This window comes from Nocardioides bizhenqiangii (genome assembly GCF_034661235.1).
Taxonomy (GTDB): domain Bacteria; phylum Actinomycetota; class Actinomycetes; order Propionibacteriales; family Nocardioidaceae; genus Nocardioides; species Nocardioides bizhenqiangii.
Window position 1 is genome coordinate 3,609,337 of sequence record NZ_CP141059.1, and the last position, 55,197, is coordinate 3,664,533.

Below are 55,197 nucleotides of genomic sequence, written 5' to 3' on the forward strand. Positions count from 1 at the left end.
CCGACGTCGACTACCTGCTCGACGGTGCGTGGCACCAGGCCGACGGTGACGTGGTGGAGCTCCCGAAGCACCCCCACGCCTACGACGCCGCGGTGGTGTGGGACGACCGACTGGTCGCGACCCGCTGGGACGGAGAGGTCTTCTCGGTCGCCGATGTGATCGACGTGGACGGCAAGGTCGTCGACACGTTCGAGACCACCTCGGGCGTGGTCGTGAACGAGGCCGGCACCACCATCGCCTGGATCGACACCGACGGTGTCGTGATGACCGCTTGGGATGACGACGAGGTGTCCGTCGGCACCGTCGACCTCGCCGCACCCGGCGAGAGCGTCGCGTACTTCCCTGCAGCGATCACCGGCGGCCCCAGCTGCCACGAGGACGAGGACGGCTGCGTCGTCCACGTCAACTCCGGCCTCGGCGACGAGTCGCGTTCGTTCAGCTCGCACGGCGTCACCGATATCGTCGGACAGGGCGTGACGAAGGTGTTCGACGCGACCGCCACGGGCGCCGTCAGCGTGATCAACAAGGTCACCGAGGACCTCGACACCTGCGGCGGCCTCCTCGACCTGGACGACGGCACCCGCCGGTGGACCACGTGCGACTTCCAGGTCCAGCAGATCTCGCCGGACGGCGGCTACGTCGCCGCGCCGCAGAGCCAGTACGACGGTCTCGGCCCGACCCGGCTGTCGATCCTCGACGCCACCTCGGGCCAGCCGGTCGCGGACCCGTTCGAGCGGGACGGCTGGTTCGTCGGCAGCTGGGCCTGGTCGCACGACGGCGCCCTGCTGTTCACGGCGCACGACGGCTCGGCCTGGCACCTGATGTCCATGGCGACCGACGGCACGGTCACCGACGTCGGCGACCCGGTTCGCGGCAACGACGTAGACAACCCTTATGTGCTGATCCAGCACTGACGGGTGGGGATCGGTCTGCGACCATCCAACCTCTGCTCGCGGGTTGCAGGCCGCGGGGGTTGCGACCGAAAGGCTTTGGACGGGGAGCGGAGGACTGTCGGTTGCTCGCCGCGGCCGGCTCACGGTGGCGCTGACGCCGCTGCCTGATGGGAGTTGGTTGCGGGCCGCGGGGGTTGCGACCGAAAGGCTTTGGACGGGGAGCGGAGGACTGTCGGTTGCTCGCCGCGGCCGGCTCACGGTCGGATTCGAGCGCGCCGCTGGTGGCGCGCCGCGGCCGGCTCACGGTGGTGCGCCCCGGCCGCTGGTTGCGGTGCGAGGCGCGCTAGCGAGGAGCCTCGAAACCGAGGCTCCGGACCACCTTCCGTCCACAGGCATGGAATCGCGAATGCCCTGTCCACAGGGGGGTTCTGAGCGTTTCGTTGTGTCGGAGGGTCGGGGTTGAATAGGCCTCATGGATCTCGGGACCGCACCCCTCTTCGACCTCACCGCCCCAGTGGTGACCCAGGTCGTTGAGCCCGCGGTCCGCACCCGGTCCCAGGCGCTGCTCGCCAGCATCAAGCAGCGCCGCACGGTCATTGCCGAGCAGGAGATCGCCACCGTCCGCGAGATCGCCGAATGGGCTGCCGAGCACACGGTGGCCGAGGACGCGGCGGATGTGGCGACGTTGACGGAGCGGGGTCTGGACACCGGGCTCCCGCTCGCCGGACCCGGCGCGCCGCTGATCAGTGACTTCGCGGTGATGGAGCTCTCCGCGTTGTTGGGGCGGTCGCTGGACTCGGGGCGCAACTACGTCGGCCAGGTCCTCGAGCTCGCCCACCGCCTCCCCAAGACCTGGACCCGCCTCCTCGACGGCCAGGTCCCGGTGTGGAAAGCCCTCCGGATCGCCGACGCCACCCGCCTCCTCCCCGCCGATGCTGTCGGGTTCGTCGATGCCCACCTGGCACCGTTCGCCCACGGGGCCACCTGGGCGCAGGTCGACCGGCTGGTCGAGGAAGCCCTCGTGCGGTACGACCCGAATGCTGCGGAGGAACGGCGCCGGGAGGCCCGGGACCACCGGCACGTCCACACCGGTCTGGACCGGGTCGGCTACAACGGCACCGCCGACCTCTCCGGCACCCTGGACGCCGCCGACGCCCTCGACCTCGAACACGCCATCGCCCGCCGCGCCAAGCTCGCCGGCCAGCTCGGCGACACCGACCCCCTCGAGGTCCGCCGGGCCAAAGCACTCGGCGAGATCGCCCGGGAGGACCTGGTCCTCGACCTCGAGGTCGCCGACCCCGACACCGGAGAGATCACCCGGACCATTCCCGGGCGGAAGACCGAGCTCACCCTCCACCTCTCCGCCACCGACCAGACCGTGGGCCGGTTCGGCAACACCCGCACCCCGATCTCGGTGGAGCAGGTCAAGGAATGGCTCAACACCCCCCACACCCGCGTGGTCGTGCGGCCGGTGGTCGACCTCGCCGGCCACCAACCGGTCGACTCCTATGAGATCCCCGACCGGATCCGCCGCCAGGTCACCGGACGCGACCACCACTGCGGCTTCCCCTACTGCACCAAACCCGCCGAAACCTGCGACCTCGACCACATCACCCCCCACGCCGGCGGCGGGCCGACCTGTGCCTGCAACCTCTCACCCGCCTGCCGCGGCCACCACCGGTACAAAACCTCGGGCCGAACCAGCTACCGGATGCTCACCCCCGGCACCTACCACTGGACCCTCCCCACCGGGACCTACCTGGTCGACCCCACCGGCACCCACCAACTCACCGCCACACCACCGGACGACTAGCCACCCCGCCCCACACCCCGCCACCGGCGGGGCCAAAGGCACGTCACAGCGGGATTTCGAGGCGAGTTGCTGGTGGCGTCTCGCCTCACCCACCGTCTGACGCCCGCAGAGCCAACGCCGACGCGATGACCGGCCACGCCCGGGCACCCAGCGCCCGGTCCGCGCCATCGGCCCCGCCGCGCTGCATCCGCTGACCGCCCACGACCGGTGCCTCACCCGGCAGCAGCGTCCGGTGGCCGGCGCCCGGATCCACGACGACTTCGGTCGCGAGTAGGTGCCGCTGTCGGCGATCGGCGATCGCGGCAGCGAAGTCGACGGCCGGCCACACCTGGTCGTCGCCGCCAGCCACCAGCACCACCCGACCGCCGATCCGCTCGACCGGGATCGCCGCGGCGTCGACCACCTCGGGGCCCGCCGCGGCCAGGCTCTCGTCGTACCAGCCTCGGTAAGCGGGCGGATCGGAGTCCGGCGTCCAGTCCTCCACGAGTGGCACGAACGGCAGCGCCGAGCCCTGCCAGGTCCAGTGCGACGTCCACCGGTCGGCGCCGTACCCGGGCCAGACGTACGCCGACGGCGCGAACGCCACGGTAGCCGTCACGCGCCCGTCGAGCGCAGCGACGAGGAGCGCAGCCTCGGCGCCGAACGAGGTCCCGACCAGCGCCAGCCGCTCGCACTCGGGCTCGAGCTGGTCGAGCGCATCGACGAACAGCTCCAGCGGGACCTCGTACGGACCGGGCTGCTGTCCGGGGCCGCCGAACCAGCGGATCGCCAGCACGGTCGCACCGTGGCGCGCGAGCAGCTCGGCACGCCCGGCGGCGACCCGTCCGCTCGAGCCGGCCAGCAGCAGCACGCCCGTCCCGGTCGGGGCCTGCGGCTCGGCGAGCAGCCACTCCGGGTCGGTGAACCGCACCGGCTCAGCCCGCGAGCACCGAGGTAACCGGCAGGCTCGAGTCCGCCGGCAGGTCGTACGACGACGGCGGGCGCCCCCGCGCGACGATCGACGAGCCGAGCGCGGCGACCATGGCGCCGTTGTCCGTGCAGAGCCCGGGGCGGGGCACCCGCACCCGGATGCCGAGGGCGGTTGCCCGTTCGTCGGCCATCGCGCGCAGCCGGGAGTTGGCGGCGACGCCGCCGCCGATGAGCAGGTCCTCGATGCCCTCCGAGGAGGCCGCGTCCAGCGCCTTGCGCACCAGCACGTCGCAGACGGCCTCCTGGAAGGACGCGGCCACGTCTGCGACCGGTACCGGCTCTCCGGACCGCTCGCGAGCCTCGACCCAACGGGCCACCGAGGTCTTGAGCCCCGAGAACGAGAAGTCGAAGCGGTGCCGCTCGAGGTCGCGGCGGCTGGTCAGCCCGCGCGGGAAGTCGATGGCGACCGAGGACCCGGAGGCTGCCTCGCGGTCGATGTGCGGACCGCCGGGGAACGGCAGCCCGAGCAGCCGGGCGACCTTGTCGAACGCCTCCCCCGCGGCGTCGTCGATGGTCGCGCCCATCGGGTCGATCACGCCGGTCACGTCGGTGACGCGGAGGAGGCTCGAGTGACCGCCGGAGACCAGCAGCGCGAGGCACGGCTCGGGCAGCGGCCCGTGCTCGAGCTGGTCGACGGCGACGTGGGCGGCCAGATGGTTGACGCCGTACAGCGGCTTGCCGAGGGAGAGCGCGAGCGACTTGGCGGCCGCCACGCCGACCAGCAGCGCACCGGCCAGGCCGGGGCCGCTCGTCACCGCGATCGCGTCGACGTCGTAGAGCGCGATCCCCGCCGTCTCGCAGGCCCGCTCGATGGTCGGGACCATCGCCTCCAGGTGCGCACGGCTGGCGACCTCGGGCACCACGCCGCCGAACCGCGCGTGCTCGTCGACGCTGCTCGCCACGGCATCGGCGAGCAGGGTGTGCCCGCGGACGATGCCGACGCCGGTCTCGTCGCAGGAGGTCTCGATCCCGAGCACGAGGGGTTCGTCGGTCACGGCGTCATTCTCACAAACCGCTCGAGCACCACCGCGTCGGTGCCGTCGCGGTAGTAGCCCGCCCGCCGCGCGATCTCCGCGAAACCCTCTCGTCGGTAGAGCGCCAGTGCCCCGACGTTGTCGTCGCGGACCTCCAGGAGCAGCCGCTCGGCGCCGCCCGCGGCGGCATGCCCGTCGACACCTGCGAGCAGAGCCACCGCGACACCGGTACGACGTTCACGCGGCGCCGTGGCGATCCGCTGGAGCTCCGCGACGTCCTGCACGACGCTGACCGCCGCGTAGCCGGCGAACCGACCGTCCTGCTCGGCAACGAAGTAGGACGTGGTCGGCACCCGGCCGGCGACGCCCTCCCCGATCAAGGTCGGCGACCACGGGTCGAGCGGGAAGGCGAGCAGCTCGAGGTCCGCGATCGCGTCGACGTCTTCCGGTTCGGCAGGGCGGACGGACAGCGTCACGAGACCGGCTTGGGTGCGCGTGGGATCTCCGCGTCCGGGCGTCGGAGGTAGAGCGGCTCGGGGTCGCGCAGCTCGACCCGCTCCTCGACGACGCACCGCGCCAACCATCCAGCGGACGGACGCAGCGGCGGCCGGCCGTCGGGGAACGTGTCGGGATAGAGCGCCGCCCCTTCGCCCACGACCGGCAGGCCGCCCACAGACGCCGCGATCTCAGCCGGGCGCTGCACGTCGGGCCCGGCGACGCGGTGACCGGCCTCGTCGTACGTCGCGAGGTAGACCTCGCGCCGGCGCGCGTCGGTGGCGACCACGAACGAGCCCGAGACCGCTCCGGTGTCGACGGCCTCGACCGCGAGGACGTCGAGCGAGCACACGCCGTAGACCGGGATCTGCAGGGCGTAGGCCATGGTCCGGGCCGAGACCAGACCGACCCGCAGACCGGTGAAGGGTCCGGGACCGACCCCCACCCCGATCGCGGTCAGGTCGCGGGCGGTGATGCCGACCTCTCCGAGGGCCCGGTCGACGAGCGGCGTCAGCTGCTCGCCGTGCCGCATCGTCTCGGCCGACACCAGCTGCGCGACCACGTCCGCGCCGTCGTGCACGGCGACGGTGACGGTCGGTGACGACGTGTCGAACGCAAGCAGCACCCGTCGAGGCTAGCGGTCGGGCATCACCGCTCCGCGATCACTTCCAGGCCCGGACCCAGTCGACCGTCATCGTGAGCCGGTCCGGAGTGCCGGCGGTCGGCGCGTTCCAGAGCTGGCCCCAACCCTGGGAGAGCACGATGTCGAACGGCTTGTCGAACGGCTGGGACCCGAGCAGCGGGAGCGCCGGATTCGCGGTGTGCTCGTAGACCAGCCGGCCGTCGTACAGGAACCGCATGATCGTCGGTGTCCACTCGACCACGTAGGTGTGGAACGCATTCGCATCCGGCATCAAGCCGTCGACGCCGGTGTGGGAGTTGCGAACTGCGCCGAGGTAGTGGACCGACGGGAAGACCTTGTCGGGCACGCCGCTGAACCACTCCGCGACATCGATCTCGCCTGAGTTCGGCCAGGAGCCGTACGTGTGCCGACTCGGGTAGAGCCACAGCGCCGAGTGGGACCCGGGAACCCGGACATCCGCCATCTTCGCCCGGAAGGCGAACCGCCCGTACGCTTGGGAGAACCGGTCCCGGGTCCCGACCGAGGCGGAAACCCGGTCGGTGGTGAAGTCGCCGTACGGGCTCTTGCAGGTGAATTGCTCGGCCGTGCGCTGAGCGCTCAGGCGAAGAGTGCCGCCGCTGACCTCGATGGTCCACGGCTCCTTCCGGATGCACGCCGGACCGTTGTTCACGCCGCTGAACGACGTCTCCTGCGCCAGCCAGCGGGTGCCGTCGAGCTCGGTGCCCTCGAACTCGTCGACGAACGTGCAGTCCCACCAGGTGCCGTCGGCCTTCTGCAGCCGAGGACCGCAGGCATCGTCCGGCGGGGCCGGCTCCGTCGTCGGGTCCGTCGTCGGGTCCGTCGTCGGGTCCGTCGTCGGGTCCGTCGTCGGGTCCGTCGTCGGGTCCGTCGTCGGGTCCGTCGTCGGGTCGGTCGTCGGGTCGGTCGTCGGGTCGGTCGGCGGGTCCGTGATCGGGTCCGGCACGGTAGCGATCGTGCGCTGCCTGCTCCGCACGCCACCCGAGACTGCCCGGACCACCCACGGCTTCGCTGCCGGACGGAGGACGACCAACCGGTACCGACCCAGGCGGCCGGCTCGGACGACGTTCACCCGTTTCCAGCCGTCGTCTGCACGGCGGACGATGCGGACCCTCGCGTTCGGGTGGGTCCGGCCGGTCAGAACCACGGAGAACTCCCGGGCCTGCGGGCGATACAGCGTGATCCCGGCTGCGTCGGACGGCATCGTGCCGGCCACGACCGCAACCGCGGACAGAACCGTGGCCAGACAGGCGAGCAGTGCGAAGCGAATGCTCCAGTACATGCGAAGTAACCCCCCAGGTTGACACCGACGGAGCGAACTGCCCCATCAGCACTTCTCCTTCACCATGCACCGCGGAACTCGTTATCTCTACCGATAACGCGGGGTCTGACCTTGTTAGTTCGCAGGCATGGTCAGAACGGACCATGCCGTCGGTCCGACCGCCTACTCGGAGCGGCTCGAGGGGAGCTCGACGCCCAACCAGCGAGGTCCGAGCGGGTCGATCTCGACCCTCCGCGGGTCGACGTCGGTCGTGGCGTCGTCGTCGCCCACGGTCCGCAGGATCCTGATCTCCAGCGGCGAGTCGGCCAGGTCCTCGGCCAGACCCTCGCCCCACTCGACCACGGTGACCGCGCGATCCAGGTCGGTGTCGAGGTCGAGGTCGTCGAGCTCCGCCGCACCACCGAGCCGGTAGGCGTCCACGTGGATCAGGTCCGGACCACCGACCAGAGAGGGGTGGACCCGCGAGATCACGAACGTCGGTGACGTGACGTCCCCCCGCACCTGCAGCGCCGCTCCGAGCCCCTGCGTGAACGTGGTCTTGCCGGCACCGAGGTCGCCGCTGAGCACCAGCACGTCGCCGGCCCGCAGCAGGCCGGCCACGCCGCCGGCGAGCGCGCGCATGTCGTCGGCGGTGGGTACGTCGTACCGACGCGGCAGCGCCCGGGTGAGCGCGACGTACGGCGGGTGCCGGTCGGTCTCGGCGAAGCCCTGCTGACGCCAGAACCGGACCGTGTGCGGCAGCTCCTCGCGCGCGAAGACGACGGCGCGCTCGGCCAGGCCGTCGCCCAGCTCTGCCGCCGCTTGCAGCCCGGCGCGGACCAGCGCCTCGGCGACACCTCGGCCGCGGGCGGCCGGAGTGAGGCCGAACCGCCGCAGGTGCACCGCCTTGCCGTCGGGCTCGGCGTCGAGGAGGACGGCGCCCGCCGCCCCGCCGTCGACGCGTGCCACCAGACCGGCGCCTGCCGCGAGCCGCGCGGCAATGGACTCCTCGGTCTCGGAGAGCGCGTCGGTCGGCGGGTCCAGCGTCGGCCGGTCTGCGAACGACGCCCGCACGACCTCGAGCAGGACGCCCGCCGCCTCCGGCCCCACGAGCTCGATCGCCGGGCTGCTGGTCTGAGTGGTCACCGGCTCCGAGCCCCCGTGGTGGCCGCGGTGATCAGCTGGTCGAGCTCGGAGCTGACCAGGTCGTGCCGCTCGAACATCACCAGATGACCCGCGCCGTCACACTCGAGCAGCCGGGAGCCGGGTATCCGGGCATGGAGCTTGCGCGAGTGCCCGATCGAGGTGAGCTTGTCGCTGGTGCCGCAGATCACCGACGTCGCAACCGTCCCGAGCGCCTCGACGGCATGGAACTTGTCGAGGCCGGAGAACAGCGGGAAGAAGTCAGCGATGACCTCGAACGGCGTGGCGGACAGCATCTCGTCGGTGAACTCGACGTACCCCTGCGGCACGTCTCCCCCGAACGCGTAGCGGTCGGTCGCCACGGTCGCGATGCCGCGGCCCATCCGTCGCACGCCGTCCACCACCCGGTGCCCGCGGTGCAGGGTCCGGACGGCGCGCTGCGTGAACGGCGTGAACGGTCCGCTCAGCCGCGCGGGCAGCATCGGCAGGATCATCCGGCTCACGTCGAGCCCTCCGGCGGTGGTGGAGATCAGGCCGACTCCCACGACGCGGTCGCCGATCAGCTCGGGATACTGCTCGACCAGCGCGATGATCGACATGCCGCCCATGGAGTGGCCGACGAGGACCACCGGTCCTTCCGGCGCGGCCGCGTCGAGGACGGTCCGGAGGTCGCGTCCGAGCTGCTCGACCGTCGAGTGCTCGCGGTCGGACCGGCCGGACCGGCCGTGGGACCGCTGGTCGTAGAAGACGGTGCGCACCAGGTTGCGGTAGGCAGCGCGCTGGAAGTGCCAGCAGTCGAGGTTGAGGCAGAACCCGTGCACGAAGACCACGGTGACCTCGGGCGGGCCGCCCCGGACCCTGCGGAACAGTCGGCCGGCCCGGTCCATCGCGTGGCTGTCGTCGACCTCGTCGATCTCCACGTGGAGCGGCACGCCGTCGTCGGCGACGACGGTGATCGGCTCCGACCGGAGGGAGCCGAACGCGACGTCCTCGCCCGCCCGCCGGCTGATCGACCGCTGCTGCCGTAGGATGCCGACCGCACTCCCGGCAGCGGCGACTCCGAGGGCGCCGGCGAGGGAGCCGACGACGCGACGACGGGTGCGGCTCACGATCGACGCTCCTCGCTGTCGACGTACGTCCGGGTCATCCGGCCTCCGATCCTCGTCACGATCTCGTAGCTGATGGTGCCGCACGCCTCGGCCCAGTCCTGGGCGGTCGGCACGTCGGGCCCCGCTCCGAACAGCACGACCTCGTCGCCGGCCGCGGCCGGGTCGCCACCGAGGTCGACCATGAACTGGTCCATGCACACCGACCCCCGGATCGGGCGCCGCTTGCCGCCCACGGCGACCTCGGCGGTGTTGTCGGGGTTGCCGGGGCCGCCGGGTCGGAACGCGTGGCGCGGGACGCCGTCGCCGTACCCCAGCGGCACCAGGCCGACCGTCGTCGGCCGGTCGGCAACCCACCGGTGGCCGTAGGAGACGCCGTCCCCCGGAACGAGATCCTTGACCAGGCCCAGCCTGGTGCGCACGGTCATCGCCGGCACCAGGCCCAGGTCGGGCGTGCTGCCCGGCGCTGGGTCAAGCCCGTAGATCGAGATTCCGCACCGGACCGCGTCGAAGCGCGACGACGGCCGCAGCACGGCACCAGCGGAGTTGGCGAGGTGCAACAGCTCGGGCCTCAGGCCGCCGTCCTCCGCGAGCGCCACGGCGGCGCGGAACGCCTGCTCCTGCCGGTCGTTCGCGGGGTGGGCGGGCTCGTCGCTGCAGGCGAAGTGCGACCAGAGGCCGGTGACCTTCCAGCTGCCGTCGCGCTCCCCTTCGCGGGCGCGGGCGAAGAGGTCGGCCCAGGTCGCGCGCGGCGCTCCGCCGCGGTTGAGGCCGGTGTCGACCTTGAGCTGCACCCGGGCGCGCCGTCCGGCGGCCTCCGCTGCGGCGGCGATGGCGTCGAGCTCGGCGCCGGTGTACGCCGTCACGTCGATCCCCTCGGCAACGGGCCGCTCGAGGTTCGTGCCGGGCAGCATCAGCCAGCAGAGCAGCGGGCCGCCGTAGCCGGCCGCACGGAGCCGGAGCGCCTCGTCGACCGTCGCGACCGCGATCCACTCCGCCCCGCCTTCGCGGGCCGCGTGCGCGGCCTCGACCATGCCGTGGCCGTAGCCGTCGGCCTTGACCACCGCGATCAGCGGCACGCCGACCAGGCCGCGGAGCACGCGCACGTTGTTCCGGATCGCCGCCAGGTCGACGACGATCTCGGCGAGCGGACCGTCCACGAGATCGGCCGGCTGGTCGGACATGGGTCCGATCCTCCCATCACCGGGTGAGGCTCGCGACGACCACCGGTAGTGCGCGCGCCACGTCACCGGCCACGATCGGGCCGCCCTGGGAGGCGTACGTCGCCGCCGCGCCGTGCAGCCACGAGCCGACCGACGCGGCGTCGTACGGCGTCAGGCCGGTGGCGAGCAGGGCTCCGATCACGCCCCCCAGCACGTCGCCGGCACCGGCCGTGGCGAGCCACGGCGTGCCGGTCGTGGTGACGCGCACCGGCCGGCCGGGCTCGGCGACCAGCGAATGGCGGCCCTTGAGCAGCACCGTGGTGCGGTAGAGCTCGGCGGCCTCCCGGACGTGGTGGAGAGGGCGGGCCTCGACGTCAGCGCGGTCGACGCCGAGCATCCCCGCGAGCTCGCCGGCGTGGGGCGTCAGCACGGCCGGCAACCCGGTTACCAGGTCGGCGAACGCGAGCGCGTCGGCGTCGACGACCAGGGGCAGGTCGTCGGTCAGCGCGGTGCGCAGCGAGTCCTTGGCGCCGTCGTCGGCGCCCGACCCGACAACCCAGGCCTGGACGCGACCGTCGCCGACCACCTCCGGGTGGGCGGCGCGGACCAGCTCCTGCACGGCCGGATCGCCGACGTAGCGGACCATGCCGGCCAGCCCGCAGTCGGCGCCGGCCACGCTGAGCAGCGCGGCGCCGGGGTAGGTCGAGGAGCCGGCGCGGACGCCGACCACGCCGCGGGTGTACTTGTGGGCGTGGGGGTCCGGCGACGGCAGCAGCGCCGCCACGTCGTCCGGTTGCAGCGCCTCGAGGGCCGGAGCAGGCAGGTCGAGACCGATGTCGACCAGGTGGACCACGCCGCTGTGCAGGGCCGCCGGGTCGACCAGGTGCGCGACCTTGTGCGTGCCGAACGTGACCGTCACGTCGGCTGAGACGTGCGGCCCCGCCAGCTCCCCGCTGTCGACATCGACGCCGGACGGGGTGTCGACCGCCACCATCGGGATGCCGGCGACCTGCTCGAGGGCTGCGGCCGCATCGGCGCGAAGCGGCGGACGGCCGCCGATGCCCACGATCCCGTCGACGACCACGTCGAAGCTGCGGGGTCTCGATCCGGTCGCTCGCTGCGCGCGCTCCCGACTCGACCACCGAGCCGATCCGCTCGTCGAGTAGCCCGAGCCGCTAGGCGAGGGCGTATCGAGACGCCGCAAGGTGCCTCCGGCTCGCTTGAGGGCATCTGCCCCGCCCGGATGCACCTTCTCGGCAAGCAACCACGCCTCGACGTACGCCCCGCGCCGCGCGAGCACCGCGCCGGCGTAGAGGGCGTCGCCGCCGTTGTCGCCCGACCCGACCAGCAGCAGCACCCGCCCCCCGTAGCCGCCCCCGAGCAGGTCGAGCACGGCGTGGGCCAGGCCATGGGCCGCCCGCTGCATCAGCGCGCCCTCGGGCAGCTCCGCCAGCAGCGTCTCCTCGGCGGCGCGGACCTGTTCGACCGTGTGGGCGCGGATCATGACTCGAGGACCACCATGGCCGACGCGATCCCCGCGTCGTGGGAGAGCGAGAGGTGGATGCGCTCGACACCCAGGGCCTCGGCGCGCGCTCGCACCGTGCCGCGGATCTGGAAGACCGGACGGCCCGACTCCTCGCGGATCACCTCGGCGTCGTGCCACTCCATCCCGCGGGGGGCGCCGAGCGCCTTGGCCAGCGCCTCCTTGGCGGCGAACCGGGCGGCGAGGGACGCCACCGGCAGGGTCCGCTCGGCCTCGGTGAAGAGGCGGACGGCGAGCGCCGGCGTGCGCTCGATCGACGCGGCGAAGCGGTCGAGCTCGCAGACGTCGATGCCGACCCCGATCACCGCCATGCCGTCGACTTCACTCGACTGTCACGGACTTGGCCAGGTTGCGCGGCTGGTCGACGTCGTGGCCGAGCGCGCTCGCCAGCTCGCAGGCGAACAGCTGGAGCGGCACGATCGCGACGAGGGGCTGGAGCAGCACCGGGACCTCCGGGAGCCGGATCAGGTGGTCGGCGTACGGCACGATCTTCTCGTCGCCCTCCTCCGCCAGGCAGATGGTGCGCGCTCCCCGGGCCCGGACCTCCTGGATGCCGCTCAGCATCTTCCCGTGCAGCTGGTCGCGCCCGCGGGGAGGTACGACGCACAGCACCGGCAGGCCGTCCTCCACCAGGGCGATCGGCCCGTGCTTGAGCTCCCCGGCGGCGAAGCCCTCGGCGTGCAGGTAGGCCAGCTCCTTCAGCTTCAGCGCGCCCTCCAGGGCGACCGGGTAGCCGGCGTGCCGGCCGAGGAAGAGGACCGACCGGGCGTCGACGTGTGCCCGCGCGAGCTCGTAGACGGACTCGGCCTGCTCGAGCACCGTCTCGACGTGCCCGGGCATGGCCTCGAGCTGGCCCATGATCTCGTTGATCTCGTCGCCGTAGCGGGTGCCCTTGACCTGGGCGACGTAGAGCGCCAGCAGGTAGCAGGCGACCAGCTGCGTCAGGAAGCCCTTGGTCGACGCCACCCCGATCTCGGGTCCGGCGTGGGTGTAGATCACGGCGTCGGACTCGCGCGGGATGGAAGAGCCGTTGGTGTTGCAGATGGCCAGCACCTTGGCCCGCTGGCTCTTGGCGTGCCGGATCGCCTGCAGCGTGTCGGCGGTCTCGCCGGACTGGCTGATCGCGACGACCAGGGTGGTGTGGTCGACGATCGGGTCGCGGTAGCGGAACTCCGAGGCGAGCTCCACCTCGACCGGGGTGCGGGTCCAGTGCTCGATGGCGTACTTCGCGACCATGCCGGCGTAGAACGACGTGCCGCACGCGATGATGATGATCTTGTCGAGGTCGCGGATCTCCTCGTCCGCCAGCCGCATCTCGTCGAGCTGGAGCAGGCCCCCGACTCCGCGGCGGCCGATCAAAGAGTCGGCGACCGCGCGCGGCTGCTCGAAGATCTCCTTGCGCATGAACCAGTCGTGGCCGTCCTTCTCGGCCGCCGAAAGGTCCCAATCGACGTGGAAGCGCTCGACCTCCACCGGGGTGCCCCAGAAGTCGGTGACGGTGACGTCGTCGCGGGTGATCGTGACGATCTGGTCCTGTCCGAGCTCGAGCGCCTCCCGGGTGTGCTCGATGAACGCCGCGACGTCGGAGCCGAGGAAGTTCTCCCCCTCGCCGAGCCCGACGACCAACGGGCTGTTGCGGCGGGCAGCCACCACCCGGTCGGGGTCCTCGGCGTCGACGGCGACGAGGGTGAAGGCGCCGTCGAGCTGCTGGCAGACCCGCTGCATCGCCGTTGGCAGGTCGACACCCGACTGCACCTGCAACTCGACGAGGTGGGCTGCGATCTCGGTGTCCGTCTCGGAGAGGAAGACGTGGTCGTCGGCCTCGATCCGTCCCCGCAGCTCCGCGAAGTTCTCGATGATCCCGTTGTGCACCAGCGCGATCCGGCGGGCACCTCCGGTGTGCGGGTGCGCGTTGGCGTCGTTGGGCGGGCCGTGCGTCGCCCACCGGGTGTGCCCGATGCCGGTGTGCGCCGCCGGGAGCGGGCGGTCGGCCAGCTCCTTCTCGAGGTTGGCGAGCTTGCCGGCGCGCTTGGCCACGACCAGCTCGCCGTCGTGCACGATGGCGACCCCGGCGGAGTCGTAGCCGCGGTACTCCAGCCGCCGCAGCCCGTCGACGACGACGTCTTGCGCCCGCTGGGGCCCGACGTAGCCGACGATCCCGCACATGAGGCAGCACTCTACGGCGTCTCGTGGCGCGCTTGTCCGAGGCACGGGCGGTCCCGGAGCCAGGTGCTGATTGAATCCCTGTCATGCACGAGCGCGAGCAGGGCGAGGACCTCCACCGCGAGTCCTCGCCGTACCTCGAGCTCGACCGGGCCACCTGGGCCGCACTCGCCTCGGAGACGAAGAGCCCGCTGACCGAGGACGAGGTCCTGGCGCTCCGCGGACTGGGCGATGCGCTCGACCTCGACGAGATCGTCCAGGTCTACCTGCCGCTGTCACGCCTGCTGAGCCTCCGGGTCGAGGCGGCGGGCAACCTCCACCGAGCACAGCAGGAGTTCCTGCACCGGAAGACGCCGCCGCGGACGCCGTTCGTGATCGGCCTCGCCGGCTCGGTGGCGGCCGGGAAGTCGACCACCGCGCGGGTGCTCCAGCAGATGCTGGCGCGCTGGCCGGCGCACCCCAACGTCGCGCTGGTCACGACCGACGGCTTCCTCTACCCCAACGCCGAGCTCGAGCGCCGCGGCCTGCTGGACCGCAAGGGCTTCCCCGAGTCCTACGACCGGCGCGCTCTCATGAAGTTCGTCGTCGACATCAAGTCCGGCAGGGACGAGGTGCTCGCGCCGCGGTACTCCCACCTCATCTACGACGTCGTGCCGGACGAGAAGGTCGTGGTCAACAGCCCCGACATCCTCATCCTCGAGGGCCTCAACGTCCTCCAGCCCGCACGGGCGCGCGGTGACGGGCGCACCGGGCTCGGCCTGTCCGACTTCTTCGACTTCTCGATCTTCGTCGACGCTGCCGTCGCCCACATCCGGGACTGGTACGTCGACCGCTTCCTCCGCCTCCGCGAGACGGCGTTCCGCGATCCCGACTCCTACTTCGCCAAGTACGCCCAGCTCACCCACGACGTGGCCGTCGACGAGGCGCGCCGGATCTGGGACACGATCAACGGCCCCAACCTGGAGCAGAACGTGCTCCCCACCCGCTCCCGCGCCACCCTGGTGCTGCGCAAGGACGCCGACCACTCGGTCCGCTACGTGCGGCTCAGGAAGATATGAGCACCCGGGCCCGAGCTTGCGAGGTCCCGGGTCCAGGCGCCAGGTCGAGTAACGGCGCGGCTGAGGGACGAAGCCGCGACTCGCGTATCGAGACCCGGTCGCCGTCCTACAAGGCCAAGCGTGCCCGGACGACGTCCGCAAGCCCGTCGGCGACCGACTGCGCCTGCTCGGCGGTCGGAGCCTCGACCATCACCCGCACCAGCGGCTCGGTGCCGGACGGGCGCAGCAGCACCCGGCCGGTGTCGCCCAGACCGGCCTCGGCGACCTCGACGGCGGCGAGCAGCTCGGCGTCGTCGCACCGGTCCTTGTCGACGCCGGGGACGTTGACCAGCACCTGGGGCAGCCGGGTCATCACCCTGGCGAGGTCGCGAAGGCTGCTCCCGGTGACGACCATCCGCTGCATCACGTGCAGGGCGGTCAGCAGGCCGTCGCCGGTGGTCGCGTGCGCCCGCATGATCACGTGGCCCGACTGCTCGCCGCCGAGCGTGTAGCCGCCGGCGCGCATGGCCTCGAGCACGTAGCGGTCGCCGACCGCGGTCTGGCGGACGGTGACCCCGGCGGCGGTGAGCGCCTGCACCAGGCCGAGGTTGCTCATCACCGTCGCCACGAGCGTGTTGTCGACGAGGTCGCCCGTCTCCTGCATCGCGAGGGCGAGGATCGCCATGATCTGGTCGCCGTCGACGACCGCGCCGGTGTGGTCGACGGCCAGGCAGCGGTCGGCATCGCCGTCGACGGCGAAGCCGGCAGCGGCGCCGTGCTCGACGACCGCGCGCCGGAGCGGCTCCAGGTGGGTGGAGCCGCAGCCGTCGTTGATGTTGAGGCCGTCTGGCTCCGCGCCGATCGCGATCACCTCGGCGCCGGCGTCGGCGAACGCCTGCGGGCCGACCTCGCTGGCGGCGCCGTTGGCGCAGTCGAGGACCACCCGGAGTCCCGCGAGCGGCTTGTCGAGGGTGGCGAGGAGGTGCGCGGCGTATTCCGCGACGGTCGGGCCGTACGGCGTCACCCTGCCCACCTCGGCGCCGGTGGGTCGCTCCCACTCCTGGTACAGGTGGTCCTCGATCTCGCGCTCGAGCGCGTCGTCGAGCTTCACCCCGCCGCGGGCAAGGAACTTGATGCCGTTGTCGGGCATCGGGTTGTGCGACGCGGAGATCACCACGCCCACATCGGCCCCGAGGGCGTCGGTGAAGTAGGCGACTCCCGGGGTCGGCAGCACCCGCAGCCGCAGGACGTCGACGCCGGCGGACGCGAGTCCGGCGACGACCGCGTGCTCGAGGAACTGCCCGGAGATCCGGGTGTCGCGCCCGACCACCGCGAGCGGACGCTTGCGGCCGCTGCCGAGCCCGCCGTGCTCGACGAGCACACGGGCCGCGGCGACGCCGAGGCCCAGGGCCAGCTCCCCGGTCAGCTGACCGTTGGCCAGGCCCCGGACCCCGTCCGTGCCGAAGATCCGCACAGGCGGAACCGGGATCAGCGCTTGCTGTACTGCGGAGCCTTACGAGCCTTCTTGAGGCCCGCCTTCTTGCGCTCGGTCGCCCGGGCGTCGCGGGTCAGTAGGCCGGCCTTCTTGAGCGTCGCACGGTTGGCGTCGAGGTCGATCGCGTTGAGCGACCGGGCCACGCCGAGGCGGAGGGCACCGGCCTGGCCGGTGATGCCGCCGCCGTGGATGCGGGCGATCACGTCGAAGCGGCCCTCGAGGCCGAGTGCCGTGAACGGCTCGTTGACGACCTGCTGGTGCAGCTTGTTGGGGAAGTACGACTCGAGGGTGCGGCCGTTGATGGTCCAGACGCCGGTGCCCGGGACGATCCGGACGCGGGCGACCGCCTCCTTGCGGCGGCCGGTGGCCGCGCCGGGCGCGATGGTCGCCGGGCGGTCGGAGGCGACGGCGGCCGACGGGGAGGTCTCGCTGGTGTAGGCGAGGCCCTGCTCGTCGGACTCGAAGGTCTCCTCGACGTCGGTGCTCTCGGTGGTGCTCTCGGTGGTGTCAGCCACGGTGTTCCTCAGATCCTTCGCGTCGGTCGAGTCAGTCACTGGGAGATCTTCTTGATCTCGAAGGGGACGGCCTGCTGGGCCTGGTGCGGGTGGGCGGGGCCGGAGTAGACCTTCAGCTTCTTGACCATCTGACGGCCGAGCTTGTTCTTGGGGACCATGCCCCACACGGCCTTCTCGATGGCCTTGCGGGCGTCCTTGTCGATGACCTCGCCGATCGGCGTCGCGGTCAGACCACCCGGGTAGCCGGAGTGGCGGTAGACCATCTTGTTCTCCCGCTTGTTGCCGCTCAGCGAGACCTTCTCCGCGTTGATGATGATGACGTAGTCACCGGCGTCGAAGTTGGGGGCGAACATCGCCTTGTGCTTGCCGCGCAACAGGTTGGCGGCAGTGGTGGCGAGGCGACCGAGCGGGACATCCGTCGCGTCGATCACGAGCCACTGGCGCTCGACGTCGCCGGGCTTCGGGGCATAGGTGCGCATGGCTGCGTACTTTCTGTCGTTCGTGGTGAACACGGTCGAAGGCTCCGACCGCGACGCCTCCTGACGAACACTGCCCCCACCCTCTGGTGCCAGAGATGTGGGAGTCTGCCCCCGCATGCGAGAGCGGCAGGAGACGCGACCGACAAGATTACGGGGGGTCGGCCCGATCCGCCAATTGCCGAGTGCCGCGGCCCTGGCCTGATGCCCTCGCTGTGACAGTATGACGCGCGTCACACCCTGGGGAGGGCACCGTCATGGACTCCGCGCTGCTGTCGGTCGGCCTGCCGATCGCGCTCGCGATCATCATGTTCGGCCTCGGCCTGTCGCTCACGGTCGACGACTTCCGCCGGATCGGGCGGGACCCGAAGCCGGTGGCGATCGCCCTCGGCGCCCAGGTGCTGCTGCTGCCGGCGGTGTGCTTCGGGCTGGTGGTCGCGTTCGACCTCGACCCGTTGCTGGCGGTGGGGATGATGCTGCTCGCGGCCTCCCCCGGTGGCACGACGGCCAACCTGTTCAGCCACCTGTTCCGCGGCGATGTCGCGCTCAACGTGACCCTCACGGCGGTCAACTCGGTGATCGCGGTCGTCACCCTGCCGATCGTGGTCAACCTGTCCGTCGAGTACTTCGACCCCGAGGGCGCGGGCGACGTCGGCCTCCAGCTCGGCAAGACGCTGCAGGTCTTCGCGATCGTGCTGGTCCCGGTCGCCATCGGCATGGTGGTCCGCCGGTCCGCGCCGGGCTTCGCCGACAGCGCGGACAAGCCGGTCCGGATCGCCTCCGCGGTGGTCCTCGCCCTCGTCATCTGCGGTGCGCTGCTGGCCGAACGCGACAACCTCGCCGACTACCTCACCGACATCGGTCCGGCAGCCGTGGTGTTCTGCGTCTGCAGCCTGACCCTCGGCTACCTGCTGCCGCGCCTCGCCGGCGTCGACGAGCGCCAGTCGCTGTCGTCCGCGTTCGAGGTCGGCATCCACAACAGCACGCTGGCCATCGCGGTCGCGATCAGCGTGCTCGACAGCGAGACGCTCGCCGTACCGCCCGCCGTGTACGGCGTCCTGATGTTCCCGCTCGCGCTGATCGCGGGGTTCGTCATCCGGCGGCTGCACCACCCTGCGGGACAGCGGCTACCGGCCGATTCGTGACTCGACTACGGTTCAGGACGTGACTGACTCTCTCACCGTACGCGACAACCGCACCGGCGCGGAGTACGAGATCCCGATCACCGACGGCACCATCCGCGCGGCTGACCTGGGACAGATCAAGGCGGCTGACGACCAGCCCGGCCTTGCGACGTACGACCCCGGCTTCGTCAACACCGCCTCGTGTCGCAGCTCCGTGACCTACATCGACGGCGAGGCCGGGATCCTCGAGTACCGCGGATACCCGATCGAGCAGCTGGCGGAGAAGTCCAGCTTCCTCGAGGTCGCCTACCTCCTCATCCACGGAGACCTGCCGACCAAGGATCAGTACGACGACTGGGTCCACCACATCACGTACCACACCTTCGTCCACGAGAACGTCAAGGCGTTCATGCAGGGGTTCCGCTACGACGCACACCCGATGGGGATGCTGATGGCGTCGGTCGGGGCCCTGTCGACGTTCTACCCCGAGGCCTCCGACATCGCCGACGCCGACAACCGGCACATCCAGATGGTGCGGATGATCGCCAAGATGCCGACCCTCGGCGCCTGGGCGTTCCGTCACGCGCAGGGGAAGCCCTACGTCTACCCCGACAACGACCTGAGCTACTCGGAGAACTTCCTCTCCATGCTGTTCAAGATGAGCGAGGTCAAGTACGACCCGGACCCGCGCATCGCGAAGGCGCTCGACACCCTCTTCATCCTGCACGCCGACCACGAGCAGAACTGCTCGACCAATGCGGTCCGCTCGGTCGGCTCCTCGCAGGTCGACCCGTACTCCGCGGTCGCCGCCGGCATCGGCGCGCTCTTCGGCCCGCTGCACGGCGGCGCCAACGAGGCGGTGCTCAAGATGCTGCGCCGGATCGGCAAGACGTCCGAGATCCCGGCCTTCATCGACGGCGTCAAGAACGGCAACGAGCGGCTGATGGGCTTCGGCCACCGGGTCTACAAGAACTACGACCCGCGCGCGAAGATCATCAAGAAGGCCTGCGACGACGTCTTCGAGGTCACCGGCGTCAACCCGCTGCTCGAGGTCGCGATGGAGCTGGAGAAGATCGCGCTCGAGGACGAGTACTTCGTCAAGCGCAAGCTCTACCCCAACGTGGACTTCTACTCCGGCCTGATCTACGAGGCGCTGCAGTTCCCGCCGGAGATGTTCACGGTCCTCTTCGCGATCGGCCGCACCCCCGGCTGGCTGGCCCAGTGGCTGGAGCTGGTGCAGGACAAGGAGCAGAAGATCGCCCGGCCCAAGCAGATCTACACCGGCGAGCGCAAGCTCGACTTCGTGCCGGCCGAGGAGCGCTGGGCCTGATCGGCGGCGGTGCTCCGGTGACCTCGGACGCGGTGACCGGGGTCGTCTGGGACTTGGGCAACGTCCTCATCGACTGGGACCCGAGGGCGGCAGTGGCCGCCGGCATGGGCGACGTGGAAGCAGACCGGTTCTTCGACGGCTTCGACTTCGCAGCGTGGAACCAGAGCTGTGACGCGGGCCGCCCGTGGTCGGAGGCGCTCGCCGAGCTCGAGCACACCCGATCCGAGTGGTTCGAGCACGGCCGGGCCTACCACCGGCACTTCGCGGCGTCGCTGACCCGAGAGCTGTCCGACACGGTCGCGCTCGTGCACGAGCTGCACGCGGCAGGCGTGCCCCAGGTCGGGCTGACCAACTGGTCAGCCGAGCTCTGGCCGCACGCGCCCGCCCGCTTCGAGTTCCTCGGGCTGCTCGAGGACGTCGTGGTGTCCGGCGTGGTCGGTCTCGCGAAGCCGGATCCGGCGATCTACCGGCTGGCGGCCGAGCGGTGCGGACTGCCGCCCGGCTCGCTGGTGTTCGTCGACGACAAGGCGGCCAACGTCGCAGCGGCTGAGGGCGTCGGGATGCACGGCCGGGTCTTCGCCGGCGCCGACCGGCTCCGGACGGAGCTGCGGGCGCTCGGTCTCCCGGTCTGAGGCGTCGGCCGCCGCGGCGGCCGCGATCGTTGTGCGGCGGTGTGGTGTGCGCCACAATCCCCCGATGAGCACCGTCGCCGACGCCGATACCCGCAAGTCCTGGCCCCCCGCGGTGCCGCCGGAGCCGACGTACGTCGAGGACCGGCTGAACCACTGGGCGGAGGCCAACCCGGACGGCGAGGCGATGACCTACCTCGGCCGCACCTGGACCTGGGCGCAGCTGCACGATCGGGTGCACCGCGTGGCGTGTGCGCTGCGCGAGCTGGGCGTCGCCCGCGGCGACGTCGTGGGTTTCCTCGACAAGAACCATCCCGCGTGCGTCGAGGTCAGCATGGCAGCCGGCTCGATCGGCGCCGCCAACGCGATCGTCAACTGGCGGATGGCCGGCGACGAGATCGACTACGTCGTCAACGACTCCGGCGCGAAGGTCCTCTTCGTCGGCACCGAGCTGATGCCGACGGTCGAGGCGATCCGCGACCGGCTGCCGAACGTCGAGAAGGTCATCAGGGTGACGCCGGACGGCGCCGAAGGGGACGAGTACGAGGCGCTAGTCGCCTCGGCGACGCCGTGCGAGGACGGTCCGGACGTGGTGGAGGACGACGTCTGCCTGATCCTCTACTCGTCGGGCACGACCGGCCGTCCCAAGGGCGTGATGCTCACGCACCGCAACATGGTCCAGCACACGATCAACGCCCACGACGGCTGGGAATTCCTGCCCGGCGACAAGTCGCTGGTCGCGATGCCGCTGTTCCACGTGGGCGGTTCGTCGTACGTCCTGTTCGGCATCCACGACGGCATCCCGAGCGTGATGACGCGCGAGCCGGACGCCGGGTCGCTGGCCGGCGCGATCCTCGCCGGCGCCAACTGCACGTTCCTGGTGCCGGCGGTGCTGGCGCAGGTGCTCCAAGCGGGACCGGACGCGATCAAGCTGTTCTCGGCCCTGCGCTCCTACACCTACGGCGCCTCGCCGATGCCGCCGCCGCTGCTGCGGGCGGCGATGGAGGCGTGGCCGACGACGGACTTCATGCAGGTCTACGGCCTCACGGAGGTGTCCGGGGTCGCGACCCACCTGCTGCCGGAGGAGCACCGCTCCGCCGCGGCCGAGGGCCACCCCGAGCGGCTGCTCTCCGCCGGCCGCGCGATCCCCGGGTACGAGCTGCGGATCGTCGACCCCGGCACGGGCGCGGACCTTCCGACCGGGGAGGCGGGTGAGATCTGGATGCGGACCCCGCAGCTGATGAAGGGCTATCTCAACAAGCCCGAGGCGACGGCCGAGGTCATCACCGACGACGGCTGGTTCCGGACCGGTGACGTCGGCCACCTGGACGCCGACGGCTTCCTCTACGTCTCCGACCGGCTGAAGGACATGATCATCAGCGGCGGGGAGAACATCTACTCCCCCGAGGTCGAGCGGGTCCTCTCGGAGCACCCGGCCGTGCTGGAGGTCGCGATCGTCGGCGTGCCCGACGATCGGTGGGGTGAGTCGGTCAAGGCGTTCGTCGCCGTGAGGGAAGGCGCCTCCGTCGCACCCGAGGAGCTCATCGACTACGCCCGTGAGCGACTGGCCCACTACAAGTGCCCCAAGAGCGTCGAGATCGTCCCGGCGCTCCCCCGCAACCCGACCGGCAAGGTGCTGAAGCGCGAGCTGAGGGCGCCGTACTGGGAAGGTCGCGAGCGCCAGGTCTGACACTCACGCGTTCGAAAGCGGTCGGTTCGTCACCACTTGGACAGGCGACCGATGCACATCGTGCGAGTTCCTGACCTCTGGGCAAATCTGAATCGCCGTCTCAGTCGGTTCACAGGGAGCGTGCGCACGCTGGCTGCATGACGATCTCCGCACCGCCGTCGTACCCACCACTGTCGCCGCCCCCGAGTGCGCCGCCGCCGCCCCAGAGAGCTCCGCGTCCGCGTCGCGGTGGGTTCGCAGCGGCGGTGCTGGCCGGCGCGTTGGTGGTCGGCGGCGGTGCGGGACTGGGCGGCGCGGCGTTGTGGTCCGCGCTGGATGACGACGGTGCAGCCGGTGACGGCGGCGGTACGACGTCCGCGCCGCTCCAGGTCGCCGACACGGGGGACGGATCTGCTGATCCGGCCGCCGAGGGCAGTGTCGAGGAGGTGGCGAACAAGGTGCTTCCGTCGGTCGTCGCCCTCGACGTGACCGCCGGCGGAACGGGCGGCAGCGGGTCGGGTGTGGTGCTGACCGAGGACGGCCTCATCCTCACCAACGACCACGTCGTGACGCTGGCCGGCGCGGCGGACCCCGAGACCGCCGAGGTGACGGTGTCCTTCGCCGACGGTTCGACCACCACGGGCGAGGTCGTCGGCACCGACCCTTTGACCGACACCGCCCTGGTGCAGGCCCACGACGTCTCCGGGCTGACGCCCGTGACGCTCGGCAAGTCGGCCGACCTCGACGTGGGCGAGCAGGTCGTGGCGATCGGCTCGCCGTACGGCCTCGACTCGACGGTCACCAGCGGCATCGTGAGCGCCCTCGACCGCCCGGTCGAGGTGGCGCGCGACGAGAACGGCAACACCACGGCCTACCCCGCGATCCAGACCGACGCCGCGATCAACCACGGCAACAGCGGTGGCGCGCTCGTCAACATGGACGGCCAGCTGGTCGGCATCAACGCCTCGATCCGCACGCCCGACGGCAGCGACCCCAACTCCGGCTCGATCGGGCTCGGGTTCGCCATCCCGATCGATGAGGTGGTCCCGATCGTCGAGCAGCTGCGCAACGGCGAGACGCCCACGCACGCGCGGCTCGGCATCGAGATCGGCGACGGAGAAGCCGGCGCCGTCGTCCGCTCGATCGAGGACGGATCCGCCGCCGCGAGAGCAGGCATCCGGGAGGGCGACGTGATCACCCGGGTCGACGACCACGCCATCGACAGCGCGGGATCCCTCGTCGCCACCATCCGGTCCTACCGTCCTGACGACCAGGTCACGATCACCTACCTGCGCGGTGGCGACCAGGAGACGACCGAGCTGCAGCTCGGGTCCGACGCCGCCTGACCGGCAGGTCGCGCATCCAGCCGCACGACTGCCCGGCGAAGAGCTGGGGAGTCTGCGGTCCACCCCACGGACCGCGGACTCCCCACTTTCACAACTTCTTCTGGAGCTGTCCGCCGCGGGCGGTGGCGCGGAAGCCCATCCGCTCGTTGACGTCGATCATGTGGGTGTTCACCTCGGCGTTCCAGGTGACGATGCGACGCCGGTCCTCGGGGTGGGCGGACTGGAACGCGCGCAGGTTGGCCACCTTGACCGCCACGCCGAGCCGGTGGCCCCGGTGGGCGCGGTCGACGAGCGTCCCCCACTGGTAGATCCACCGCGGGTCCGTCCCGGGCACCACGAGGTCGCTGTAGGCGACGACGCGCCCCTCGCCGTCGAGCGCCACGGTGTGCCAGGGGACGCGCTGCTGCTCGGCGAGCACCCGTTCGGTGCTGCGGTGCGCCTCGATGTCGACGGCCGCGTTGTCCCGCTCGAGGTCACCGACCGGCGCCTCCGTCGCGAGGGTCGAGGACAGCTCGAGGTAGCTCTGGAGGATGTCGTCGGGGATCGGCCCCGACCAGGTCCGCAGCTCGTAGTCGGCATGGTGGGGAGCCGCCTCCGCGGCGAGCGCGGCGAGCACGTCCTCGTCGGCCGGCAGCGGCAGCTCCCGCTGTACGTCGCCGAGGCCGAACGAGTAGCCGTGCACGCGGCCGAACTCGACCCCCGCCGCCCCCGCGCCGTCCGGGGCGCCGTCGTAGGGCCAGTCGGTGATGGCATCCAACCGGGTGCGGCCGCGCTCGACGCAGACCTGCTCGAGATGGGCGAGCACCGCGGAGCCGATGCCACGACGGCGGTGCTCGGGGACGACCGCCACGTAGAGGTCCGCGGAGTTGAGGTTGTCGATCATCGGCAGCGTGATCCAGCCGGTCGCGACCAGGGCGCCGTCCACCGTGCCGTGGTAGATGAGCTCGTGGCGGTTCTTGGGCGGGTCCTGGAGGGTGGCGATCATCTCGGGTGCGGTCCACATCGCCCCCGAGTCGCCGATCTCGTGGCGGACCACCTCGGTGGTGAGCCGCACCCACCTGACCACGGCGTCCTCGTCGAACGGGTCGACCGGGGTGATCTCGAGGGCGGTGCGGGTGGTGTCCGTCGTCGTCATGGAGGGGGCGCCTTTCGCGCTAGGAGATCTTCTTCTGGAGCTCGGCGGCGCGAGCGGTGGGGACGAAGCCCATCCGATGGTTGATGGCGATCATGTGGTCGTTGACCTCGGCGTTCCACGTGACCAGCCGGCGACCGTCGTACCGACCGGTTGCCTGGAGCGCCCGCAGGTTGGCGATCTTGACCGCGAGCCCGAGCCGGTGACCGCGGTGGGCGCGACTGGCGAGGGTGCCCCACTGGTAGACGTGGGTGGTGTCGTGCGACGGCGCCATCAGGTCCGTGTAGGCCGCCACCGTGCCGTCGGAGGCGAGCGCGACCGTGGTGAACGTGGTGCGCCCCTGCTTCGCGGAGATCGCCTCGTGGATCCGGTGCGCTTCGATGTCGACGGCCTCGTCCTCGTAGTCGAGGTCGCCGGTCGGCGCCTCGGTGATCAGCTTCGAGGCGACCTCGAGGTAGCTGAGCAGGAGCTCGTCGTCGGGAAAGGGACCCTCCCACGTGCGCAGCTCGTAGCCGGACGAACGTTCGGCGGCCTCTGCCTCGAGCTCCGCGAGGACCGCGTCGTCGACCGGGAGGGTGACCTCACGCTGGACGTCGCCGAGGCCGAAGGCGTAGCCGTGCACCTTGCCGAACTCGACACCGGAGGTGCCCGTGCCGTCGGCAGGACCGTCGTACTTCCACGCGGTCATCGCGTCGAACCGGGTGCGACCGTGCTCCTTCGCGATGGCCTCGCTGAAGTGCAGCATTTCGGAGCCGTAGCCACGGCGCCGGTGGTCGGGCAGCACGCTGACCTCGACGTCCGCGGCCGACAGGTTGTCGAGCTGCGGGAGCCGCACCTGGGCGGCCGCCACGACGACGCCGTCGACCGACCCGTTGATGCGGAACTCCTTGACGTGCTTCCGGGGCTCGCGGGCGACGACCTGGATCTCGGGGAAGGTCCAGAAAGTGGTGGCGTCGCCCCGCTCGAACTCGTCGGCGACGTTCAGGACGTTCAACCACGCAGCCAGAGCCTCGTCGTCGAACGGGTCGATCACCTCGATCTGCAGGCTCATCTGACTCGCGCCACCCTTCCCTCGTCCCACACGGGATCGTCTGACTCGTAGACACCACCATCGGCTCCGAACACCAGGAACCTGTCGAAGCCGCGAGCAAACCACCGATCGTGGGTCACTGCGAGCACCGTGCCGTCGAACGCGGCGAGTCCGTCCTCCAGCGCCTCGGCCGACGCGACGTCGAGGTTGTCGGTCGGCTCGTCGAGGAGGAGCAGGGTGGCGCCGGACAGCTCCAGCATCAGGATCTGGAACCTCGCCTGCTGACCGCCGCTGAGCGACTCGAACCGCTGCTCCGCGGCGATGCTGAGCTCGTAGCGGTCGAGCACCCGGCTCGCCTGCTCGCGGCCCATGCCCTGACGACCGTTCGGAGTGCCGTCGCCGCGGTGCAGGACTTCCAGGAGGGTCCGTCCGACCAGCTCGGGGTGCTCGTGGGTCTGCACGAACCATCCGGGCCGCACCCTGGCACCCAGCTTGGCGACACCCGCGTGCCGCACCGGTCGTACGACGACCTCACCGACGGGGCGGTGCTCGACATCGGGATCGCTCCCGCCCGCTGCGAGCAGGCGCAGGAAGTGGGATTTGCCCGACCCGTTCGAGCCGAGGACCGCCACCCGCTCGCCGTACCAGACCTCGAGGTCGAACGGCTTCATCAGGTCGATCAGCTCGAGGGACTCGCAGATCACCGCTCGCTTGCCGGTGCGGCCTCCGGAGAGCCGCATGCTGACCTGCTGCTCGCGCGGCTGCTCGGTCGGCGGGCCCGCCTCCTCGAACTTCCGCAGTCGCGTCTGGGCGGCCTGGTAGCGGCTCGCCATGTCGGAGTTGTACGCCGCCTTCTGCTTGTACATCAGCATCTGTGCCCGCAGCTTGGCGTGCTCCTCGTCCCAGCGCTTGCGCAGCTCCTCGAAGCGGAGGAACCGGTCGCGCCGGGCGTCGTGGTACGACGCGAAGCCGCCCGGGTGCGTCCACACCAGGTTGCCGCCCCCGCCCGCCCCGAGCTCGACCGTCACGACCCGGGTGGCGGTGTTGGCGAGCAGCTCGCGGTCGTGACTGATGAACAGGATCGTCTTGTCCGAGGACGAGATCCGCTCCTCGAGCCAGACCTTGCCGGGAACGTCGAGGAAGTTGTCGGGCTCGTCGAGGAGCAGCACCTCGTCCGGACCGGCGAGGAGGTACTCCAGCACGATCCGCTTCTGCTCACCGCCGGACAGGGTGCTCAGCTCGCGGTACTTCGCGCGGTCGTAGGGGACCGACAGCGCCTTGACCGTGCAGACGTCCCAGGTGACCTCGAGCTCGTAGCCCCCGGCGTCGGCGTACTCGGCGAGCGCCTCGGCGTAGGCCAGCTGGGTCGCCTCGCTGTCGTCGTCCATCAGGGCGAGCTCGGTCTTGTCGACCTGACGGACCGCCTTCTGGATGCGCGGCGGAGCCAGGGAGAGCAGCAGGTCGGCCACGGTCGGGCTGTCCGCGAGGTCCCGGTCGACCATCTGGCGCATGATCCCCAGTCCGCCGGACCGGACCACCGCGCCGGCGGGGGGGGTGAGTTCGCCGGTGATGATCCGCAGCAGCGTCGTCTTCCCGGCCCCGTTGGCACCGACCAGCGCGACCTTGGCGCCGTCCCCGACTCGGAACGACACGTCGTCGAGCAGCACCCGACCGTCGGGAAGCTCGTACCTGATGCCGCTGACCTCTACGTGACCCACGAGGATTGATTGTCCGTCAGGGCGGGTCCTCGTGCGATGGGTTTTCCCGGGCTCGGCCCACCTGCCGTTGGTCGAGGAGGTCGCGCAGCGACCGTCTCGAGACCTCTGTCAGCCGCTCACGCGCCGCGGTGGTTGCGACCGAAAGGGCTTTGGACGGAGGAAGGGAGTAGGTGGTTGTCCACCGCTGCCGGCTAGCGGTCGCAAGCGAAAGCCAACGTCTGGAGCTCGAGCCGCTGGTTGAGGTGCGGGCCGCTGACTGAGGTGCGACGACCCGCACGCGACGTCCGCAGGGCTGCTGCAGGTGGGAGGAGCCTCGAATCCAAGGGCAGACCAGCGATGAAAGTTGACGCTTTCCTGTTCCATTTCGAACACCTGTTCGGTAGACTGGACCTATGACCACCCCCACGGCGCTCACGGCGACCGCCGCCGCGCTCGAGGGTGCAGCCGGGCTGCGCGGCGCCGACTGGGACGACCTCGACGGCCCAGACGTCCTGGAGGCCGCCGTCCGGCTCGGGCGGTTGAAGGCGCTGGTGGACGGTGCGCTGGTCGCGGTGGCCGAGCGGCTCGAAGATACGGGTGCCGCGGATGCGGTGGGGTGGGCGTCGGCCAAGGACTTCCTCACCCAGGTGACGGGTGGCCGCAAAGGTGCCGGCGGTGGACTGGTCCGGGTCGCCCAACGCACGGCAGAGCTTCCTGCGGTCCGCGCAGCGCTCGCGGCCGGGGAGATCTCGCTGGCCCAGGCCGGGGTGATCAGCAATCGGGTTGCCGCATTGCCGCGGGATCCGGAGCTCCGCGAGACCGTCGCGAGAGCGTTGCTCGGGCTGGTGGAGGAGCACCACTACGACGCGACCGACCTCGACCGCTGCGTGACGGGCGTGGTGAAGGAGCTCGACGTCGATGGGCTGCTCGTGGGCACAGACCTGTCCAAGGACCACCAGGAGCGCGGCGCCCACGGTGCCCGGTACCTCTCCTTCAGCCCAGACACGCTCGGCGGGGTCCGGATCAAGGGATACGCCACCCTCGAGGAAGCCGAGCTGGTCAAGACCTGCTTGATGCCGCTCGCCGCACCGGTGGTCACCGAGCCCGGTGCCTGCGGTGGGGACCCGGCCACCTTCGGCCATCGCGACGAGCAGGGCCGGCGGATCGGACGCGGGTGTCCCCAACCCGGCTGCAGCCACACCGGCCGCGACCCTCGCGACCACGGCGTGCGGATGTGGGACGCGCTGGTCGAGGCGTGCCGACGCCTCCAGGCCACCGATCACCTGCCCCATGCACACGGCACGACCGCGCGGATCACCGTCACCATGGGGCTGGACGACCTCACCTCCAGTTTGGATGCGGAGGGACTGCTGCCCTCCGGCGACACCTTGTCCGCCGCCACCGTCCGCCGACTCGCGTGCGATGCCGAGATCATCCCCGCCGTCCTCGGCACCGAAGGCCAGGTTCTCGACGTCGCCCGCGCCAGCCGCCTGGTCACGATCGGGATCTGGAACGCGCTCGTCCTGCGCGACCGACACTGCGCCTTCCCCGGCTGCACCCGGCTTCCGATCGCCTGCGACGCCCACCACATCCAGCACTGGGCCGACGCCGGATCCACCAGCCTCGAAAACCTGGTCCTACTGTGTCGAAGGCACCACACCCTGATCCACCGCACACCCTGGCGGGTCGACATCGACCCCGGCACCCGCAGACCCGTCTGGATCCCGCCCCCGCCCGTCGACGACAGCGGCCGCTTCAGCTACAGCCCGGCACGACCGAAGCCGCCACCTCTCGTCGCCTAGATCCCCGGGACGCAGCCGATGCCGGTGTTGCCGGGATCAGGCTCGACCGAAGCCATCACCAGGTCTCCGACCGCAGCCGTCGGCGCAGACACCGAGATCCAGCGACCGCCTCGGTACTCGACGACGATGTACGCGTCGGCTCCAGCCCGGGTGCGGTCAGCGGTGTCGGGTGGGTCGTCCCGATCCCCCGCCAGTGCACACACGGCGTAGCCCCCCAGGTCCGCGTCGGGCCCGAGTCCCCAGAACGCAGGTGCGTCGTACCGGAGGCCGGCGCCTTCGACCGTCTCCCACCCGGACCCGTCGATCACCGGCTGCCCGGACGCCCGCGCCGAGGCGAGGATCCGGCGGGTCAGGTCGCGGTCCTCGGTCGAGGACGACACCGCCAGGTCGCCGGCATAGACGTAGCCCCAACGCGCGGTGCCGTCGTCGTTGCCCGTGATGACGCCCGGGCGCTCGGCGGGGTCGAACGTCGCGCTGCCGTAGAACGCGACATACTCACCGAACCCGCACGCGTCGTCCTCGGACGGTCCGTAGATGTCGCTCGAGAACCCGTCGAAGTCGCAGCGGAACTCGCGCCAGTCCCCCGGGATCTCCACGCGTACGTCGTCCTGGCTGATCGTCTGCCATGGTTGCGCGGGCGGCGTCGGGTCGCTCGCCGTCTTGTCATCGCCGGCACCGCCACCGGCGAGGACAGCGACGGGAGCGAGGATCACCAGTGCCGCGACAACGCCCCCCGCCGCGATCCGCCGGCGCCGGCGTACGACGTGGCGGCGCCGGGCCGCCTCCGCCAGGCCGGACCCGTGCGGGGCGTCGTCCGCCTCAGCCGTCAGAACGGCAGACAGCCGCTCGTCGAAGTCACTCATCACGTTCACCCATCTGTGCACGGAGGACGGCGATCCCGCGCGACACCCGGGAGCGCACGGTGCCCTCACGGACGCCGGTCAGCGCGGCGATCTCGTCGTACTCCAGCTGCTCGTAGTAGCGGAGGACCACTGCCGTGCGCTGATCCACCGGCAGCTCCTGACAGGCCGCCCACAACCGCGCACGCTCGTCGACCGGCATGCCCTCGCCCGGGCCGTCGACCACCTCACCGGTCCGTACCTCGGCGGTGGGCGACTCCCGGCGGCGGAACTTCCGCCACCAGGAGGTGTGCGCGTTGATGACCATCCGCCGGACGTAGGCGTCCACGTCCTCGACCCGGGAGATCCGCTCCCAGCGCGGGAGTGCCCGCGACAACGCGTCCTGAACGACGTCCTCGGCGTCCGCGGCATTGCCGGTCAGCACGTAGGCGAGCCGCAGCAGGGCCGGGCCGCGTGCCGCGACCCAGTCGTCGAACGCGGCCGGGACCGCCCGGGAGCCGACCTCGCCCAACGTTGCCTCCATGACCCTCCAACGCTGGCCGACGCCATCTCGTTGCAACAGCCGGCTTGCGAGCGCGGTCAGCCGGCGACGAACCGCCCGTCGACGACGGCCGCGACCTCGATGTCGTCGGGCGCCAGCGCCAGCTCGGCTGCGCCGTCCTTCGCGGCCTCCCCGCGCATGAATGCGGTCTCGGCGCCGCCCGCCATCGGGTGCAACCCGTTGCCGAGCATGCCGGCGTCGGCGAGAGCGACGGGGTGCACCGGACCGAGCTCGAGCGCGTCGGCGTACTCCTGGGCCCGCTCGGCCGCATCCTGGACGGCGCGGGCGCGCACGTCGCGGGCCAGCTGGTGCCGGGCCCGCTCGGTGAGCGCCCAGTCGACGCCGGCGATGCTGAAGCCCGCGGTGCGCTCCACGTGGCTGCCGACCCAGCGGGCGAGGACGGCGAAGTCGCGGAACTTCACCTGGACGCCGACGCTCGCGTGGTGGACCAGCGGCAGCTGCTTGCCGTCCTGGTTCCACGGACGGTTCGCCCACGTGCGGACGTGCTGCGTGGACCACCAGGTGACCGGCCCCCGCTCGGGATCGTGGATCTCGACGATCGAGGTCTTCACCGCCTCGAGGTCGTGCACGACCCGGTCGTAGACCGGCTGCATCTGCGGACCCTCGAACCCGAGGGTGGCGCGCACCGTCGCCCGTTCCGGTGGCTGGAACGCCGAGTAGGAGCCGCGGACGGTGATCTCGGTGGTCATGCCCGGACGCTATCGCCTGAGGAAGACCGGCTGGCAGCATCGGACGCATGGATTGGATCGCACTGCTCGCGGACCGCACCTCACGGTTCGCCGACGCAGCCGCCGCCGGCGACCTCGAGGCATCGGTGCCGACCTGCCCGGACTGGACCCTTGCCGACCTGGTGACCCACCTGGGAGAGGTGCACCTGTGGGTCGTCCACGCGGTGGTGCACGGCACCTCGGACGGCGACGCGACGTTCACCGGCGAGCCGGACGGGCTGGTCGCCTGGTACCGCGACGCTGCGCGCCAGCTCGTCGACGTGCTGTCCGCCCACGATGCCGACGCGCCGGCGTGGACGTTCGGGCCGGACCAGGTCGCCGGGTTCTGGCGGCGCCGCCAGGTGCACGAGACCGTCGTCCACGAGTACGACGCGCTGGCCACGGCCGGCCGCGAGAGCGCCTGGTCGATCGATCCCGCCCTGGCCTGGGACGGGGTCGACGAGGCAGCGACGTTCTTCTACCCGCGTCAGGTCCGCCTGCAGCGGATCGCTCCGCTCCAGGGCACCGTGCGTCTCTTCCCCACCGACGTCGATGCCGCGCCGCTCGCGATCGGCGAGGGCGATCCGGTCGCGCAGCTGACCGGCCCGTCGTCAGACCTGCTCCTGGCGCTGTGGAAGCGGGCCCCGGTCGAGGACCCGGTCGCGGCCGGGCTGCTCCGGACCGCCATCACCCCTTAGGGCTCAGGCCGAGCGCCGCGTCTCGAGGACCCGGAAGCCCTTGGCGCTCGCGAGCCGCTCGGTGGGGTACCCCTGCTCGCCGAGCCAGCGCTGGAGCGAGTCGGCGCCGAGGTTCTTGCCGACGACCATCACCGCCCGGCCCTGGGGCTCGAGCCTGGGCAGCCAGGTGAGCAGGAGATCGTGGAGCGCCGCCTTGCCGACGCGGATCGGCGGGTTCGACCAGATCTCGTCGTACGTCTCCGCCGGCGGCACCTCCTCCGGAGTGACCGCCGTGAACCGGTCGAGGACACGCAGCGCCTCGGCGTTCTCGTTCGCGAGCAGCACGGCGCGCCGGTTGACGTCGACCGCGGTGACCCGCGCACCCGGCGCGGCGAGGCAGACGGCCAGCCCGATGACGCCGTACCCGCAGCCGAGGTCGAGGATCCGACCTCCCGCCGGCGGCTCGGTCTCGCGGAAGAGGACCGCCGTGCCGACGTCGAGGCGTCCCTGCGCGAAGACCCCGGAGCCGCTCGTGAGAGCGAGCTCGTGCCCCCACACCTCGGCCCGGACGGGTGCCCGTCGGAACGGCGCTGCCGGGTCGGCGGAGAAGTAGTGGTCCTCGTTCACGGCGTCCCCCGCCGTGCCGCTGTCCGCTCGACGCGGGCCGCCAGCTCGTGGTCCGGCGGGTACGCGACCTCCTCGAGGGTGAGGCCGTGGGCATGGAGCACGGCGACCGCCGGGTCCCGCTGCTCGGCAGTGAGGATCCCGTGCGCCCACTCCGGGGGCCGGCGGCCCTCACCGACGGCGACCAGGCACCCGACCAGGGCCCGCACCATCGAGTGGCAGAACGCGTCCGCCCGCACCCGGCCGACCGCGACGCCGGCCTCGTCACGCGACCAGGAGAGCTCGAGGAGGGTCCGGATCGTGGTGGCGCCGGGCCGCTGCTTGCAGAACGACGCGAAGTCGTGGAGGCCGACCAGCGGCGCAGCCGCGGCGTTCATGGCGCCGAGGTCGAGCGGGCGTGGCCAGGCGAGGACGTGCTGCCGGTGCAGCGGGTCGACGGCCTCGGCGGAGTCGGCGATGCGGTAGGCGTAGCGCCGCCACAGTGCGGCGAACCGGGCATCGAACCCGTCCGGCGCGACGCCGATCCGGTGCACCCGGACGTCCGGCGGCAGGACGCCGTTGACCCGCCGCGCGAGCGGTTGGAGATCGCCGTCGTCGAGGTCGTCGGCGACGTCCACGTGCGCCACCTGGCCGCGCGCGTGGACGCCCGCGTCGGTGCGTCCGGCGCAGACCACCTGGAGCTGGTCTGCCGGCGTGCGGAGCACGGTCGCCAGTGCCGTCGTCAGCTCATCCTGCACCGTGCGCAGCGCGGGCTGTGCGGCCCAGCCGTGGAAGTCGGTGCCGTCGTAGGCGAGGTCGATCCGGAGCCGCACTACGCCTGGTCCCAGTCCTCGGGCCGCAGCTTCTTGGGCAGACCCTCGACGACCATCCGGTAGGACTCGTCGACCGCCTCGAGCAGCTCATCGTCGGGGATGGCGCCGCCGAAGGCGAGGTCGTTCCAGCCGGACCTTCCGATGTACGGCATCACACTCGCGTCGTCGGGGAAGCGGGCGATCCACTCGTCAGCGACCTCACGGGTGCGGCCGGACTTCACCCCGACGCCACCACCACCGAGGAAGGCGAAGATCTTGCCGCGTTCGCCGGGCCCGACCTTGATCACCGGGTGCTCGTGCTCCCACGGGTTGTCCGGCCAGGCGCCCGGCTTGGCCAGGCAGTAGACCTGCATCTGCTCGACGTCCACGACGTCGAGCCTAGAGGTGTCCAGGGCCGCTCCCTGCCCACCGCAGCCCATCGCAGCCCATCGCAGCCAGGCCCGCGCCATACTTCACGCGTGCCGCAGCACCCCGCGATCATCCTGGTCTCCGAGAACCGCGCCGACTTCCTCCGCGACGAGTTCGGCCGCTACGCCCGCGACTACGAGCTGTTCACCGCGACCACTGCCGCCGAAGCAGAAGCCCTCGCCCGGCGCCTGGTCGACGAGCAGCAGCAGGTCGCCCTGTTCGTGACCGAGGCACGGCTGCCCGACGCCCCGGTACTGGCGGCGCTGCACGGGTTGCGGGAGGTCGTGCCCACCGCGCGCCGGATGGTCGCCGCGCACTGGGAGGACTTCCTCGAGGACGCCGAAGCCCTTCGCCCCGGCCTGGTCACCGGCAAGTACGACGCCTTCCTGCTGATGCCGCGGGGCCAGCGCGACGAGGAGTTCCACACCGCCGTGTGCGAGCTCCTGTCGGACTGGGGCTCGACCGTCGCCGCGCCGGAGGTGACCACGGCCGAGGTGGTCGCCGAGCCCGGCGACGCGCTCGCGGTCGCGGTCCGCGAGTTCTTCTCCCGGATGGGCATGCCGAGCGCCACGCACGCGCCGGACTCCCCCGCGGGCCAGGCCGTCGCCGCCGAATGGCGGTCGACGACCGGGACGGAGCCGACGTACCCACTCGTGCGCAGCATCCGCGGCGGCGTCATCGCCCCGACCAGCGTGCGCGACGTGGCCGCGGTGATCTACGGCAGGCCGGACTCGATCGACCCCGAGGGCGCCAACACGATCGTCGACCTCTGCATCGTCGGCGCCGGGCCGGCCGGGCTCGCCGCCGCGGTCTACGGCGCCTCCGAGGGGCTGACCACGGTCGCGGTCGAGGCCGAGGCCGTCGGCGGGCAGGCCGGCACCAGCTCGATGATCCGCAACTACCTGGGCTTCCCGCGGGGCGTCTCCGGGATGCGCCTCGCCCAACGCGCCCGCAACCAGGCGATCCGGTTCGGGACCCGATTCTTCACCGGCTGGGAGGTCGAGGGGCTCACGCCCGGCGCCGACGGCGCTCCGCACGTCCTCCACACCGAGGGCGGCGACCTGCACGCGAAGGCCGTGGTGCTCGCGACCGGTGTCACCTACCGCAAGCTCGGTGTCGAGCAGATCGAGGAGCTGACCGGCCGCGGCGTCCACTACGGAAGCGCGATGTCGGTGGCCCGCGAGATGGAGGGCGTCGACGTCGTGGTCGTCGGGGGCGGCAACTCCGCCGGCCAGGCCGCGCTGCACCTGGCCCGGTTCGCCCGGACGGTGACGATCGTGGTGCGCCGCGAGGGGCTCGAGTCGACGATGTCGTCGTACCTCATCAAGGAGATCAGCTTCCACCACCGGATCTCCGTGCGCCCGTTCACCGAGGTGGTCGACGGCGGCGGCGCTGCCCGGCTCGAGTGGCTGACCCTGTGCGACCGGCGCGACGGCAGCCAGGACACGGTGCCGGCCGGCGGGCTGTTCCTCCTGCTCGGCGCCGAGCCGCACAGCGGCTGGCTGCCGGACGCGATCGCCCGCGACGAGCGCGGCTTCATCCTCACCGGGCGGGACGTGCCGACCGAGAGCTGGTCTGACGGCGTGCCGCCGGACAGCCTGGCGACGACGGTGCCCGGCATCTTCGCCGTCGGGGACATCCGTTCGGGCTCGATGAAGCGGGTCGCCGCCGCGAGCGGTGAGGGGTCGTCCGTCGTACCCCTCGTGCACGCCTACCTCGCCTGACCTGCGCGGTCAGTGGTGCTCGGCCGCCGCGCAACCGCGAGGCAAGGCCGCCGACGCGATCCCGGGGTCGACTCGGGGGCAGTTCCAGGGTGATCCCCAGCGGCCGGAGATCAGCCGGAGATCAGACCGTCAGGTTCGCCGACTGCGCCCGCGAGCACTCGGCGACGCCCTCTTCGACCACCTCGGGAGCGACGGCGTAGTAGCGACCGCCCACGTTGGCCTTGGGGATCGCATAGGTGCCCGTCGAGGTGGTGAAGCCCCGCCCCACCAGGGCATCGTTGCCGGATCGGACCTTGTAGATCCGGACCGGCTGGCCCTCGTGGCAGCGGGGGGCCGCCGAACAGGTCAGCTTGCCGCGGAACTCCTTCGGCGTGTTCCGGTAGACGATCGTCACCGTCCGGCCGCGGACGGGGCAGCCGTGCGGCTGCACGCCCTTGTGGTCGGTGCAGAGGTCGTTGGGATCCTTGATGCGGTCGCGGTCGAAGTCGTCGCACCACTCGGTCCTGAGGACCAGCGTCCAGTTATGGAGGGTCCCCGTGTCACCGCTGGACGAATCGGTGACGTTCAGCGTCCAGGACCCGGCCGGGTTGAGACCGTCGAAGGCGTTGAGGCTCTGCTCGGGACGGAAGCGGCCCGTGAAAGGCGCGGCTCCGTTACTGACGTGGCTGGGTGCGCCGTCGTCGAACCGGGTTCCCGTGAGGTTGTCGCCGTCACCGCCGCGGTGGCTGATCAGCCGGACGGTGTGCCCGCCGTACGACAGGGTGACGACGAGGTCGTCGACGAACGAGTGCGTGATGTTGACCTCCACGTCAAGGTCCACCAGCGGGTCGTTGGCCGTGATGCCCGACAGGTCCGCGATCGAGGTCGTGGTCGAGTCGTCGGCAATCGGGAAGTTCGTGAGCGTGGTCGCCCGGAGCCCGCACGCGATGTCGGCGCCGGCCGGGGGCGCGACCGCCGCTTGCAAGGCGACGCCCATCGCACTGGTCAGCGTCAGGGTCGCCAGTACGGCGAGGATCCGCTTCATGCTGTGGGACGTTAACTCCTCCGACGGCCCACGTCGTCCCTCGAACGGCGTACTTCTGCGGCTCTGTCGGCCGGATCAAATAGGGTCAGGTGCGTGGCCCTGGAGACCTCCCTCGAGAAACCGGCTCCGGTCCGGACGATCGCCAACGCGATCACGGGCTGGATCGACCGGCTCGGCGTGGTGTGGGTGGAGGGTCAGGTCGCGCAGGTGAGCCGCCGGCCGGGCGTCAACACGGTGTTCATGACGCTGCGCGACTCGGTCGCGGACATCTCGGTGCCGGTGACCTGCTCGCGGGTGCTCTTCGACGGGCTTGAGCCTCCCCTGGTGGAGGGTGCGAGCGTCGTGATCCAGGCGAAGCCGTCCTACTACGCCAACCGCGGGACGTTCTCGCTCTATGCCCGCGACATCCGGATGGTCGGGCTCGGCGAGCTGCTCGCCCGGCTGGAGCAGCGTCGTCAGCTGCTGGCGGCCGAAGGGCTTTTCGCGCTCGAGCGCAAGCGCCGGCTGCCGTTCCTGCCCGGTCGGGTCGGGCTGATCACCGCTCCGCGCTCGGCGGCCGAGAAGGACGTGGTCGAGAACGCGACCCGTCGCTGGCCGGGCGTGGAGTTCGAGACCGTCTATGCCGCGATGCAGGGGACGCGGTCGGCGCTCGAGGTGATCGAGGCGTTGGAGCGGCTCGACGGCCGGGCAGACGTCGACGTCATCGTGATCGCCCGCGGCGGCGGCTCGGTCGAGGACCTGCTGCCGTTCTCCGACGAGGGCCTGGTCCGAGCCGTCGCGAAGGCCGGCACACCGGTGGTGTCCGCGATCGGCCACGAGCCCGATACCCCGCTGCTCGACCTGGTCGCCGACGTTCGGGCGTCGACGCCGACCGACGCGGCGAAGCTGACCGTCCCCGACGTCGCGACCGAGACCACCGGTGTCGCCCACGCCCGTGACCGGCTGCGGCGCGCCGTCCGGACCCAGCTCGCCCGCGAGGAGGCGGGGCTCCACGCGCTGCGCTCCCGGCCGGCGCTCGCCGACCCGCGCACCCTGCTCGACGTCCGCGCCGACGAGCTCGTCGGCCTCTGCGACCGGATCCGCCGCACGCTCGGCCATCGGCTCGACCGGGCCGCCGACGACATCGCCCACCAGCGCGCGCGGGCCCGCGCGCTCTCTCCCCTGGCGACGCTGCAGCGCGGCTACGCCGTGCTCCAGGACGACGCCGGCCACGTCGTCACCTCGGCCGCCGGGGTGGATGCGGGGGCGGCGATGAGCGTCCGCGTCGCCGACGGCAGGATCCATGTGACTACCACTCACGCAGAGCTCGAGGAGACCCATGGCGAGTGAGCCGGACGAGCGTCCGTCCTACGAAGAGGCCCGCGAGGAGCTGGTCGACGTCGTCCGCCGTCTCGAGGCCGGCGGCACCTCCCTCGAGGAGTCGCTGGCGCTGTGGGAGCGCGGCGAGAAGCTGGCGACCATCTGCCAGGAGTGGCTCGACGGCGCGCGGGCCCGGCTGGACGCGGTGATCGGCGAAGACGACGACTGACGCCTCGGGTCAGCGGGCGTCGACCGGCTCGGTCGTGAGCCGGCCGATCAGGTCCTGCAGCTCCTCGGGAGAGGCGGAGCCGTAGACCAGCACGGTCTGGCCCCCGACGTCGGCGGCGTACGCCGTGTCGCCGCCCTCGTCCTCGTAGCCCTGCCACGCCTCGGCGACCGAGCCGTCCGCCGAGTAGATGTCGATCGACGTCGCGTCCTCGTCGACGTGCTCCCGGACCAGGTCGGCCGACGCCGCCGACTCCTGGTGGACGGCGACGAACCTCTCGTCGTCGGTGAGCATCCGGAGCTCGAAGGCCGGTGCCTCGCCGGCCGTGATGTCGTAGCCGGTGGCGGTCCAGCCGTCCGGCAGTGAGGACGGGTAGACCGGCTCGAGGTCGGAGTCCTGTGCCTCCGCGACGATGCCGAGATAGTCGACCTCCTCGGTCCCGACCTCCAGGTCGGACCGGAACAGCCCGAGCACCCACAGCAGGCCACCCACCACGACGACCGTGATCAACAGTGCGGCGACCAGCCCGCCGGCCGATCGCTGGTACTTGCCCGGGCGGCCCACGCTCGACGTACTCATAGCGGTCTCATCCTCCCAGCCGGGCTCGCGGGCATCGGCGTCGGGCCATCCACCACCTCACCCGGTCCGCACTTGCGGAGGATTGGTGGCAATTGGTCCGCATCTGCGGAATGATCCCAGCATGGGTGACTACAGGATCGCGGAGGCCGCGGAGGTGCTCGGCGTCAGCGACGACACGGTACGACGCTGGGTCGACGCCGGTCGGTTGCCCAGCACGACGCGCAGCGGGCGGACGGTGATCCCGGGCGCCGACCTTGCCGGCTTCGCGGCGTCCCTCGTCGACGACACCGAACGTCAGCGCACCCGCGCCGGCTCGGTCAGCGCCCGCAACCGGATGACCGGCATCGTCACCCGGGTCGTCAAGGACACCGTCATGGCCCAGATCGAGATGGTCTGCGGCCACTACCGGGTGGTGTCGCTGATGAGCGCGGAGGCGGCGACCGAGCTCGGGCTCGAGCCCGGCGTCCGCGCGATCGCCTCGGTGAAGTCCACCAACGTCGTCGTGGAGCGGCCGTGAGCCGCCGAGCGGCGGCGGCCGTCGCCGGGCTCGTCATCAGCACGCTGACGGCGTGCGGAGGAGACGACGCCGACACCCTTCAGGTGCTCGCAGCCTCCTCGTTGACGGACGTCTTCACCCGGCTCGCGGAGGCGTTCGAGGAGGACCACGAGGACGTCGAGGTCGAGCTCTCCTTCGGGTCCAGCACCGACCTCGCCGAGCAGGCTGCCGACGGCGCACCGGGCGCGGTCCTCGCCACTGCCGACGAGACGACGATGGCGATCGCCAGCGATGCCGACGCGGCCAACCCTCCGACCGCGTTCGCCGGCAACGTGCTGGTCCTGGTCACGCGGCCGGGGAACCCGGCCGGGGTCGCGTCGCTCTCTGACCTCGAGGAGGTGACCTGGGTGCGATGCGCCGACGAGGTCCCGTGCGGACGTTCGGCCGTCGAGCTGCTGAGCTCCGCGGGCGTGGATGTCCGACCCGACAGCCTGGAGGAGGACGCACGGACCACCCTCGACAAGGTCGTCGCCGGGGAGGCGGACGCGGCGCTCGTCTATCGCACCGACGCTCTCGCGGTCGACGATGCGGTGGAGACGATCCCGGTGCCCGAAGCCTCCTCGGTGCCGTCGTCGTACTACGTCGCGACCCTCCGACAGGCACCCGACGGGGATCTCGCCGAGGCGTTCGTCGAGCTCGTGCTGGGCGAGACAGGGGTCCAGGTGCTCCGCGAGGCGGGGTTCACCACCCCATGAGCCGCGACCCGCTCGGCCGCGCGCCCTGGATCCTGGTCGTCCCGGCGGCGGTGGCGGCCGGCGTACTGCTGCTGCCGTTGCTCGCCATGGTCGCCGCCACCGACCCCCGCGGGCTGGCCGACGCACTGTCCTCGGAGGCTGCGCGCGACGCGCTCTGGCTGTCGGTCTCGACGTCGACGGCTGCGATGCTGGTCTCCCTCGTGATCGGACTGCCGCTCGCCTGGTTGCTGGCGAGGGTCGACTTCCCGGGTCGCCGACTGGTGCGCGCCCTGGTGATCGTGCCGATGGTGCTGCCGCCGGTGGTCGCCGGGATCGCGCTGCGGTCGGCGTTCGGCAGGTCCGGGCTGCTCGGCGAGCCGATCCTCGACGCGACCGGCTTCGCGTTCCCCTACACGGCCTGGGGCGTCGTCCTGGCCCACGTCTTCGTGGCGCTGCCCTTCCTCGTCATCAGCACCGAGGGCGCGCTGCGCTCGACCGGGAGCGGGTACGACGGCGCCGCGGCCACCCTGGGCGCGGGGCGTTGGACGACGTTCCGGAGGGTGACCGTCCCGCTCGCCCTTCCCGGCATCGCCGCAGCCATGGTCCTGGCGTGGGCCCGGTCGCTCGGCGAGTTCGGCGCGACCATCACGTTCAACGGCAACTACCCGGGCACCACGCAGACAATGCCGACCCTCATCTACGTCGCACGCCAGTCCGACGCCGACGCCGCGCTGGCGCTGAGCCTGATCATGCTGCTGGTGTCGGTCGGCGTCCTCGTGGCGCTGCGTGACCGCTGGCTGGTCACGGCGTGACCCTCGTAGCGAGGCTCCTGGTCGCCGGACGGCTCGACGTCGACATCAGCGCGGAGCCGGGTGACGTGGTCGCTCTGGTCGGGCCGAACGGCGCCGGCAAGAGCACCTTCGTCCACGCACTGGCCGGGCTCCAGCGCGCCGAGGGCAGCGCGGTCCTCGACGGGCGCGACCTGCTCGCCCTCGCACCCCAAGACCGATCGGTCGGCGTGGTCTTCCAGGACCAGCGGCTCTTCCCGCACCTGTCGGCTCTCGACAACGTGGCCTTCGGGCTCCGCTCGCGGGGCAGCACGAAGGCGTCGGCGCGCGCGGCAGCGCGCAACTGGCTCGACCGGCTCGGCGTCGGGGAGCTGGCGGGGCGGAAGCCGGCCCAGCTCTCGGGCGGGCAGGCGCAACGGGTCGCGATCGCCCGGGCGCTCGTGACCGAGCCCGATCTGCTCCTGCTCGACGAGCCGTTCACGGGTCTCGACGTAGGCGTGGCGGCGACCCTGCGGATCGAGCTCGGCCGCCACCTCGCCGACTTCCGGGGAGTCACCGTGCTGGTCACCCACGACGCCCTCGACGCGCTGACCCTCGCCACCTCGGTCGCCGTCCTCGACGCCGGACGGATCGCGCAGCACGGCACCCCCACCGACGTGGCTGCCCGCCCGCGCACCGAGCACGTCGCGCGCCTGGTCGGGCTCAACGTGATCCGGGAGGCCGACCGGCTGCGCGCGTTCTCGCCCGCGGCCGTCACCGTCTCCCTCCAGGCGCCCACCGACTCGACCCGCAACCGCTGGTCAGGTGTGGTGCGCGGAGCAGCCCCGCACGGCGACGCCATCCGCCTCCAGGTGAGCGGCGACCACGACCTGATCGCCGACGTCACACCGGCGGCGTCGCGCGAGCTCGCCCTCGTCCCCGGCCAGCAGGTGTGGCTGTCGGTGAAGGAGACGGCCGTGACGACGTACGACGCGCACCCCTCCAGGTGACTCATCCGCCCCTCATCCGGGTACCTCGTCGGCGTGTCCGCTGACGATAGGGTTCGCCCCATGGAGAGATTCGCCGTTTCCCCGCCGGCCCCTGACCGCAACCTCGCGCTCGAGCTGGTGCGGGTGACGGAGGCCGCCGCGATGGCCGCCGGCCGATGGGTCGGGCGCGGCGACAAGAACGGCGCCGACGGCGTGGCCGTCAACGCGATGCGGGTGATGATCTCCACGATCGGCATGAACGGCGTGGTCGTGATCGGCGAGGGCGAGAAGGACGACGCCCCGATGCTCTACAACGGCGAGCAGGTCGGCGACGGCTCGGGTCCCGAGTGCGACGTCGCGGTCGACCCGATCGACGGCACCACACTGACCGCGAAGGGCATGAGCAACGCGATCGCCGTACTCGCAGTCGCGCCGCGGGGCTCGATGTACGACCCGTCCGCGGTCTTCTACATGGAGAAGCTCGTCACCGGACCGGAGGCAGCCGACGTCGTCGACATCCGCTACCCGGTCGCCGAGAACATCAACCAGATCGCCAAGGCCAAGGGCGCCCAGCCGTCCGACGTGACCGTCGTCCTGCTCGACCGGCCCCGGCACGCGCAGCTGGTGGAGGAGATCCGGGCGACCGGCGCGCGGATCAAGTTCATCATCGACGGCGACGTGGCGGGGGCGATCTCCGCCGCCCGCCCCAACTCCGGCGTCGACCTGCTCCTCGGCGTCGGCGGCACTCCCGAGGGCATCATCACCGCCTGCGCCATCAAGGCGATGGGCGGCACCATCCAGGGCCGGCTCTGGCCGATCGACGACGACGAGCGCCAGCGCGCGGTCGACGCCGGACACAACCTCGACCCCGACCACGTGCTCACCACCGACACCCTGGTCACCGGCGACGACTGCTTCTTCGTCGCCACCGGCATCACCGACGGCGACCTCCTCCGGGGCGTCCGCTACCGGGCCGGCGGGTGCACCACCGAGTCACTCGTGATGCGTTCGCGCAGCGGCACCATCCGCACCATCACCTCCGAGCACCAGCTCCAGAAGCTGCGTCAGTTCAGCAGCATCGACTTCGACTAGTTGAATTGGCCGAGCGTGTCTCCGGTGTCGTCGCCGGAAGTTGGCAGGGCGCTGTCAACTGACGGTCCGCTGCCGGCGACGCCACCTCCCGACACGCTGCCGGCCCGCAGTTGACGCCGTCAGGGGTCGCGGTAGTCGAGCGTCCTCAGGCAGTGACGCCGGCCACCGCTGTCGGCGCGGCGAGTCTGGTCGACTGGCGCACCAGGGCATCACCGACGAGGCGGATGACCCTAGGGTCGACGGCGAGGCCGATGTGCGAGGCGCGGACCTCGACGGCCTCGCCCTCGGGATCGATGCACGCCTTCCAGTCGACGATGCCGTCGCGGCGGGAGTAGATGTTGGTCATGGCCACGTCCGAGGGCAGCGGCTGGCGCACCTCGTGGAAGCTGACCTCGGCGCACGGGCCGGACACGCACTCCTGGGACATGAAGCCCGGCAGTCCGACGGCCGACAGCCGGTTGAGGACGCTGACCCCACCGGTCAGCAGCCGGTGGTGGGCGGCCGGCGCGAGCATCGGGCTGCCCATGGTGACGATGCCGGAGACCAGGTCGGGACGGCGGACGGCGATGCCCCTGGCGATCATGCCGCCGAGGCTGTGGCCCACGATCTGCACGCGGGAGCCGCGCCGCTCGGCGATCCGCTCGAGGTGGGTCTCGACCAGCGCCGCGGCGTCGAGCGTGCAGCCGACGTTGGCGTGGATGTGGGACCGGTAGGTGCGAAACCCGCGGTCGCGCAGCCCGGCAGCCATCTGTCGCAGGGTCCAGTCGCCGGCGAGGAACCCGGGGACGAGCAGCACCGGCTCGGGCGCCCGGACCACGGCGCGGGCGGCGTACGGCGTCCTCCGCCGGGTACGGCGGGACGTGCCCCTGTGCACGGCCAGTCGGCCCGCCTCGGTCACGACGCTGCCTTCGCGGAGCAGCGCAGCGAGCGCCGGACGACCGAAGCCGTCGGGCAGCAGGTACGGCGCAAGCACGCTCGTCATGTACCCGATCCTAGGGTGGTTGAATCCTGAACTGTTGGACATTTGGCAAACTGGTGTTCATGAGCGCGACAGCCGATCAGACCAGCGTCTCGGTCTCCGAGGAGCTGCTCGCCCCGCTCCCGAGCGGGGTCGAGATCTGCTACCAGACCTTCGGTGATCCCGACGCCGATCCCCTGCTGCTGGTGATGGGCCTGGGCGGCCCGATGAACTGGTGGGACACCGGCCTCTGCACGCTGCTGGCCGAGCGGGGGTTCTTCGTCATCCGCTACGACAACCGCGACACCGGCCGCTCCTCGCGCGGCACCGGCCGGGTCAAGCCGTCGATGCTGTTCCGCGCTTTCGTCGGCCGGCGGGTCCGCGCGCCGTACTCCATCGCCGACCTCGCCGACGACGCCTTCGGCCTGCTCGACCACCTCGACATCGCCTCCGCGCACGTGGTGGGCGCGTCGATGGGCGGCATGATCGCGCAGACGATGGCGATCGCCGACCCCGATCGCGTCCGCTCACTCACCAGCATCATGTCGACCACCGGCCGGCGCACGGTCGGTTGGCAGAGCCCGCTCCTGCTGCCGATCCTGGTCGCGCGCCGCGGACCCGACCGGGAGGCCTACGTCGCCGGCGGTCTCAAGGTCTGGCAGATGATCGGCTCCCCCGGCTTCCCGCCCGACCTCGAGGAGCTCGAGCGTCGCGGCCACGAGACCTTCGACCGCGGCGTCAGCCGCAGCGGGGTGATGCGCCAGATGATCGCCGTGCTCACCCAGCGCGACCGCACCGCGCAGCTACGGCGCCTGTGGATGCCGACCCTGGTCATCCACGGGCTGGCGGACAAGATGGTGCACGTCTCGGGCGGCCGCTCCACCGCGATGGCCGTGCCGGGCAGCGAGCTGCTGCTGATCGACGCAATGGGGCACGACTTCCCCAAGCCGCTCTACGACACGATCGCGTCGGCGGTACGACGCACCGCCGACCGCGCCACGGCCGACTGATCCTCTGCGCGGGGGCCGGCGCGCACCGTCAGTTCAGCCGGTCCTCCGTGGCCTGGTCGAACACGTGGATCCGCTCCGGATCGGCGCCGACGTGGATGGTCGACCCCTTGGCGACGTCGCGGCGCGCGAGACCACGCACGACCAGATGCCCCGGGGTGCCCTGCACGTCGGTGGTGCCGTAGATGTAGGCGTCGGCGCCGAGCTCCTCGACGAGGGTGACCTCGATCGGGATGCCGTTGGTGTCCGACACGATCTCGAAGTGCTCGGGGCGGACGCCGACGACCACGCCGTCCGTCGCCTTCTCCAGGATGTCCCGTGCCACCGGAAGGTTGTAGCTGCCGATCCGCAGTCCGCCGTCGGTCATGTCCCCTTCCAGGAAGTTCATCGCGGGCGAGCCGATGAACCCGGCCACGAACCGGTTGGCCGGCCGGTCGTAGAGCGCCAGCGGGGTATCGACCTGCTGCAGCTCGCCGAAGTTCATGACCGCGACCCGGTCGCCCATCGTCATCGCCTCGATCTGGTCGTGGGTGACGTAGACGGTGGTGATGCCCAGGTCGGCCTGCAGCTTGGCGATGTCGGTGCGCGTCGCCACCCGCATCTTGGCGTCGAGGTTGGACAGCGGCTCGTCCATCAGGAACACCTGTGGCTGCCGGACGATGGCCCGGCCCATCGCGACCCGCTGCCGCTGGCCACCGGAGAGGGCCTTGGGCTTGCGGTCGAGGTAGTCGGTGAGCCCGAGGATGCCAGCGGCCTCCCGGACCCGCGTCTTGCGCTCCTCCGTAGGGACCTTCGCCATCTTGAGCGCGAACGCCATGTTGTCGGCCACCGTCATGTGGGGATAGAGCGCGTAGTTCTGGAAGACCATCGCGATGTCGCGGTCCTTCGGCGGCATCTTGGTGACGTCGCGGTCCCCGATGAAGACCCTGCCGGAGTTCACCTCCTCCAGGCCCGCGAGCATCCGCAGCGTCGTCGACTTGCCGCAGCCGGACGGACCGACCAGCACCATGAACTCGCCGTCCTCGATCTCGAGGTCGATACCGGGTACGGCGGGCGTGTCGGCCCCTGGGTACCAGCGCTGTGCCTTCTCGAACTTCACCGTTGCCATTGAGAAATTCCCTCCTAGCCCTTCACCGAACCGGCGGTCAGCCCGCGCACGAAGTACCGCTGCAGCGCGAAGAACACGGCCAGCGGCAGCACCATCGAGATGAAGGCGCCCGCCGTCAGCAGGTGCCACTCCTGGCCGAGGTCACCGATCAGGTCGCGCAGGGTGATGGTGACCACCTCGTTCTCACCCGCCCCGAGGAAGATGAGCGCGACGAGCAGGTCGTTCCACACCCAGAGGAACTGGAAGATCGCGTAGGCCGCGAGGGCCGGCACCGACATCGGCACCACGAGCGACCAGAACGTCCGGAAATGACTGGCACCGTCGACGGCCGCCGACTCGATGATCTCGACCGGCAGCGAGGCCATGTAGTTGCGCAGGATGTAGATGGCGAGCGGCATGCCGAAGCCGGTGTGCGCCAACCACACGGCCAGGAACGTGCCGTTGATCTCGTACTGGCTGAACAGACGCAGCAACGGCACGAAGGCGACCTGCAGCGGCACCACGAGCAGGCCCACCACCAGGATGAACAGCAGGTCCCTGCCCGGGAACCGCATGAAGGTGAAGGCGTACGCCGCGAACGCCGCGATCATGATCGGGATGATCGTGGCCGGCACCGTCACCACGATGCTGTTGAGGAACGCGCTGCCCATCCCCTGGTCGAAGATGACCGAGTCGTAGCTGTCCAGCGTCCACTGCGAGAACTCAAGCGGCGAGGCGAACACGGTCCACCAGCCGTCCTCCTTGACGTCCTCCTCGCTCCGGAACGAGGACACGAGGAGCCCGATCGTGGGGATCAGCCAGAGCAGGCAGAGCAGGAGGACAGTGACTCTGACTGCCACGCTGCCGAGGGTGAACCGCTGCGCTGGAGGGGGCTTCTGATCGTCTCCACCCATCGGGTCGACGTCGACGGTCGGTGCTGCCTGGGTCATCGTCCAGCCTCCTGCATCCGGAACCGGCGGACCTGGTAGATCATCACCGGAATCACCGCGATCATCAGGACCACGACCACCGCGGCGGCGCGGCCGTCGTCGCCGAACTCGATCATCTCCTCGACGAAGATGTTGGCCACGACGTCGGTGTCGGCGTTGCCACCGGTCATGACGTAGACGATGTCGAAGACCTTCATCACCAGGATCAGCACCGTGGTGAACACGACGATCACGGTCGGCCAGATCTGCGGCACCACGACCCGGAAGAAGATCTGCAGCTCGTTCGCGCCGTCGATGCGGGCCGCCTCGAGCGTGTCGTCCGGGACGCCCTTGACCGCCGCCGAGAGGAGGACCATGGCGAACCCGGCCTGGAGCCAGATCATGATCACCATCAGCAGGAAGTCGTTGACGTTCCAGGAGTCGAGGCGGAGCCAGGCCACCGGGTCGAAGCCGAGCCCGGTCGTGATCGCCGACAGGAGGCCGATCTGCTCGTCACCCTCGGCGAACCGGGTGTCGTAGATGAACCGCCAGATGGTGCTCGCTCCCACGAAGCTGATCGCCATCGGCATGAAGATCACCGACTTGGCGATCTTCTCGTTGCCGGGTCTCAACCGGTCGGCGAGGACCGCGATCAACAGACCGACCAGGACGCTGGCCGCAGGGACCACAAGGATCCACAGCAGGTTGTTCACGAGCGCCGCACGGAAGTTTTCGTCGTCCCACAGGGCCGTGTAGTTCTCGAAGCCCACCCACTTCTGGCTGTTCTTGTCGGCGAAGCTGAAGATCACCGTCTGAACAGCCGGGTAGACGAGGAACAGTCCGACGATCGCGATGGCCGGGCCGATGAAGACGTACGGCTTGATCCGCTCCTCCCACCGGCCCGGCAACCGCTCGACGAGCAAGTTCAGGATCCAGAACAGGGCCAGCATCCCGCCGACGCCGGCAACGATCGCCAGTGCCGCGTTGAGGATCTTGATCATCAGGAGACTCCTACTCCCGCCAACTCTCCTCGACTAGTCCCGCCAACTCTCCTCGATCGCTGTCGCTGCGTCGCCGGCATCCTGCTCGCCGCCGACGAAGGCCACCATCTCGTCCCAGAACGTGCCGGCGCCAACCGCCGCCGGCATCAGGTCGGACCCGTCGAACCGGAAGACGTCCGCCTGCGACACGAGCTCAGCGATCTGCTGGTCGATCTCCGTGGCGTAGTTCGAGGTGTCGAACTCCACCGACGGTGACAGCCAGCCCCCCTCGGCAGCCCACTCGGCACCGAAGTCGGAGGACGCCAGGAACTCCATGACCTCCACCACGTCGCTGTCGTTCACGAGCGCTGCGGCGAGGTCGCCGCCGCCGAGGACGGGCGTCCCCTCGAAGCCGCCCTCGACGTCACCGGGCAGGACGAAGACACCGACGTTGGCAGGCAGGTCGGCCTGCACGTCCTCGGGCATGAACGTCGTGATGAAGTTCGCCTGGCGGTGCATGAAGCAGCCCGGCGGGTCTTCCACCAGCGGGAGGACGGACTCACCGAACGGCGTGTTCAGGGAGCCGTCGGGTCCGCCCCTCACGTTGCCCTCGGTGTGGACGATCTCGCCGAACTGCTCGACCGCCTCGACGACCGCGTCGTCGTCGAACGGGATCTCGTGGCTGGTCCAGTCGTCGTAGACGTCGGGCCCGGCGGTGCGGAGCATGATCTCCTCGACCCAGTCCGTGTAGACCCAGCCGGTGTCGGCACCCGACTCGGCGCCGAGGCACCAGGGAGTCTCCCCGTCGGACCGCATCTGCTCCTGCAGCGCCTCGAGGTCCGCCCAGGTCTCAGGGACCTGGTAGCCCGCCTCCTCGAACTCCGGCACCGGGTACCAGACCAGGCTCTTGGCCGCCATCCGGACGGGGACGGCGTACACCTCGTCGTCCACGGTCACGGAGTCGAGGAACCCCGGGACGATGTGACCCTCGAGGTCATCGGTGTCGATCAGGTCGTTCAACGGCAGCGCGTCGCCGGTGTCGACGAGGTCCGTGACGAGTCCCGGCTGCGGGAAGAGGGCGATGTCGGGCGGGTCGCCACCCGAGACCCTGGTGCGGATCTCGGTGGTGAAGTCGGTGGAGGCGGTGTAGCTGACCTCGATGCCGGTGTCCTCGGTGAAGGCTTCCAGCTCCTTCACCAGGCCGACGGCCTCCTCTTCGGGGATCGCGCCGATGATCTCGACGCTGCCGTCTCCGTCTTCGGTCTCACCGGCGCCTTCGTCGTCCTCGCCTGCGAGGCATCCGGTGAACAGGATCGTGGTGGTGATGCCCGCGAGAGCGATTGCGGACCGACGTCGGCGTGCCATGAGATTGAACTCCTCTCTCGCGACACGCAGGACCCCGTCCTATGACGGTGGCGTTGCGTGTCGTGACCAAGATCACGATGAGTTGTGCAGCCTTCCTACTACCCACGGCCGTCCGTGTCCAACGCCTTGACTTCTCGCGGGCGTGCTGAGACCAAGTCGTGACCGACGATCACCAGCGCAGCTCGAGGACCTGGGTCATCGGCGTGGGTCGCTGACCCACGCGAGCAGCCGGGACTTCTCGTCGCTCGTCAGCGGGACGTCGAGCGCGCTCAGCCAGTCGTTCAGCTCCCCTGGCGCCAAGTCGCGGTGCTCGGTCGGCAAGCCCGGTCGCCGTACGGTCAGTGCGGTTGCGGTGACGGTGACGTGCTGGCCGTCCTCGTGCTTGGTGATCATCAGCCCGCTGCGGAAGTGCGACGTCGGGAAGGTGCTCGTGTAGTGGTGCCCCATCACGACGTCGACCGGAAGCACGGGCAGCTCGTCGACGGTGTGCGTGTGCTCCCAGCCCTGCTCGCGCCGCCGGTGCAGTCCCCAGCCTCCGTCCGGCGTGCGGGTCACCCGGTACGGCCAGCCGCGCTGATCGCTCTCCGCGCCGTCCTCCAACGCAACCGGCCGGACCAGGCTCATCCCGAAACCGGGGTCGCAGAGCAGACGCTGCCCGTCGAGCCACACCTCGACGGTCATGTGGGTGCGGCCCTGGACGGGACCGGCCGCGGGGTCACCGACGCGCCCGAGCCGACGCTGCACGTCGTACCCCAGCCGTTCGAGTGCGGCCGCGAACACGGTGCCGTGCTCGAAGCAGTAGCCGCCTCTCCCCCGTCCGACGAACTTGTCGTTGAGCACGTCGATCCCGACGCCGGGGTGCTGCTCGAGCAGTACGTCGATGTTGTCGAACGTGAAGGTGCGGACGTGCGCCTCGTGCAGCTCGTCGAGGGCCTCGCGACCGGGCGATCGCTCCGGGACGCCGAGACGGCCGAGGTAGCCGTCAAGGTCGAGGCGGTCGATCTGCCACGGATCCTGGGTCATGCGCCGATCGTAGGGTGACGGTCATGACCGTCCGCCAGCTTCGCCTCGTCGTCCACGCCACCGACTACGACCAGGCGCTCGCCTTCTTCCGCGACGTCCTCGGCATGCCGACGGCCGAGGCCTACTCCGGGCCCGGCGGCGCCGAGGTCACCATCCTCGACGCCGGCCGCGCGACCCTCGAGCTCGCCAACGACGCCCAGGTCGGCTACATCGACGAGGTGGAGGTCGGCCGCCGGATCGCACCGCACTTCCGGGTGGCGCTCGAGGTCGACGACTGCGCGGCCGCGACAGCGGCGGCGGTCGACGGCGGTGCCACTCCGGTCGCGCCGCCGACGTTGACGCCCTGGAACTCCGTCAACGCGAGGTTCGACGTGCCCGGCGAGGTCCACCTGACGTTGTTCGAGGAGCAGGGCTGACAGCTGGATCGGCGCAGCTAGCCGAGGTTGCGGCGCTGGGCGTCGGGCCGGGTCCGGTCGCGGTTGAGGTCCATGCCGACCTCCACCGTCATCCCGAGCTCGATCCCCTCGGCCCGCCGCACCGCGTCGCGCAGCGGCAGCAGGTACCGGCCGTCCTTGGGGAAGAGCGCGGTGGTGAAGTCGGTGTCGCCGATGCGGACGACGACCGGGACCTGGCCCCAGTACTCCATGCCCTTGGCGGCGTCCTTGACGTCGTCGCTGTCCTCGACCGGGATGTCGGCGTAGTAGAACGGCGCCGGACCGCGCCACTCGATCACCGTCGCCGGGAACTCGAACTCCACGGCGCGAGAGTAGACGAGGCCGCAGACCGCCGGCCCGGCCCGCGGCTCAGCGCTGGTTGGTCGGGCCCTCGCTGTCGGCGAGCACGAATCCGGCGTACCCGCGCCGGATGTCGAGCACGTGGTGCTCCAGGTCGTGGAGGAGGTGGGAGAGGACCCACTGCACCGTGACCGGCCAGGGGTAGACGTCCTCGATCACGGTCGCGCGCGACTCGGGGGTCAGCGTCGACTCCTGCTGGGCGGTGGCCGCCCGTGCCGTCGCCAGATCGGGGCACACCGCGCGCTCGCCGCCGAGCCGGTCGGTCACGTAGCCGAGGATCGCCTCGGTCACCTCGACGCAGTGGTCGACGTACTCCTGCGCAGAGAAGACCTCCTCCGCCGGCTTGCGATCGGCGTCCTCCCGCTCCAGCAGGGTCTCGAGCGCGACGAACACGTCACGGAACGCCGCCTCCTCGTCGCCGACCGCCCGCGGGTCGAACCCGCACTCGTCGCACACCTCGACGGCTCTGCCGTCGATCTCTCTCCACCCATAGCTCACCGCCAGAGAGTACGGCGGTCAGCCTGCTGCGGGCTCGGCCATTTCCCGCAGATAGCCGCGCACCGCGGTCGCGGCCGCCCGGCCGGCCCGATTGCCGCCGATCGTGCTGGCCGACGGCCCGTAGCCGACCAGCTGCACCCGCGGGTCCTTGGCCGCGGTGACCGCGGTCTGCACGTCCTTCCCGACGGAGAGCAGCGCGATGCCGCCGTTGCGGCTGCGCAGGTGGAGGGGCGCCAGGTGCGCGACCGCCGGCCGGAACCCGGTGGCCCACAGGATCACGTCGACCGGCTCGAACGCGCCCTCTGCCCATCGCACCCCGTTCGGCTCGATCCGCGCGAACATCGGTCGGCGCGCGTCGTACGCTCCGAGCCGAGCGGCCTCCTGCTCCTGCGGCCGCAGACCGAGGCCCGTGACGCTGACCACGCTGGCCGGCGGTAGGCCGGCGCGGACGCGCTGCTCGACGAGGGCGATGGCGTCGCGTCCCGCCTGCTCGTCCCAGTCGGAGCGCCACACCGGCTCGTGGCGGGTCACCCACACCACGTCCGTGCGCGGTGCGAGCTCGCCGATGAACTGCACCGCCGACGCGCCGCCGCCGACGACCAGCACCCGCTTGCCGTCGAAGTGCTCCGGCCCCGGGTAGTCGACCGTGTGCAGCTGCTCGCCGCGGAACGTCTCGAAACCCGGGTAGTGGGGCACGAACGGCTGGGTCCAGGTCCCGGTCGCGTTGATGAGGGTCCGGGTCGTCCAGGTGCGCCGGCCGGCGTGGACCACCAGCAGGTCGCCCGCGCTCTCCACCCGGTCGACCCGCGCCGGACGCACGACCGGCAGGCCGTGGGTGCGCTCGTAGTCGTCGAACCAGCCGGGGATCACGTTGTTGGCGCGGTCGCGGCCGCGGCCCGGCGCCGGCGAGTCCGGCAGGTCGGCGACGCCGTGCACGTCGTCCATCGAGAGCGAGTCCCAGCGGTGCTGCCAGGCGCCGCCGGCCCGGTCGTTGGCATCGAGGACGACGTGGTCGAGCCCGAGCCGGGTGAGGTGGTAGGACGCCGAGAGGCCTGCCTGGCCGGCACCGATCACCACCGCGTCGTACATGTGCACGTTGACCGAAACGCACGGGCTCCGCGGAGTATGCCCGCGTGCAGGTTGTCATCCGCCGTACAGCGCGAGTCCTCCCAGATGTAACCGCTTGTGATACCGATCGTCTATTGTGTCAAAACGTGCGCCTGCTCCGGCGCGTGATCCTGGGGGCTCAACTTCACATTTCGACAAGGGAATGGGGTCCCGCATCATGCGTAAGTTTGCGACCATCGTCGCGTTCGGGCTCGTCGGCGCAAGCTTCGTGGCGGTGCCGACGCCGACCGCACAGGCGGCGGATGTCACCTACAGCTACGCCGCTCGCACGGGCGGCACCTACGCCAAGGTCTTCGACGGCACGGTGAGCTCAGACCTCACGGCCGAGTCCTCCGTCACCGGCGGTCCCGACTCGGTGACGTCGAGCAACAGCACCGCTGCGGTCAACGTGCAAGGGCTGCTGCGCGTCGGCGCCGTGGAGACCGAGACCAAGGCCACCGTCGGTGCCGCGAGCACGACGCTGAACTCCTTCGCGCGCACTGCCAACGTCAACCTGCTGAACGGCCTCATCAAGGTGGACGCCGTCACGACGAACATCACCACTGTGGCCCGCGCCGACGGAAGCGCGTCCTCCGCCGGCCAGTCACAGCTCCTGGGCATCGGGATCGTCGGCGTGGACCTGCCGGTCAGGATCCCCAAGAACTATGCGGTGACCATCCCGGGTGTCGCGAGCATCACGCTGAACGTCCACCTGCACGCTTCGTCCGACGAGGCCGTGGCGACCAATGGTTGGGCGATCGGCATCACCCTCCTCAAGCCGCGCGCGGGCTACGCCGCCGGCGTGACGGTCATGGTCAACCCCGTCAACCAGTTCCTCTCCGAGGCGGTCCCGGCGACCGGGGCGAAACTGTTCGGCCAGGCCTACGGCACCCGCGTCAAGGCCCATGTCGGTGAAGCCGCCCAGATCATCAGTGACCCGACCGCCCGCGTCAGCGCGCCCTCCGGGTCCAGCCACGGCAGGACGATCCAGAACCAGACCCTGGGCGTGAGGGTGCCTGGCCTGCTGACCACCGGTGTGGTGACGTCGACGACGAACTCGACGAAGGACGACGCCGGCAACGCGGAGATGCGCAACACCAACGAGATCGCGAGGCTGAACGTCCTCGGTGGTCTGATCAGGGCGGAAGCTCTGAAAGTCCTCGCCTACGGCAAGGTGCAGGGCGGCAAGTGGACCAGCAGGATGCGGATGACCTTCGTCAACCTCGTCATCGCCGGCCAGAAGATCCCCATCGACGTCGGACGCAACACGGTCATCGATGTCGCCGGGCTCGGCGAGGTGGCCATCAACCTCCAGCAGAAGAACCCCAACGGCGCACGGCAGAACCTGATCAACGGGATCCGGATCACCCTCGACACCGAGCGAGCCGGGCTGCCGATCGGCGCTGTGATCGAGATCGGAGTGGCGGGCACCTTCATCATCTGATGTGGTTGCTCCCGGCAGGGGGCTCGGAGCAGCGATGCGACCCAGCCCCCTGCCGTTCCGCCGTTCCCGCTATCGTCGATAGCCGTGGCTGACGCTGAGTTCCGGTACTCCGACCTCCTCCCGACCGGCCAGGACGAGACTCCTTATCGCCTGGTCACCACCGAGGGCGTCACGACCTTCGAGGCGGAAGGTCAGACGTTCCTCCGGGTCGATCCGGCGGCCATCCGGCGGCTGACTGCCGAGGCGATGCACGACATCAGCCACTACCTGCGGCCGGCGCACCTCGCCCAGCTGCGCAAGATCATCGACGACCCCGAGGCGTCGGGGAACGACCGGTTCGTCGCCCTCGACCTGCTGAAGAACGTCAACATCTCCGCCGGCGGCGTGCTGCCGATGTGCCAGGACACCGGCACCGCGATCGTGATGGGCAAGAAGTCCGAGGGCGTGCTCACGGGATCCGACGACGCCGAGGCCATCTCCCGTGGCGTCTACGACGCGTACACGAAGCTCAACCTCCGCTACAGCCAGCTCGCACCGCTGACGACGTACGACGAGAAGAACACCGGCACCAACCTGCCGGCACAGATCGAGCTGTACTCGACGCCCCAGACGTCAGGGAAGCCGGAGTACAAGTTCCTGTTCATGGCCAAGGGCGGCGGCTCGGCCAACAAGTCCTTCCTGTTCCAGGAGACGAAGGCGATCCTCAACCCCAAGCGGATGCTCTCCTTCCTCGACGAGAAGATCCGCTCGCTCGGCACCGCCGCGTGCCCGCCGTACCACCTGGCGGTGGTGATCGGAGGCACCAGTGCGGAGTTCGCGCTGAAGACGGCGAAGTACGCGTCCGCCCACTACCTCGACAACCTGCCGACCGAGGGCTCGATGAGCGCCCACGGCTTCCGCGACCTGGAGCTCGAGGAGGAGGTCTTCAAGCTGACCCAGTCCTTCGGGATCGGGGCGCA

56 protein-coding genes (2 of these 56 cut by a window edge) are annotated in these 55,197 nt (G+C 71.0%); 22 read left to right on the top strand and 34 right to left on the bottom strand.

The annotated features are described in order from the left end of the window. A protein-coding gene (locus SHK19_RS17505) for a hypothetical protein (RefSeq protein WP_322937004.1) crosses the window boundary here: on the top strand, positions 1-914 show its 3' portion. Its footprint begins 196 nt before the window's first position; the window shows 914 of its 1,110 coding nt (coding positions 197-1,110); the start codon falls outside the window, past its left edge; its stop codon occupies positions 912-914. 451 nt (positions 915-1,365) lie between these two features. Further along, the gene (locus SHK19_RS17510; RefSeq protein ID WP_322937005.1) at positions 1,366-2,706 is read left to right on the top strand and encodes an HNH endonuclease signature motif containing protein; all 1,341 of its coding nucleotides are present in this window, start codon (positions 1,366-1,368) and stop codon (positions 2,704-2,706) included. 85 nt (positions 2,707-2,791) lie between these two features. Here SHK19_RS17510 and SHK19_RS17515 read toward each other — a convergent pair whose 3' ends face one another. The 11 genes from SHK19_RS17515 to glmS form a co-directional block, all read right to left on the bottom strand. Further along, a complete protein-coding gene (locus SHK19_RS17515) occupies positions 2,792-3,616 on the bottom strand; it encodes an acyl-CoA thioester hydrolase/BAAT C-terminal domain-containing protein (RefSeq protein ID WP_322937006.1) in 825 nt (274 codons plus the stop codon). A 4-nt stretch (positions 3,617-3,620) separates the two neighbouring features. Continuing rightward, complete coding sequence (gene tsaD / locus SHK19_RS17520; RefSeq protein ID WP_322937007.1) at positions 3,621-4,670, bottom strand: tRNA (adenosine(37)-N6)-threonylcarbamoyltransferase complex transferase subunit TsaD; 1,050 nt, start codon at positions 4,668-4,670, stop codon at positions 3,621-3,623. Further along, positions 4,667-5,125 carry a ribosomal protein S18-alanine N-acetyltransferase gene (gene rimI / locus SHK19_RS17525; RefSeq protein ID WP_322937008.1) on the bottom strand — a complete coding sequence of 153 codons (459 nt, stop codon included), beginning with the start codon at positions 5,123-5,125 and terminating at the stop codon, positions 4,667-4,669. Before rimI ends, tsaD begins: the two co-directional genes overlap by 4 nt. After that, positions 5,122-5,769, bottom strand: a complete 648-nt coding sequence (gene tsaB, locus SHK19_RS17530; protein ID WP_322937009.1) for a tRNA (adenosine(37)-N6)-threonylcarbamoyltransferase complex dimerization subunit type 1 TsaB — start codon at positions 5,767-5,769, stop codon at positions 5,122-5,124. The genes rimI and tsaB overlap by 4 nt, the downstream gene beginning before the upstream one ends. 37 nt (positions 5,770-5,806) lie before the next feature. Further along, positions 5,807-7,087, bottom strand: a complete 1,281-nt coding sequence (locus SHK19_RS17535; protein WP_322937010.1) for a glycoside hydrolase family 16 protein — start codon at positions 7,085-7,087, stop codon at positions 5,807-5,809. 162 nt (positions 7,088-7,249) lie between these two features. Beyond that, the gene (tsaE, locus tag SHK19_RS17540; RefSeq protein WP_322937011.1) at positions 7,250-8,212 is read right to left on the bottom strand and encodes a tRNA (adenosine(37)-N6)-threonylcarbamoyltransferase complex ATPase subunit type 1 TsaE; all 963 of its coding nucleotides are present in this window, start codon (positions 8,210-8,212) and stop codon (positions 7,250-7,252) included. Further along, the gene (locus SHK19_RS17545; protein ID WP_322937012.1) at positions 8,209-9,318 is read right to left on the bottom strand and encodes an alpha/beta fold hydrolase; all 1,110 of its coding nucleotides are present in this window, start codon (positions 9,316-9,318) and stop codon (positions 8,209-8,211) included. The genes tsaE and SHK19_RS17545 overlap by 4 nt, the downstream gene beginning before the upstream one ends. Beyond that, positions 9,315-10,499: an alanine racemase gene (gene alr, locus SHK19_RS17550; protein ID WP_322937013.1), complete on the bottom strand. Its 1,185-nt coding sequence runs from the start codon at positions 10,497-10,499 to the stop codon at positions 9,315-9,317. Before alr ends, SHK19_RS17545 begins: the two co-directional genes overlap by 4 nt. Before the next feature lie 16 nt (positions 10,500-10,515). Continuing rightward, positions 10,516-11,982: a bifunctional ADP-dependent NAD(P)H-hydrate dehydratase/NAD(P)H-hydrate epimerase gene (locus SHK19_RS17555; protein ID WP_322937014.1), complete on the bottom strand. Its 1,467-nt coding sequence runs from the start codon at positions 11,980-11,982 to the stop codon at positions 10,516-10,518. Continuing rightward, positions 11,979-12,332, bottom strand: coding sequence for a holo-ACP synthase (locus SHK19_RS17560; RefSeq protein WP_322456278.1), 354 nt, complete (start codon positions 12,330-12,332; stop codon positions 11,979-11,981). The genes SHK19_RS17555 and SHK19_RS17560 overlap by 4 nt, the downstream gene beginning before the upstream one ends. A 10-nt stretch (positions 12,333-12,342) precedes the next feature. After that, positions 12,343-14,187 carry a glutamine--fructose-6-phosphate transaminase (isomerizing) gene (gene glmS / locus SHK19_RS17565; protein ID WP_322456277.1) on the bottom strand — a complete coding sequence of 615 codons (1,845 nt, stop codon included), beginning with the start codon at positions 14,185-14,187 and terminating at the stop codon, positions 12,343-12,345. Between the two features lie 83 nt (positions 14,188-14,270). Between glmS and coaA the strand changes: the two genes are divergently transcribed. Then, on the top strand, positions 14,271-15,242 hold the full coding sequence (gene coaA / locus SHK19_RS17570) for a type I pantothenate kinase (RefSeq protein WP_322456276.1): 972 nt from the start codon (positions 14,271-14,273) through the stop codon (positions 15,240-15,242). A 106-nt stretch (positions 15,243-15,348) separates the two neighbouring features. Here the strand turns inward: coaA and glmM are convergent, their stop codons facing one another. The 3 genes from glmM to rplM are packed head-to-tail and all read right to left on the bottom strand — an operon-like array spanning position 15,349 to position 17,710. Next, the gene (gene glmM, locus SHK19_RS17575) at positions 15,349-16,695 is read right to left on the bottom strand and encodes a phosphoglucosamine mutase (RefSeq protein ID WP_322937015.1); all 1,347 of its coding nucleotides are present in this window, start codon (positions 16,693-16,695) and stop codon (positions 15,349-15,351) included. 14 nt (positions 16,696-16,709) lie between these two features. Then, entirely contained in the window at positions 16,710-17,231 is a 522-nt protein-coding gene (gene rpsI, locus SHK19_RS17580; RefSeq protein ID WP_322937016.1) for a 30S ribosomal protein S9, read from the bottom strand. Between the two features lie 35 nt (positions 17,232-17,266). After that, positions 17,267-17,710, bottom strand: a complete 444-nt coding sequence (rplM, locus tag SHK19_RS17585; protein ID WP_322937017.1) for a 50S ribosomal protein L13 — start codon at positions 17,708-17,710, stop codon at positions 17,267-17,269. A gap of 254 nt (positions 17,711-17,964) precedes the next feature. Between rplM and SHK19_RS17590 the strand changes: the two genes are divergently transcribed. The 5 genes from SHK19_RS17590 to SHK19_RS17610 all read left to right on the top strand — a co-directional run bounded on the left by SHK19_RS17590 (position 17,965) and on the right by SHK19_RS17610 (position 23,805). Further along, positions 17,965-18,852, top strand: coding sequence for a bile acid:sodium symporter family protein (locus tag SHK19_RS17590; protein ID WP_322937018.1), 888 nt, complete (start codon positions 17,965-17,967; stop codon positions 18,850-18,852). A gap of 19 nt (positions 18,853-18,871) precedes the next feature. Next, positions 18,872-20,161, top strand: a complete 1,290-nt coding sequence (locus tag SHK19_RS17595) for a citrate synthase (RefSeq protein ID WP_322937019.1) — start codon at positions 18,872-18,874, stop codon at positions 20,159-20,161. A gap of 17 nt (positions 20,162-20,178) precedes the next feature. Then, positions 20,179-20,793 carry an HAD family hydrolase gene (locus SHK19_RS17600; protein ID WP_322937020.1) on the top strand — a complete coding sequence of 205 codons (615 nt, stop codon included), beginning with the start codon at positions 20,179-20,181 and terminating at the stop codon, positions 20,791-20,793. Positions 20,794-20,857: 64 nt separating this feature from the next. Then, entirely contained in the window at positions 20,858-22,480 is a 1,623-nt protein-coding gene (locus tag SHK19_RS17605; protein WP_322937021.1) for a long-chain-fatty-acid--CoA ligase, read from the top strand. Positions 22,481-22,617: 137 nt separating this feature from the next. Next, positions 22,618-23,805 carry a S1C family serine protease gene (locus tag SHK19_RS17610; RefSeq protein ID WP_322937022.1) on the top strand — a complete coding sequence of 396 codons (1,188 nt, stop codon included), beginning with the start codon at positions 22,618-22,620 and terminating at the stop codon, positions 23,803-23,805. A gap of 88 nt (positions 23,806-23,893) precedes the next feature. On the opposite strand, the gene SHK19_RS17615 is transcribed toward SHK19_RS17610, so the two are convergent. The 3 genes from SHK19_RS17615 to SHK19_RS17625 are packed head-to-tail and all read right to left on the bottom strand — an operon-like array spanning position 23,894 to position 27,685. Next, a complete protein-coding gene (locus SHK19_RS17615; RefSeq protein WP_322456267.1) occupies positions 23,894-24,940 on the bottom strand; it encodes a GNAT family N-acetyltransferase in 1,047 nt (348 codons plus the stop codon). 19 nt (positions 24,941-24,959) lie between these two features. Continuing rightward, a complete protein-coding gene (locus SHK19_RS17620; protein ID WP_322937023.1) occupies positions 24,960-25,988 on the bottom strand; it encodes a GNAT family N-acetyltransferase in 1,029 nt (342 codons plus the stop codon). Beyond that, entirely contained in the window at positions 25,985-27,685 is a 1,701-nt protein-coding gene (locus tag SHK19_RS17625; protein WP_322937024.1) for an ABC-F family ATP-binding cassette domain-containing protein, read from the bottom strand. The genes SHK19_RS17620 and SHK19_RS17625 overlap by 4 nt, the downstream gene beginning before the upstream one ends. A gap of 392 nt (positions 27,686-28,077) precedes the next feature. Between SHK19_RS17625 and SHK19_RS17630 the strand changes: the two genes are divergently transcribed. Then, positions 28,078-29,466 carry an HNH endonuclease signature motif containing protein gene (locus tag SHK19_RS17630; RefSeq protein ID WP_322937025.1) on the top strand — a complete coding sequence of 463 codons (1,389 nt, stop codon included), beginning with the start codon at positions 28,078-28,080 and terminating at the stop codon, positions 29,464-29,466. On the opposite strand, the gene SHK19_RS17635 is transcribed toward SHK19_RS17630, so the two are convergent. Genes SHK19_RS17635 through SHK19_RS17645 form a run of 3 tightly spaced genes read right to left on the bottom strand, consistent with a single transcriptional unit; the run spans position 29,463 to position 31,577 of the window. Then, the gene (locus tag SHK19_RS17635) at positions 29,463-30,329 is read right to left on the bottom strand and encodes a hypothetical protein (RefSeq protein WP_322937026.1); all 867 of its coding nucleotides are present in this window, start codon (positions 30,327-30,329) and stop codon (positions 29,463-29,465) included. The two genes, SHK19_RS17630 and SHK19_RS17635, sit on opposite strands and share 4 nt — an antisense overlap. Then, positions 30,322-30,849: a SigE family RNA polymerase sigma factor gene (locus tag SHK19_RS17640; RefSeq protein ID WP_322456262.1), complete on the bottom strand. Its 528-nt coding sequence runs from the start codon at positions 30,847-30,849 to the stop codon at positions 30,322-30,324. The genes SHK19_RS17635 and SHK19_RS17640 overlap by 8 nt, the downstream gene beginning before the upstream one ends. Before the next feature lie 56 nt (positions 30,850-30,905). Continuing rightward, the gene (locus SHK19_RS17645) at positions 30,906-31,577 is read right to left on the bottom strand and encodes an SIMPL domain-containing protein (protein ID WP_322456261.1); all 672 of its coding nucleotides are present in this window, start codon (positions 31,575-31,577) and stop codon (positions 30,906-30,908) included. A 47-nt stretch (positions 31,578-31,624) separates the two neighbouring features. Between SHK19_RS17645 and SHK19_RS17650 the strand changes: the two genes are divergently transcribed. Further along, a complete protein-coding gene (locus SHK19_RS17650) occupies positions 31,625-32,293 on the top strand; it encodes a maleylpyruvate isomerase family mycothiol-dependent enzyme (protein WP_322937027.1) in 669 nt (222 codons plus the stop codon). 3 nt (positions 32,294-32,296) lie between these two features. On the opposite strand, the gene SHK19_RS17655 is transcribed toward SHK19_RS17650, so the two are convergent. Genes SHK19_RS17655 through SHK19_RS17665 form a run of 3 tightly spaced genes read right to left on the bottom strand, consistent with a single transcriptional unit; the run spans position 32,297 to position 34,076 of the window. Then, positions 32,297-32,899: a class I SAM-dependent methyltransferase gene (locus SHK19_RS17655; RefSeq protein WP_322937028.1), complete on the bottom strand. Its 603-nt coding sequence runs from the start codon at positions 32,897-32,899 to the stop codon at positions 32,297-32,299. Further along, positions 32,896-33,708, bottom strand: a complete 813-nt coding sequence (gene truA, locus SHK19_RS17660) for a tRNA pseudouridine(38-40) synthase TruA (RefSeq protein WP_322456258.1) — start codon at positions 33,706-33,708, stop codon at positions 32,896-32,898. Before truA ends, SHK19_RS17655 begins: the two co-directional genes overlap by 4 nt. Beyond that, entirely contained in the window at positions 33,708-34,076 is a 369-nt protein-coding gene (locus tag SHK19_RS17665) for an MmcQ/YjbR family DNA-binding protein (RefSeq protein ID WP_322456257.1), read from the bottom strand. The genes truA and SHK19_RS17665 overlap by 1 nt, the downstream gene beginning before the upstream one ends. 90 nt (positions 34,077-34,166) lie before the next feature. On the opposite strand from SHK19_RS17665, the gene SHK19_RS17670 reads away from it, so the two are divergent. Next, entirely contained in the window at positions 34,167-35,840 is a 1,674-nt protein-coding gene (locus SHK19_RS17670; RefSeq protein WP_322456256.1) for an NAD(P)/FAD-dependent oxidoreductase, read from the top strand. A gap of 121 nt (positions 35,841-35,961) precedes the next feature. On the opposite strand, the gene SHK19_RS17675 is transcribed toward SHK19_RS17670, so the two are convergent. Beyond that, the gene (locus tag SHK19_RS17675; protein WP_322456255.1) at positions 35,962-36,864 is read right to left on the bottom strand and encodes a proprotein convertase P-domain-containing protein; all 903 of its coding nucleotides are present in this window, start codon (positions 36,862-36,864) and stop codon (positions 35,962-35,964) included. Between the two features lie 93 nt (positions 36,865-36,957). Here SHK19_RS17675 and xseA point away from each other — a divergent pair, with 93 nt between their 5' ends. Then, the gene (gene xseA / locus SHK19_RS17680) at positions 36,958-38,193 is read left to right on the top strand and encodes an exodeoxyribonuclease VII large subunit (protein ID WP_322937029.1); all 1,236 of its coding nucleotides are present in this window, start codon (positions 36,958-36,960) and stop codon (positions 38,191-38,193) included. Then, a complete protein-coding gene (locus SHK19_RS17685) occupies positions 38,183-38,392 on the top strand; it encodes an exodeoxyribonuclease VII small subunit (RefSeq protein ID WP_322937030.1) in 210 nt (69 codons plus the stop codon). Before xseA ends, SHK19_RS17685 begins: the two co-directional genes overlap by 11 nt. A gap of 9 nt (positions 38,393-38,401) precedes the next feature. Here SHK19_RS17685 and SHK19_RS17690 read toward each other — a convergent pair whose 3' ends face one another. Then, the gene (locus SHK19_RS17690; RefSeq protein ID WP_322456252.1) at positions 38,402-38,968 is read right to left on the bottom strand and encodes a DUF4245 family protein; all 567 of its coding nucleotides are present in this window, start codon (positions 38,966-38,968) and stop codon (positions 38,402-38,404) included. A gap of 121 nt (positions 38,969-39,089) precedes the next feature. Here SHK19_RS17690 and SHK19_RS17695 point away from each other — a divergent pair, with 121 nt between their 5' ends. Genes SHK19_RS17695 through glpX form a run of 5 tightly spaced genes read left to right on the top strand, consistent with a single transcriptional unit; the run spans position 39,090 to position 43,046 of the window. Continuing rightward, a complete protein-coding gene (locus tag SHK19_RS17695) occupies positions 39,090-39,485 on the top strand; it encodes a TOBE domain-containing protein (protein ID WP_322456251.1) in 396 nt (131 codons plus the stop codon). Then, positions 39,482-40,219, top strand: a complete 738-nt coding sequence (gene modA, locus SHK19_RS17700; RefSeq protein WP_322937031.1) for a molybdate ABC transporter substrate-binding protein — start codon at positions 39,482-39,484, stop codon at positions 40,217-40,219. Before SHK19_RS17695 ends, modA begins: the two co-directional genes overlap by 4 nt. Next, positions 40,216-41,010, top strand: coding sequence for an ABC transporter permease (locus SHK19_RS17705; protein ID WP_322456249.1), 795 nt, complete (start codon positions 40,216-40,218; stop codon positions 41,008-41,010). Before modA ends, SHK19_RS17705 begins: the two co-directional genes overlap by 4 nt. Beyond that, entirely contained in the window at positions 41,007-41,975 is a 969-nt protein-coding gene (locus tag SHK19_RS17710) for an ABC transporter ATP-binding protein (protein ID WP_322456248.1), read from the top strand. The genes SHK19_RS17705 and SHK19_RS17710 overlap by 4 nt, the downstream gene beginning before the upstream one ends. A gap of 60 nt (positions 41,976-42,035) precedes the next feature. Continuing rightward, complete coding sequence (gene glpX, locus SHK19_RS17715; RefSeq protein ID WP_322937032.1) at positions 42,036-43,046, top strand: class II fructose-bisphosphatase; 1,011 nt, start codon at positions 42,036-42,038, stop codon at positions 43,044-43,046. A 145-nt stretch (positions 43,047-43,191) separates the two neighbouring features. Here glpX and SHK19_RS17720 read toward each other — a convergent pair whose 3' ends face one another. After that, positions 43,192-44,028, bottom strand: coding sequence for an esterase/lipase family protein (locus tag SHK19_RS17720; RefSeq protein ID WP_322456246.1), 837 nt, complete (start codon positions 44,026-44,028; stop codon positions 43,192-43,194). A gap of 59 nt (positions 44,029-44,087) precedes the next feature. On the opposite strand from SHK19_RS17720, the gene SHK19_RS17725 reads away from it, so the two are divergent. Beyond that, positions 44,088-45,014, top strand: coding sequence for an alpha/beta fold hydrolase (locus tag SHK19_RS17725; RefSeq protein WP_322937033.1), 927 nt, complete (start codon positions 44,088-44,090; stop codon positions 45,012-45,014). A gap of 28 nt (positions 45,015-45,042) precedes the next feature. Here SHK19_RS17725 and SHK19_RS17730 read toward each other — a convergent pair whose 3' ends face one another. From SHK19_RS17730 to SHK19_RS17750, 5 genes are all read right to left on the bottom strand, one after another. Next, positions 45,043-46,119 (bottom strand): ABC transporter ATP-binding protein, encoded by a 1,077-nt coding sequence (locus SHK19_RS17730; protein ID WP_322456244.1) that lies wholly within the window; start codon positions 46,117-46,119, stop codon positions 45,043-45,045. A 14-nt stretch (positions 46,120-46,133) separates the two neighbouring features. After that, positions 46,134-47,048 carry a carbohydrate ABC transporter permease gene (locus SHK19_RS17735; protein WP_322456243.1) on the bottom strand — a complete coding sequence of 305 codons (915 nt, stop codon included), beginning with the start codon at positions 47,046-47,048 and terminating at the stop codon, positions 46,134-46,136. Next, positions 47,045-48,028, bottom strand: a complete 984-nt coding sequence (locus SHK19_RS17740; RefSeq protein ID WP_322456242.1) for a carbohydrate ABC transporter permease — start codon at positions 48,026-48,028, stop codon at positions 47,045-47,047. Before SHK19_RS17740 ends, SHK19_RS17735 begins: the two co-directional genes overlap by 4 nt. A 33-nt stretch (positions 48,029-48,061) precedes the next feature. Continuing rightward, positions 48,062-49,372: an ABC transporter substrate-binding protein gene (locus tag SHK19_RS17745; protein ID WP_322456241.1), complete on the bottom strand. Its 1,311-nt coding sequence runs from the start codon at positions 49,370-49,372 to the stop codon at positions 48,062-48,064. 195 nt (positions 49,373-49,567) lie between these two features. Then, entirely contained in the window at positions 49,568-50,395 is an 828-nt protein-coding gene (locus SHK19_RS17750; protein ID WP_322456240.1) for an arylamine N-acetyltransferase family protein, read from the bottom strand. Positions 50,396-50,418: 23 nt separating this feature from the next. On the opposite strand from SHK19_RS17750, the gene SHK19_RS17755 reads away from it, so the two are divergent. Beyond that, a complete protein-coding gene (locus tag SHK19_RS17755) occupies positions 50,419-50,811 on the top strand; it encodes a VOC family protein (RefSeq protein ID WP_322456239.1) in 393 nt (130 codons plus the stop codon). Between the two features lie 17 nt (positions 50,812-50,828). Here the strand turns inward: SHK19_RS17755 and SHK19_RS17760 are convergent, their stop codons facing one another. From SHK19_RS17760 to SHK19_RS17770, 3 genes are read right to left on the bottom strand one after another with little or no spacing between them, the layout of a single operon-like run. Then, complete coding sequence (locus SHK19_RS17760; RefSeq protein WP_322456238.1) at positions 50,829-51,152, bottom strand: DUF1905 domain-containing protein; 324 nt, start codon at positions 51,150-51,152, stop codon at positions 50,829-50,831. Between the two features lie 46 nt (positions 51,153-51,198). Then, positions 51,199-51,687 (bottom strand): hypothetical protein, encoded by a 489-nt coding sequence (locus SHK19_RS17765; RefSeq protein WP_322456237.1) that lies wholly within the window; start codon positions 51,685-51,687, stop codon positions 51,199-51,201. 18 nt (positions 51,688-51,705) lie between these two features. Beyond that, positions 51,706-52,776, bottom strand: coding sequence for an NAD(P)-binding domain-containing protein (locus SHK19_RS17770; RefSeq protein ID WP_322456550.1), 1,071 nt, complete (start codon positions 52,774-52,776; stop codon positions 51,706-51,708). Positions 52,777-52,891: 115 nt separating this feature from the next. Here SHK19_RS17770 and SHK19_RS17775 point away from each other — a divergent pair, with 115 nt between their 5' ends. Together SHK19_RS17775 and SHK19_RS17780 are read left to right on the top strand one after the other, a co-directional pair. Continuing rightward, positions 52,892-54,238, top strand: a complete 1,347-nt coding sequence (locus tag SHK19_RS17775) for a choice-of-anchor P family protein (RefSeq protein ID WP_322937035.1) — start codon at positions 52,892-52,894, stop codon at positions 54,236-54,238. Positions 54,239-54,322: 84 nt separating this feature from the next. Beyond that, a protein-coding gene (locus SHK19_RS17780; protein WP_322456235.1) for a fumarate hydratase crosses the window boundary here: on the top strand, positions 54,323-55,197 show its 5' portion. It continues 811 nt past the right edge of the window; the window shows 875 of its 1,686 coding nt (coding positions 1-875); it begins with the start codon at positions 54,323-54,325; the stop codon falls past the right edge of the window.

Excerpts from the sequence above, each read along its gene's own strand:
- SHK19_RS17730 (WP_322456244.1), bottom strand. The coding sequence starts at position 46,119 with ATGGCAACGGTGAAGTTCGAGAAGGCACAGCGCTGGTACCCAGGGGCC.
- SHK19_RS17720 (WP_322456246.1), bottom strand. The coding sequence starts at position 44,028 with ATGACGAGCGTGCTTGCGCCGTACCTGCTGCCCGACGGCTTCGGTCGT.
- SHK19_RS17560 (WP_322456278.1), bottom strand. The coding sequence starts at position 12,332 with ATGGCGGTGATCGGGGTCGGCATCGACGTCTGCGAGCTCGACCGCTTC.
- SHK19_RS17620 (WP_322937023.1), bottom strand. The coding sequence starts at position 25,988 with ATGAGCCTGCAGATCGAGGTGATCGACCCGTTCGACGACGAGGCTCTG.
- SHK19_RS17555 (WP_322937014.1), bottom strand. The coding sequence starts at position 11,982 with ATGATCCGCGCCCACACGGTCGAACAGGTCCGCGCCGCCGAGGAGACG.
- SHK19_RS17675 (WP_322456255.1), bottom strand. The coding sequence starts at position 36,864 with ATGAAGCGGATCCTCGCCGTACTGGCGACCCTGACGCTGACCAGTGCG.
- SHK19_RS17640 (WP_322456262.1), bottom strand. The coding sequence starts at position 30,849 with ATGGAGGCAACGTTGGGCGAGGTCGGCTCCCGGGCGGTCCCGGCCGCG.
- glmS (WP_322456277.1), bottom strand. The coding sequence starts at position 14,187 with ATGTGCGGGATCGTCGGCTACGTCGGGCCCCAGCGGGCGCAAGACGTC.
- SHK19_RS17740 (WP_322456242.1), bottom strand. The coding sequence starts at position 48,028 with ATGATCAAGATCCTCAACGCGGCACTGGCGATCGTTGCCGGCGTCGGC.
- SHK19_RS17510 (WP_322937005.1), top strand. The coding sequence starts at position 1,366 with ATGGATCTCGGGACCGCACCCCTCTTCGACCTCACCGCCCCAGTGGTG.
- SHK19_RS17745 (WP_322456241.1), bottom strand. The coding sequence starts at position 49,372 with ATGGCACGCCGACGTCGGTCCGCAATCGCTCTCGCGGGCATCACCACC.
- rplM (WP_322937017.1), bottom strand. The coding sequence starts at position 17,710 with ATGCGCACCTATGCCCCGAAGCCCGGCGACGTCGAGCGCCAGTGGCTC.
- SHK19_RS17615 (WP_322456267.1), bottom strand. The coding sequence starts at position 24,940 with ATGACGACGACGGACACCACCCGCACCGCCCTCGAGATCACCCCGGTC.
- SHK19_RS17755 (WP_322456239.1), top strand. The coding sequence starts at position 50,419 with ATGACCGTCCGCCAGCTTCGCCTCGTCGTCCACGCCACCGACTACGAC.
- SHK19_RS17685 (WP_322937030.1), top strand. The coding sequence starts at position 38,183 with ATGGCGAGTGAGCCGGACGAGCGTCCGTCCTACGAAGAGGCCCGCGAG.
- SHK19_RS17735 (WP_322456243.1), bottom strand. The coding sequence starts at position 47,048 with ATGACCCAGGCAGCACCGACCGTCGACGTCGACCCGATGGGTGGAGAC.
- glpX (WP_322937032.1), top strand. The coding sequence starts at position 42,036 with ATGGAGAGATTCGCCGTTTCCCCGCCGGCCCCTGACCGCAACCTCGCG.
- SHK19_RS17645 (WP_322456261.1), bottom strand. The coding sequence starts at position 31,577 with ATGACCACCGAGATCACCGTCCGCGGCTCCTACTCGGCGTTCCAGCCA.
- SHK19_RS17605 (WP_322937021.1), top strand. The coding sequence starts at position 20,858 with ATGAGCACCGTCGCCGACGCCGATACCCGCAAGTCCTGGCCCCCCGCG.
- coaA (WP_322456276.1), top strand. The coding sequence starts at position 14,271 with ATGCACGAGCGCGAGCAGGGCGAGGACCTCCACCGCGAGTCCTCGCCG.
- SHK19_RS17650 (WP_322937027.1), top strand. The coding sequence starts at position 31,625 with ATGGATTGGATCGCACTGCTCGCGGACCGCACCTCACGGTTCGCCGAC.
- SHK19_RS17590 (WP_322937018.1), top strand. The coding sequence starts at position 17,965 with ATGGACTCCGCGCTGCTGTCGGTCGGCCTGCCGATCGCGCTCGCGATC.
- SHK19_RS17725 (WP_322937033.1), top strand. The coding sequence starts at position 44,088 with ATGAGCGCGACAGCCGATCAGACCAGCGTCTCGGTCTCCGAGGAGCTG.
- SHK19_RS17770 (WP_322456550.1), bottom strand. The coding sequence starts at position 52,776 with ATGTACGACGCGGTGGTGATCGGTGCCGGCCAGGCAGGCCTCTCGGCG.
- SHK19_RS17695 (WP_322456251.1), top strand. The coding sequence starts at position 39,090 with ATGGGTGACTACAGGATCGCGGAGGCCGCGGAGGTGCTCGGCGTCAGC.
- SHK19_RS17750 (WP_322456240.1), bottom strand. The coding sequence starts at position 50,395 with ATGACCCAGGATCCGTGGCAGATCGACCGCCTCGACCTTGACGGCTAC.
- SHK19_RS17535 (WP_322937010.1), bottom strand. The coding sequence starts at position 7,087 with ATGTACTGGAGCATTCGCTTCGCACTGCTCGCCTGTCTGGCCACGGTT.
- alr (WP_322937013.1), bottom strand. The coding sequence starts at position 10,499 with ATGTCCGACCAGCCGGCCGATCTCGTGGACGGTCCGCTCGCCGAGATC.
- SHK19_RS17630 (WP_322937025.1), top strand. The coding sequence starts at position 28,078 with ATGACCACCCCCACGGCGCTCACGGCGACCGCCGCCGCGCTCGAGGGT.
- SHK19_RS17705 (WP_322456249.1), top strand. The coding sequence starts at position 40,216 with ATGAGCCGCGACCCGCTCGGCCGCGCGCCCTGGATCCTGGTCGTCCCG.
- SHK19_RS17610 (WP_322937022.1), top strand. The coding sequence starts at position 22,618 with ATGACGATCTCCGCACCGCCGTCGTACCCACCACTGTCGCCGCCCCCG.
- SHK19_RS17635 (WP_322937026.1), bottom strand. The coding sequence starts at position 30,329 with ATGAGTGACTTCGACGAGCGGCTGTCTGCCGTTCTGACGGCTGAGGCG.
- SHK19_RS17690 (WP_322456252.1), bottom strand. The coding sequence starts at position 38,968 with ATGAGTACGTCGAGCGTGGGCCGCCCGGGCAAGTACCAGCGATCGGCC.